The following is a 57,671-nucleotide window of genomic DNA, read 5'->3' as shown; positions in this document are numbered from 1 at the left end:
GTTCCTAACACTAATAACAATATATTTATGCTGTTCGTAAGAAACTAAATTGTTAACTTTTTTGAAATTCTTCGCAACAGAAAAAAAGACTTCTGAAACACATTCTTCCGCAAGACTTTCGTTTTTTAGTATCTTATAAGCAATTATGTATGCTTTATTTCTACACGCTCTATATAGTACCTCAAAATCTGATACATTCTCATCATCGATCAATGCCATATATATCGGCAGCATACAGTCACTTCCTTCCTGTCTCCATTTCAGAATATTATCCGTTTCCAATTTAAGTATATCATGTTTTCATACACCATGCAACAAGGTTCTCTAACATTTTACTTCTGTCGGATGCCGACTTAAACCTGCATAACAAAAGCGGCAAAGATCGCCACTCTGAAAAAGCTGTAAAAAGTCAGCAAGCTGCGGTAAAATAGAAATAACACAGGAGGTTGATTTTTTAGATGTATGATATTAAGACAGCAAAGGCATTTGAACCAAAGGTAGTAAAAAAGCGTCAAAAAGACATTTCAGGTACAGATCACGCTTGTTCTCGTCTTTGATCTTTTCAGTTTTCCTTTTTCTGTTTTTCTCAATTCGGGATCGTAGTGGCAGCGCCCTCTGCCAAGCCTTGTATCATGTGAAAGTCGCTGTGTGACTTCTTCTGGTTCTCTCTCATCGTCGCTCCTGCGATTCCCCATATTCACTATACCAAAGATTTCAAAATCCGTCAATGGCTATCCTCAAGATGTATGCAGCGGATAATGGTTTTAGTAATACCGTTTACTATGTCGATGACGTGGTTTTGGGAACAACTTTCGAGCGTGACGGATTCAAAGCAATGATGACGGACATCGAGGAGGGTAAGAGCTGAGATCTAGGATGAGCTGATCCGTGGACTTATGAATGTTGAAATTTGAACAGACCTTTGTCAATGGCAGATATGGATAAAGCTCTTGAAGGTATAGAGCTTTTACTCAAGGAGCATTGGAGCGTCTTTCATGCTTTTATGATAACTCAGCCGAATCTATGCTTCATTGAAAAATGGAAAAGCTGTACCAAGCTCAAATTCAAACTGCGTTATCCCGAAAAGGTCACAATAAAAAAACTATGTCCTTATCGCTGAAATGGTGGCTTCCGCTGTAAACGGTGCATACACCTTTCTGGCTGTCCTCACCGGACAAGGTCAGCACCAAAGACCTGAAAGAGATCATCTTTGAGGTCATGGATAATATTGTTGAGATACTCTAAAGTCCGAACACTTTTTGCATTTCTGTAGTGGTAAATTTATCGCTTTTGTGCTTTGATGATAGTAAGCCGAATGAACGTAATGCTTACGATCAGTTGCGGTGCAAAGGCGATTTTAATTTTAACAAGGAGGATATTTTATGGAAAACATCATTATCGTAAATTTTGCGTTGAAAGCGAGGGCTTTCAAGCGCTTTCAGAGCTTAAAGCAAGGTCAGTGACAAATGATTATGTCGTATCTCAGGCTATCATCGCAAAGAATACCGAGGACTCGATCAAGACACTTGACGGCTTCGACACGGGTGCGCAAACATCGAATGATACCGCTGTCGGTGGTCTTATCGGTTTCCTCCTCAGTATCGCAGGCGGATCGCTTGGAATGATGATCATGGGCGGCTACGGTGCCTTGATCGGTAGTGCTGTGGACTGGAGCGATGCGGCTGAGGTAGCAGCAGAGGTCGATGAAGCTGCAAGAGCGCAGGAGTAAGATCGCATCACAGTTTGCCGAGATAAGCAGCAAATTCAAGAAATAATATCACGGAGGGATCGGCGATCCAACTTTTGAGGGCTGAATTTTCTATTTGGAAAAGCTGTAATAATAAGACACGGATAGCCGTCTGAAGCAGGACGGTTATCCGTGTCTGAGTGTATTCGGCAGCTAATGTAGGTATTATAAGTACGCAAATGATATCAGATTTTTTACCCCTAAGCAGTGATATGACTGTATGTCATATCCTGTTTTTCTTTCTCATCAGCTTATTTTCATACATTCGCTCATCAGCGGTCTTGAGCAGCTCGCTTACAACATTTTCACTGTAAGGAGCGCTTGCCCACCCTATGCTCGCTGTTATCTCGTAGGGCTTGTCGGAACTTCGGCCCACAGCTTCGAGTGTTTTTAAAAAGCGTTCTGTCCGTCTTTGCGGTTCATCATCAGCGTATTTTCCTATCCCTATAAGACAAAACTCATCACCGCCTGTGCGTACACATATCTCTTCATTACTGGCAATGCTCTGAACAACATTCGAGACGGTTCTGATCCCATAGTCTCCTTCAGCATGGCCAAAGGTGTCATTTATCGCCTTCAAGCCGCCCATATCTGTTCTAAGTACCATTGCAGTATCGTCAGGGGCGGCATTCTGAGCCTTTTCGTGCAGCCAGCTTTTCATGCCGCAGCGGTCTGACAAACCTACAGTGAAAACACGGCTGTACAGCTTAATGATAACCTTTCAATCATTCTGTACTGTCTGATCTGAGTCTGTGCAGCGTGAGCGGTACTCCTTGGGAGAGCAGCCGCCGGCGGATCTGAACTGCCTGTTGAAGTTCGAGAGGTTGTGATATCCGCATTCAAAAGCTATATCTGCAACGCTTTTGTCGGTGTCTCTCAAAAGCTCTCTTGCAAGCTTCAGGCGCAGCTGGGCTATATATTCCATTGCTCCGACGCCGGTTTCCCTCTTGAATGCACCCATGAAATAGCTTTTGCTCAGGTGAACAACGCCCGCAAGCTGGTCTATGGTGAGGGGCTCAGTAAAATGCTCATTGATGTACTCTATCGCGGGGCGCATCAGTGAGCTTTTTTTTACGAAACCGTTCCTAGAAATGCTGCCGCTCTCATAGAGCAGGAACATGAACCGCAGCAGCTCGCTTTTTATCAGCATATCAAGAAGGGGCGTGTCACCCTTGGCGGCACTTATCATATTTTCCACCGTGGTCAGAAGCTCGCTGTAATAGCAATGCTCGGGGGTAATGTGAGTTTCTATACTGTACGCTCCTGAAATGAGAGGTGCGATAAACGCGTCTGCGGCACGGTCATTGTCACGGCTGCCCAGCATGGAGCCGTCAAGGTCAAGGGTATCGTAGACACATCTCTTGTCATCATGCTGATAAACAGCATGGAGCATGTCAGGCAGCGTCAGCACAATATCGCCCTTGTAAGCTGTAAAGTGTTTATCGCCCGTTACAAAATCACCCTTGCCCTCCAGAATGACATTAAGCTCAAATTCCTTATGCCAGTGCAGCGGAACATTGGGAAAGTATTCGGAAATATTCGAGATATAGTAAGAAAACGGCTTGTCGGCTGTGCTGTGCCGGCGGTGTTCTTTTAATGCGGCTTTTTCCATATTATCACCATAAAAGTATTATAGTATCGGTTTATGATATTATCGGCGTAGATTTTTTCTCCAATATGTAGTATTATATCATACAGAAGCAAACAAATCAACCCCTTGACGAATATTTATACGGAGGTAATTATTATGGCAAAAAGACCTGACTGGCTCGACGACGCAGTATTTTATGAGATCTATCCCCAGTCCTTCAAGGACACGGACGGTGACGGCATCGGAAATATAAACGGCATCACCGAAAAGCTGCCCTACATCAAGGAGCTGGGCTGCACGGCGATATGGATAAACCCCTGCTTTGAATCGCCCTTTTTGGATGCAGGCTACGATGTTTCGGACTATTGCAGGGTAGCCCCCAGATACGGCACAAATGACGACCTCGTCCGTCTGTTCGAGGAGGCTCACAAGCTGGGTATGCACGTTCTGCTTGACCTCGTGCCGGGGCACACCTCATGGGAGCACCCCTGGTTCAAAGAAAGCATGAAGGCCGACCGCAACGAGTTCACCGACCGCTATGTCTGGACGGACAGCGTTTGGGAGGAGCCTGCGGGCTACCCGTCAATAAGGGGCATATCCGAACGTGACGGCAGCTGTGCGGTCAATTTCTTCACCCACCAGCCTGCTCTTAACTACGGCTTCTACAAGCCGAACGCTCCCTGGCAGCAGTCTATGGATTCCGAGGGCGCTGTAGCTACCCGGGAGGCGCTCAAGGACGTAATGCGCTTCTGGCTTTCACGGGGCTGTGACGGCTTTCGTGTGGACATGGCAGGTTCACTTGTCAAAAACGATGAGGATCAGAAGGGCAACATCGCCCTCTGGCAGAACATAAGGGCATTTCTTGACGAGGAATACCCCGAGGCCGCAATGGTCTCCGAGTGGGGAGAGCCTTACCAGAGTCTTGCAGGTGGCTTTCATATGGACTTCCTGCTGCACTTCGGGTCTTCCCACTACAACGACCTGTTCAGAAATGAAAAGCCCTTCTTCAGCGGAGAGGGTGACGCATCGGCATTTGTGTCCAAATATATGGACAGCTATGAGCGTTCGGAGCGTAAGGGACTGATTTGCATACCCTCGGGCAATCACGATATGGACAGACTCGCCCGTCACATCAAAGGAGAGCGCAGAAAGCTTGCCTTTGCCTTCCTGCTGTCGATGCCGGGAGCACCCTACATCTACTACGGCGATGAGATCGGCATGAATTACGTTGAGGGGCTGAACTCTGTTGAGGGCGGTTACAGCAGGACCGGCTCGCGCTCACCTATGCAGTGGGACAGCTCGGAAAATGCAGGATTTTCTTCCGCTCCGGCAGAGAAGCTCTATATCCCCCTTGACCCCGACCCCGACAGACCGACTGCGGAGAAGCAGATTGCCGTCAATAATTCGCTGCGCAGCGAGGTCAAAAAGCTAATTGCAGTAAGACAGGCGCACAAAGCTCTGCAAAGCCTTGGAGATATCGAGTTTGTCTGCGACGGCGCAAAGGGCAGACCTCTTGCATATGTCAGAAGCTTTGACGGCGAGAGAATACTCGTTGCAGTAAACCCTACCGATTCCGCCTATGAGCTGACGGTCGGCGGCTCACTTGGAGAGGTTATATACAGCTTCGGGAGCGGTGCAGAGATAAGCGGCAACAGCTGCGTTATCGGAGCAGGCTCGGCAGCGTTTGTGAAGCTTGATTAAAAAGGACAGTGATACTATGCGAATAAGAAATCTTGCGGCTTTTATGGCAGCAATGTCCATAATGCTCAGCTGCACGCTTTCGGTGAGCGGCACTTCATCGGGCAGAACAGTGAACATAACCGTTGATACGGGCAAGGACAGAAAAGCGATCTCTCCCTATATTTACGGCGTTAATGCGGAGCTTATGGAAAATGACGTTTCCTGTAAGGCGGTGCGTGCGGGCGGCAACCGCTACAGCGCTTACAACTGGGAAACGAACGCTTCAAATGCAGGAGCTGACTGGAAAAACATCTCCGACGGATATTTTCAGCAGAATGTTCCGGAGGATATGAAGGACAAGCCGGGCTGTGCCGCTCTGAAGCTGAATGAGGTCTGCACCGCAAAGGGCGCATACCCTCTTATGACGCTGCAGCTTGCGGGCTACGTTTCTGCCGACATGAACGGCGAGGTCAGCAAGGCTGAGAGAGCGCCCTCTGACCGCTGGAAAAAGGTTGAACTTGTAAAGGGCGATGAATTCAGCCTGACGCCCGATCTGAATGACGGCACTGTTTATATGGACGAGTTTGTAAACTACCTTGTGAACACCCTTGGCGACTCACAGAACGGCGGCATCAGGGGCTATTCTCTCGACAATGAGCCGGGGCTGTGGAGCAGCACTCACTCACTCGTTCATCCCGAAAAAACCACCTGCGCTGAGATCGTTGAAAAGTCGGTAACTATGTCTAAGGCAGTAAAGGATATTGACCCGAATGCCGAGATATTCGGTCCTGCGCTTTTCGGCTACGGGGCGTTTACGAATTTCGCCGATGCGCCTGACTGGAAAGAGATAAAAAACGACAACCCCGAGTACAAATGGTTTATAGATTACTATCTTGACGAAATGAAGAAGGCAGAGGACGAGAACGGCAGGCGACTGCTCGATGTGCTCGATGTGCATTTTTACACCGAGGCAAAGGGCGCCTGCGGAAAGCGCTACTGCGAGCATTATGGCGATCCCGACTGTGTTTACAATAAGCTGAACTCGACCCGAAGCTTCTGGGACGATACCTACACCGAGGACAGCTGGATAACCGACGCAGGCGCAGAGTTCCTGCCGATACTTCCGGCACTTAAGGAGTCAATAGATACCTATTACCCCGGCACAAAGCTTGCCATCACTGAATATGATTTTCAGGGAGCTTACGATGTCTGCGGTGCTATAATGGAGGCGGACACCCTCGGCATTTTTGCGCAGAACGGGATCTATGCTGCCAATCTGTTTACAATGGACGCACAGTATCAGCTTGCCGCGATCAATCTGTATACCAACTATGACGGCAGCGGAAGCGGCTTTGGCGATACGCTTGTGTCCTGTACCACGGACGATATCGAGACCTCGACCGCCTATGCTGCAATTAACGGAGATAACGAGGACGTCATCACCCTCGTAGTGACAAACAAGGCGTTTGACGACAAAACGACCGCAAATATCGAGCTTGGAAACGAGTACAAGTACGCTCACCTTTACGGGATAAACAGTATGTCAGCACAGTTATTTGATATGACCGATTCAAACCCGGCTGTGACACTGAACGGCAGCAGCCTGACTCTTGAAATGGAGCCAAGGACGGTATCGCTTCTGGTAATTGCCAAGGATAAGGAAGCTCTTGATACAAGAGAAGCTGTTTCCTCCGCTGCCGAAAAGGGAGAGGGAAAAAGCAGTCTCCCGCTTATCTTGGGGATAGCCGGAGGGGCAGCGGCTCTTGTGGCAGCTATAGTGTTTGCTGTATTCAGGATAAAGAAAACTCAACACTGATCGCAGGTTCTCGGAAACGCCCTGAAAGCGTTTTCGAGGGCTCTTTTGGGCGCTTTAGCGTAATTAAACGTCCGGTTCTACCGGGGACATAAAAAAGCTTCAGCGAACGCTTTGAAATAACCTCCGAATATGATAAAATAGTAGTAATTTGGTGACTGCATTACTAAATTAAAATACACGGAGGTTATAAACAAATGAAATTATGCACCTAACATATAAGGGCTGCCAGTGAATGTAATGCGGTGCTGAACCCTCGGAGTCTTTTGAGGGGCAAAGCCAGTAACAGTTCCTTTTTGGAGCAAAGCAAACCACCACTTTTTTGGTGGTAATGATTATAAAAAGTCACTTTAACTATGCGTGCTAATATCCTCTTTCTAAAATCATCTCCGTCATTTCCTTCTCGGCAACAGACTGCTGTATGAAAAATACAATAAGAAGAATAAGGACTCAGTAACCAAACGGTTACGGAGTCCTTTCTGCTTTCATAAGACAGATAATGTCTGTTAGAACTCTATTTTAAATATGAAATTTCCAGAGCTGAAAGCAAAGATAATTCTGATTTTGGAATATACGGCACAGCGATATTTTTCCAGCTATACTTAAAAATGAGGGCAGTCAGCACATCTGTCATCAGGTTCGGCTGTTTGGTGTCGATCACAGGCGTAAGATCATCACTATGCCGCCCATTGTCATTTTAACGGACAGGGCAATATATCGCCTATGCCTGATCATGCAGCTTGTAGATTCTTTTTGAATCTTTTGTAAACGAGTGCAAATTTCACCCGAGTTCTGTCCTATATAGGTGAAACGTGTATTCAGTTAGAGCAGGCTGGCTCTTTTGACCAAATTTCATTTTTTTACTTGCTGTTTTATATTGCTCGGAACAGATTCAACCAGATCTTTTACAATATGAATCTCTCCACGGAGTGTAGATTGCTTTGTTTTGACACTTTTTACAAAAATTGATTACATTTATTGTTGGTTTATTGATTGCATAAAAGCAAAACCCCTGATTCGAGATGAATCTAGGGGTTTTGCGACAGGCTGAGCGTCCCGAAAATTATCGGAACGCTCTTATTTATTTCTTCTTGTCAGAAAGCTCAGTGATTATCTGAATGAACGAATCAACGTCAGAGAAGTCCTTGTAAACGGAAGCAAAACGCACATATGCAACGTGGTCAAGCTTTTTCAGACCCATAAGCACCATATCGCCTATCTCACTTGTAGTGGTTTCAGTCTGCATTTTGTTTGCAAAGGTGTTCTCTATATCGTCAACAAGGTTTTTCATATCATCAACACTGACAGGACGCTTTTTGATAGCGTTCTGAATGCCTTTTATAAGCTTCTGTCTGTCAAAAGGCTCAAACGAGCCGTCACGCTTGTATACCATAAGCTGTGGCTTTTCGACCACTTCATAAGTAGTGAAACGCTTTCCGCATTTCGGACACTCACGGCGGCGACGCTTTTTTCCCTCGCTTGGACGTGAATCTATTACTCTTGTATCTTCATAGTTGCAAAAAGGACATCTCATTATTAACACTCCTTAGTTAAGAGAAAATGTTGTGCGTGATATTGCATATATTGTGCTTTTATTAATTAATTATACCATAGATTGTGGACGATTGCAAGAGGGTATATAAAAAAAGTTGCGGTAAAGGGATTCAGCAGTTTTGCGGCAGACAAACCATAGCATAATTGTAGGGGACGGCGCCTTCGACGTCCCGTTTCTGGTAGCGTCAAAGTTTTGGCTTTGTCACAGATTTGTGTAGACATGCCGTGCGGATAACGTATAGTTCGTCGGGCAAACAACCAGGGGACGTCGAGGACGACGTCCCCTACATGGGTAGTGCAATATTTATGCACGGATATGGCAGACTTGAAGAAAGTTTTAGTGTACAAAAAAACAGACAGCAGAAGCCGTCTGTTTGTGTTTGATATATTATTTGTTAAGATATTCGAGATTTTTTCTGATAAGCTCGCATCTCTGCTTTACGCAATCAACAGAACGCAGTGGGTCTGACGGAGTGTTGAATGTGTAATCCATAAGCTTGTCGATCGTTGTTGCCGCAACGTGAAGTCTTGTGTCTGATGAAGCGTAGTAAATATACACGTCGCCGTTTTCACGAACGATCGCGCCGTTTGTGAACGCAACGTTTGATACGTCACCCACTCTTTCACTGCCGTGTGGTGCAATGAAAAGTCCTGACGGCGAAGCGGTTAGCTTAGAAGGGTCTTTAAGGTCAGTTGCAAATACATAAATTACGTATCTAAGACCTGCGGCTGTGTTTCTTACGCCATGTGCAATGTGTATCCAACCCTTTGGTGTCTTGATAGGCACTGCGCCTGCACCGTTCTTTACCTCTGTGATTGTGTGATACTGCCTTGGTGAGATAACAACTTCATCTGTGCAGATAACAGGGTTTGTGATGTCTTCGCAAAGACCGAAGCATACTCCTCCGCCTGAGCCAGTTTCGATAAAATCGTCCTGTGGACGTGTGTAGAATGCGTACTTTCCGTCAACGAACTCAGGGTGAAGCACAACGTTTCTCTGCTGTGGTGACTTGGATTTGAGATTAGGAAGTCTTTCCCATGTCTTAAGATCCTTTGTTCTTACGATTCCAGCCTGAGCTGTAGCGGCAGAAAGATCGTTTGAAGTCTTGTCCTTGCTCTCTGAGCAGAATACACCGTATATCCAGCCGTCCTCATGTTGAGTAAGTCTCATATCGTATACGTTTGTTTCCTCCGGTTCAGTGTCAGGAAGCTGAACAGGGAAGTCCCAGAAACGGAAGCCGTCAACAGGGCTGTCGCTTTCTGCTACTGCAAAAAATGACTTTCTGTCATTGCCCTCAACTCTTGCAACAAGGTAATACTTGCCGTTGAGATAAATAGCGCCTGAGTTCAGAACTGCGTTTATGCCCAATCTCTCCATGAAGTATGGATTTGTCTCAGGGTTCATGTCATATTTCCAGATAATAGGTGCGTGTGCGGCTGTCAGAACAGGGTAAACGTATCTGTCATAAATTCCGTTGTAGCTGTCTGACACAATGTTTTTTCTGTTGATGAGAGCCTCATATTTGGCTGTCACCATTGTTTTGTTTCTTTCAAAATCTGTCATATCAAGCAATTTCCTTTCGGTAAAAAAATCTTCTTAAACAAGTATACTATAATAATTCGCTAATTACAAGTACCACTGAAAACATCAAACGATTACATGAAAAAAGTTTTACGAACTGCATAAATGCTGTACATATTTTGCTGTTTTGGTTAATGTTTTCTACAAAAAGCTCTTGTATCTGTTGTATATTCATTCAAAACGGGCATATTAAATATTTGAACTTTATGCGCATATTTTAAACGATACTGATTGTAATATTGCGTTTTAACAATACATATGGATTTTATTGTGCAAAGTGTACAATGAAATTGCTGATAATTGTGCTATAATGGTGATTGACAATAGCTTTATATGTGTTGTATAATTATAGCAAGATTTAATATATGAACTCATCAACTACATACGGACAGCTCTGATGCTAAAATATTGAATTATGGAGGAATATTTTATGAATTACAAAAAGTACATAGCGGCTGTAATGGCTTTGTCAATGGCAACAGGAGTAGCGGGTTGCGGAAGCTCATCAAACTCTTCAAGCAAGGCGGAGGACGATTTTTCTGCAACAGAGAACGTTGCGGTAGCTGACACGGAATCTATCGAGGCTATCCCTGAGGGTGCTGAAAAAGAGATACTTTATCTCGGTGAGGGCGACCTTAACCCTACTAAGGGCAGTCCTGAGAAGAGCACAGAGCTTCAGCTTTTTGAGAGCAAGGGCGGAAAGATAAGATTCCAGCAGACTTCAAATGAGGACAGATTTGATAATCTTGCTGCTGCTATCACAGCTAACAAGGATATTCCTGATATATTCAAGTATGAGTGGCTCGCATTCCCTTCACAGGTAGTAAAGGATATGTATCAGCCTATCGACAGCATAGTTGATTTCAGCCAGCCTTTGTGGTCTGCAACAAAGGATACAGCAGATCAGTTCATGCTCAATGGAAAGCACTATGTTGCACCTCTTGGCTATTCTGCTTCTGCGATGCTCTGCTATGATAAGGATATCATTGACGCAGAGGGTCTTGACGATCCATATGAGCTTTATGTAAACAATGAGTGGACTTGGAAGAATTGGGAGGATATCATGTCCTCATATGTTGGCAACGCACCGGCTGATACTGAGCGTTACGGCGTAAACGGCTTCTTCAGAGCGCACGTTGTTCAGCAGACAGGCAAGCGTCTTGTAAACTATGATCCTGCAACAAACGAGTTTTCAAGCAATCTTAACGACCCTGATATAGAAAAGGCTCAGAACTTCCTTTACAATATGATGAAGGACGGACTTATCCTCAACGGCTGGGTAGGCTCTGCAAGAGATTGCTTCAATCAGAACTGCTTGTTCTATGCAATGGGCGAGTGGGCTTACACAGGCAACCAGACTCCAAAGGAGGGCGAGAACTGGGGCGTTGTTCCTATTCCTCAGTATGACGATAATCAGCAGAAGATAACAACTTCTGATATGACAGCTTTCATGTGGGTAAAAGGCTCAACAAGAAGCGAAGCTGTTAAGTGCTGGTTTGAGTGCGTAAGAGCTTCAAAGACAGATCCTAAGTATGAGCAGACAAACAAGGACAAGTTCATGGAGAACAACCCTAATTGGACAGACGAGATGTATGATGTGAAAATGGACGTTGTTTCTGACGATTACCTTATGCTCTTCGACTATGCTTACGGTATATCTTCCGCTCTCGGCGACAGAAAGCAGTTTGACGGAAACCAGTGCCTTGTTGACGCACTCTACAGTGATGCTTCAAATGTTAATGAAGAGGGTGTACAGTCCACATGGACGCAGGTTCGTGAGAAGTATTCTGCAACTGTAGATTCCGAGATCAAGGAACTTAACCAGAAGATCGCAAGCCTTAAATCATAATAAATAACTCCTGATAAAAAAATAACGCAGGCTGTAAAAAGTCTGCGTTATTTTTATGCGTATTTTAGAATAGCCCAAGACCTAAAGCTGCGCGGACTGTGATGAAGATAAGCCCGGCAAAGGCGAGTATGGTAACAGGTGCGGTGAGATAGATGACTATCTTTTTGCCTTGTGAAACGTCAGGGCAGAAGTTTATGAGCCTGAAACTTTCACGATGATATCTAAGCTCTTTTACAAAAAGTACAAGACCAGCTATCATAAGTCCGAATGAAAGCAGTGCGACAGCAATTATTATCATTGGTGCTGTGCCTGTGATCTGACCTTTTTCAAGTTCTGCGGCGAATTTTTGAAAATCTATCGAGCCTAGTGCGACGCTCTGGACTGCTCCGATAGTGTTCATGGTGAAGTGAAGTATCAAAGATGGGAAGATAGATCCTGTTTTTGCAACCATAAAGCAGGCACACATTCCCATAACAGCCGCATAGAGTATCTGCTGATAGCTTCCATGCCAAAGACCGAATGTCAGCCCCACCATTATAATGCCTGTGAGCTGACCGCATTTTTCAGCATTTCTGAAAAGCGTACCTCTGAACATAAGCTCCTCAAAAAACGGTGCAAGCACTGACATTGCCAGCACGCTCGTTACGCCCCCCAGGGCAGTGCCGCTTGAGGTGAAGTCAACGCCTTTAAGGCTCGTTCCCGAAGCTTTCTGCACATATGAGAAAATAAATGTGTTGATATAATTTGCGGCATAGATAAGCCCGAATGATATGACGATCCATTTTGCTACCCATTTTGCAGGCATTGAGGGCTTTCTGAAACAGGCTGTTATTTTAAGTCCCTCTTTTTTGCCACTCACAAGTCTGAATACCACAAGAACTATTGGCACAACCACGAGATACTGTATGCAGTAGCTCACAAGCTGAGCGATATCCTCATAGTAGGCTGACTTTCCTGCGATATGGTACACCGCCAAGTCGCCAAGTCTTATAAGTGCGATATCAAGCATATAGAAAATTATCACCATAAGTGAATTTACGTTTGAGGTTTTTCGTATAAGTTTTATTGTATCGTTATTCATTTTATGATCTCCATATTTGCGTTATGTGTTTTACAAGAAAATTATATCACAGGTGGAGTTTTGTGTCAATCGAAACGTTGTTATTAGTGAGGAGTTAGGAGTGAGGAATTATGGTATCGCCTGCGGCGATGATTTTTTTATATGAAAAAAAGACCGCCCTATGATGAGCGGTCTTTTATGTACTATGAAATTAGAGCTTTACTATCTCGCCGTACTGCTCTCTGCCTGCACCTACAGCGTTTGACTCGTCTGTATCAATGTGCATAGCAAGAGCGAACTTGTCGCTTACTCTGATAACAGTGTCGCAGAGGATAGCTGTTCTTTCTGCAGATTCTATCTTTACTGCAACGATATCCTTATCCTTTACGCCGAATGTTTCAGCGTCAGCAGGTGTCATATGGATATGTCTTTTAGCAACGATAACGCCCTCAGAACACTCTACTTCGCCACATGGGCCAACAAGCTTGCAAGCACCTGAGCCTGCTGTGTCGCCTGACTCTCTGATAGGAGCGGCAACGCCGATAGAACGTGCGTCTGTAGCTGAAAGCTCGATCTGGTCTGCTTTTCTTACAGGACCGAGGATAGAAACATTTGCAAGCTCTTTCTTAGGACCTACAACTGTAACTCTCTCCTCACAAGCAAACTGACCAGGCTGTGAAAGATCTTTCTTCTTTGTAAGTGTTGCACCCTTTCCGAACAGCGTTTCAAGAGTTTCCTGAGTAACGTGAACGTGACGTGCAGATGTTTCAACGATAAACTTTGGCATGATGAACATTCCTTTCAATTATTGTATTTACATTTCTATTTTACTACTATTTTCGCCACAGGTCAAGGGGTAATTTAACTTTGGGTAACAAATTTTTTGTCATGTTGATCAAAAAAAACAGCGGCTGCCGTTTGAGACAACCGCTGTGTGCAGTTAAGAGATCAGTTACTTCTTGCGCTTTTTCTTTATTCCCATTGCCGCACCGCCGCTTATCAACAGCATTGCAAGCCAAAGGCTCATACCACTGCCGCTTCCGGTCTGTGGATTTTTCTGCTCGCTCTTAGGCTTATCAGCCGCGGAGCTGTCTGCCTTGCTCTCGTTAGTATCGTCTTTCGTTTTATCTGGCTTTGAGTTATCTTTTTTGTCATCACTTGGAGTGTCTTTCAGCTTATCTGTAATAGTGTCTGCCTTTTGTATCTCCTTTGTGCCGTCCTTGTCACCGAAATACTTGCCGCATTCTTCACAGTACCAATACTCGATATTTCCCTCTTTGTCATGTGTTGCGTCAACTTTATCTATATGTGTGAGCTTTCTATGATTGTTCGGGTCGATATCGCCGTATTCACTGCCGCAGATGTCGCAGGTGGCTTTCTTTGTGCAGGTCGCCTTGCCGCCGGAATGTGTACACTTGTATCCACACTCTGTACATTCGCCTGCGTTCCATTCGTGGGGTTCTCTCTTGATAGTCACCTCGCCGCAGCAATCATATTTTTTCTCATGTTCCTTGCTGTCAAAGTTCCAAACAGGTTTGCCTGTGTGATTTGTCGGGTCAAGGTCGCCGTATTCTTTATTACAGAATTTGCACTTTGCTTTTTCAGTACAAGTCGCAGTGCCGCCCACATGGTTTTCGAGCACGGTTACTTCTTTTTCACCTGTGATGACAAAACCGTCTTTGAGTTTTGCCGAAGCGTAAACCGTCATTGTTCCGCTCTCAAGATCTGATGCACTTACCTTTGCGGTGTAAAGGTCGTCTTTTGCTGTAAACTCCAATTCCGTACCGTCGCCTGCAAATCTGAAGCCTACTGTCACGTCAGTACAGCCCTCAGGCAGAGCAAATGTAAATTCATAATCACCTAAAGGACAGGTCTCGTCAGTTCCGTTTATGGATATCTTCAAAATAGTTGATTTTTTCGTTTCATATCCGCAAATTGTACATTCCTGCCAATATTCACCGTCTTCCGTATTCCACTTGTAGGCGTGAAGTTCCTTTTGGCTGTCAGTTCCGCACTCACTGCACTGCTTCCAATGTCCGTTTTCGTCGGATATATAATCGCCGAAGCTGTGTTCGATAGGCTCGCCCTCAGTAGCCTGACAGCGTTTGCAGGTCTTTGGAGCTGTGCAGGTCGCTTCTTTCCAATCATGTCCCAATGGGTTTATAGGCTCATCTTTGTACTGTGAACATTCGGAGCAATTAAACCTCTTCACACCCTTATCGATGCAAGTCGGCTCGGAGATTATCGTTCCCTCGTCAAATATATGTCCGTCTACTGCGCAGTTTCTTATTACTGTAAGCGTTGCTTTTTCCGATACCCAAGTACCCACATAGTCCGCATTTTCAGCGTTCTTGACCGTACATCTGTACATATATCCGTTAAAGCTTATGTTAGTTGCACAGGTGGTGAATGTAGTCGACCATTTTTCTTTGCCGTCCACGACTTTTGAATCAAGAGAGAACGTTCCGTCAGCTTCGGTAACGTCTGCAAAAGTCTTTCCATCGTCCTTGCTCACCTGCCATATCACCTCAGCTCCGTAAGGATTTCCCTGAGCGATAGGAAGTGTGAACGTAGCCTTTTCTCCGCTGTTTATGGTCTTATTGCCGAGTGAGGCTGTAAACTCAGGAGAATAATATATTGTAAGCTTTGCCGCATTTGAAACTACAGAGCCGTATTCATTTGATACAACACAGCGCACAAGCTTTCCGTTGTTTTCTTTTCGCACTTTTAATGAATGTGAATTGTCGTTGGTATATGGGATATCAACGAAAGTTTCTCCGTTATCGCTGCTTTCCTGCCACTGATATTGGAGCGGTTCACTGCCTGTTGCTTCTACATTGAAGAAATAGTAACGTTCAATTACGATAGTTATTTCTCCGGGCTTAACAGGTTTAGGCTGGCTAGGAGCGTTTGTTGCACCGCTTTGCGGGTGTTTTACTATGACCGGTGCTTTTTCGGAGAAGTTTATCGTAACAGGGCCGAAAACGGTCGGCTCAGTTTTTTGTCCGTCGCCTGTTGATACCCATGTTTTGCATCTTATCTGCCAGCCGTTCATTTGGCTTTCTATAGTAGGCTCGTAAACAGAAGAAGTTTCTCCGTCAATGGCGGTGAAAGTCTTTCCGCCGTCCTTGCTCACTTCCCATAGATATTTGAGCCTTACTGCGCCATTTGGTGTATTGTTTGTGACCTCGAATTTTGCCTTTTTATCCAAGTGGAATTTGTCAGGAGCAGTAAATACCGGCTCGTCAATGAAGATATATGCGTCATAGGTATATGAATGATTGAGCTTGGAATCCCAGCCTAAATAATATACATCTGCCTGATAATGCGTACCATTGTCACTGTTGCCCATACGCCCCACATACATGCTTGTGCCATGGGCATTTATTTTTGTGCGCTTGTCGTTTTCAACACTGTACCATTCTACTCGGATATCACTGTCTTGCAGTGAGGACGGCTCGTTTTCCATTGTTTTCAGCGTAACGACGTCGTTCTTTTTCACAACAAAGTATTTTAATGTTATAGGATCAAAAGGTATCCTATGCTCTAAGATATTCGTTCCATAACGCAGATTAAAATAGGTGTTCTCATCTTCAAGAGTGCCGTCAGCTTTTATTTTAAAAGCATTCACGCCATAAATGGAATCCTGTGACTTGAGCCAGAGATGAAGCTTGTTTCCGTCATGGAATATTTCTGAGCGGTTATAGCCATAAAAATCGTCATATGGCGGCTGACGTGTGTTAGCACTGCCTATAAACTCATTGCCATCTGCACCCCTTGCAACATAGGTGTACTTGTGTACCGAGTTTCCTTTTGCGTCCACAGCCTTGCCGTTGTCATTGAAGTCAGCGCTTCCGCCTGATATCTGCAAGATTACGTTGTCACCAAGCGTTCCAGAGTAGTTTCCGCTATCAATGATGACCTTGCCCTCTCCTACAATGTTAAGTCCTCGCACGATCGCACTGTTTGTAAATTCTATCGTGCCGCCTTTCAGCTCGATAGGATAAGTGAAATTATATGTTTTATCAGGGGAGGTCTTTAATTTTAAAGTTGCGCCGTCATAGACAATGATCTTCGGAAGCTCAAAACCGCTTTTGATATCTATGTTCATTTTGATATCGCCTGAAAGTATGTTTACATCAAATGGAACGTTGGTGTCCAGATCGATTTCATATATATCTTTTAGATCTATTCCGCTTGCTAAATAAAATGTTTCATAATCATGCATATCCTTGAAATATGACATTTTACCACGGCCATTATCATCTTTTATATAGATGTCATCCATGTTTTCTGTATAATACTCTGTATACCCTCCGAAGCCATACTGCGCAAACTTCTTGAAGTCAGCGGGACAAGTATCGCTTTCATAGAGTTTCAGCCGTCCCGAAACTGTTATTTCGTTGCCGCCTGATTTACGGAAACCACGATTGACGCTTTCATAATCCACATACTCTGTTCCGGCACGGACACGTCCTTTTCCTAAAAATTTTATGGCGTAATGGTGAACTTGTACGCCATATTCCATGAATCCCGGCGTGGACGGATTAATGTTTCTGCCTTCTACTGTGGCGTTGTTCTTTATTACGATACCGCCTGCTTCAAGGCCTGAGGTGTATTCTGAATCATACTCTTGTGGTTTGTATATCTCTTTAAAGACGTTACCTTCGACCTTACTGCCGTCAACTGTCAAAATTCCATATACCATTATTCCTGCAATAGTTGAACCTGCATTGTTGAAATATCCGCCTGAAGTGAGATTTTTTGGTCTGTAGTGTGTGTAATTGGTGCACTCTCCCTTAACAGGTCTGTATGTAGCACGACCCTCTACGGTGGTATTAGTGCCGTTTACATAAAGCGAACCCTCAACATAAATGCCGTTCATGCCCACAGTTGGTCCGTTTGCGCAAGCCCAGACAGTGCTGTAGTCATTAACTATCATATTATACTTTACGATAATGCAAGCGCCGAAGCTTTCGCACGATACATTAGTAGCGTTTTGTTCAGTACCGTCGCCGATAGTAAGATTTGAGCAGTATATTGCTGCGTCATGTGTTACTGCTGAAAATGTTCCGTCGCCAATGATAGTGATATTACTGTCAGGAGCGTAAATTCCGCTGTAGCTCTCATTGTATTTGGTTGCGGCTTGGCTTGAAAATGGGCTGTCACCAAGATCAATGCTGCCGACAAGCTTTATGTTCAGATCTTGTTCGCCTTCAACGTATATAAGACCAAATCGGCTGGGCCTTTCGCTGTTGCCGTTTATACGTTTGCCTATAGTCGCCATGTTGTAGCCAAGAAGCGTCAGAGTCTTGCTTTGTATATCGTATTTCCAGCCCTGTTTGCTCCATGTTTTATCAGACGTTACCTGTTCTTCACCTATCCATATGCCATATTCTGTGACCGCAAATGCGTTCAAAGGCGTAATGGACATTACCATACATAGAGTAAGTATGATGCTCAATAACCGTTTTTTCATATTGTTTCCCCCTCTTCATCATCTTTTGAAAGTTTAAAATCGAATGTCATTTCCAGCATTGCAAACAGCTTATACATGACCTCAGTGGCGATAGCTCTAATATCAAGCGATCTGATAAATGCAAGCACTTTTGCCTGTTCTTCCTCTGGTACTTTATACACTCGCATTGCCGCCGTCAGAAAACGGCGAAGCTTGTGGTCAAGTGGGAAATGGATATCGCATTTTCTTGCCATATAGTTGCGCATTATTCCTGATGTTCCAATTTCCATTTCATAGAAATCGCTCTCGGTATAGCCCGGAAAATTCGAACCGAATATCTGCTTCAGTTCCGACGTAGTGTGGACATAGATATACTCAGCCGTTTCAGGCATAGTATAAGCTTCAATGTAGATCTCTCGGAGATTTTCATTCAGCTCAGTGAGGGTTATCTGTATGGCAGTTTCCACCGCATATGTGTATATCGGCGACATATTATCACCAACAATGTTCTTTGCCACTCCAAATTGTCCGCTGAACATCGTGCCCACAAGATCCATTAGAATAGCGTCTTTTGTGGAGAATAAGTTCTGAAAGCTTCCTCTTGCAACGCCAGCTTTTTTCACTATCTGTGAGATAGTTGTCTGTTTATACCCCTGTTCCAGAAAAAGTTGGACGCATACAGTGAGTATCTTTTTTTTCGTTTCGATACCGTCTTTTCTTGTAGAAATATGTATCACCTCTTTTCATTGTTTATTAATAATGATTCATAAATTAGTATGTGTATTAGTTATAACATATATAACACAAATTGTCAAGTATCAGAAAGGGGTAACAGCGAAATTTTACAATTGGCAACGATTTTTTGTATTATTTTTGCCTTAATGATTTAAAGCAAAACTCTTGTATTATTATAAAAAGTATGGTATAATCAAATTACGAATTTTTTTGTATATTTCTAAGGAGGAAATAATTATGAGTATGTATATCACTTGTCTTGACCTTGAGGGAGTTCTCGTTCCTGAGATATGGATAGCTTTTGCTGAGGCTACAGGTATCCCTGAGCTTAAAAGAACAACAAGAGATGAGCCTGACTATGACAAGCTTATGAAATACCGTATCAACATTCTTAAGGAGCATGGTCTTGGTCTGAAAGAGATCCAGGATACTATCGCAACTATCGACCCAATGCCAGGCGCAAAGGAGTTTCTTGACGAGCTGAGAAGCTTCACACAGGTAATAATCATCAGCGATACTTTCTCACAGTTTGCAGGTCCTCTTATGAAGAAGCTTGGTTATCCTACTATCTTCTGCAACACTCTTGAAGTTGCTGACAACGGCGAGATCACAGGCTTCAAGATGAGATGTGAAAAGTCAAAGCTTACAACTGTAAAGGCTCTCCAGTCTATCGGCTTTGAAACTATCGCAAGCGGTGACAGCCACAATGACCTTGGCATGATACAGGCGAGCAAGGCAGGCTTCCTTTTCAGAAGTACCGACAGCATAAAGGCTGAATATCCTGAGCTTCCTGCTTATGAAACATATGATGAGCTTATGGCTGCAATAAAGGCTGCTATGGACTAATAGTCTTTAATAAAGGAAAAACATAGATGAAAAAGGTAATATCACTTATAATGGCAGCGGCTTTGTCACTGTCTGCGGCAGCTTGCGGTCAAAATTCTGACAGCAGCGTGGCTGATAAGTCAAGCTCAAAGGCTGATGAAAAGCCTGCGGTGGAAAGCTGTAAGATAGCTGATGATAAGTTCGATACATATGTGTCGAACACTTACGTTGCCACGGGAAACAATTTTGTGGTAAAGAAAGCTAACGAGGTAACATACAGAGCATATTTTCCACTGGAGGAATACGGAGAGCTTGAATACGCTTTCTATTTTTCAAATACTGTGGATTCTACATACAACGCTGACGGAAAGCAGGCTTTTGCAGGCAAAGAGGGCGGAGAGTATGAGATTTCCTCGGCTTATGTCTGTGACGGTGGAACAGGTCCGGATGACGAGATAACCTCACGCACTGAGGTAACATTTGACGGTGCAGGCTCAAAGAAAGTCGCACCTGCGGAAACTTTTTGGAGCGACCCTGTTACCCTGAATATCCCTGAGGATCATTATCTCGTGTGGGAATGGACGGTGACGGGAAGAGATATTCCATGCAACAAGATGTCAAACCTCACGTCTACCACATCATCGAAAAACGGCAGCGATTTCACTTATTGTGACGATGTGCCACTGCCGCTTCTTATAGGAGCAAAGCGTGATGTGAAATATCGTGTTACGGCTATCGGCGACTCTATCACACAGGGCTGTATGACAGACTTCATGGCGTATGAGTTCTGGGCGGCACGCATTGCAAAAGAGCTTGGTTCTGATTATGCTTTCTGGAACTGCGGTCTTGGCTGGGCGAGAGCGAGCGATTGCTCACAGAAAGGCAATTGGCTCGGAAGAGCGCTCAACAGCGACATCATGATAGTTGCGTTCGGCACAAATGACATTGTTTCGGGCGAATACGGTGGAGATGGCGGAAACAATGCCGATGAGGTGAATGGCTATATAAGCACTATCCTTGAACAATCTCAGGCGGCAGGCTGTAAGACTATCTTGTTCAATGCTCCTCCACAGGATTATGACGAGGAACACGAAGCGGTGAGAACCGCACTTAACGATACTGAAAAGCAGACGGCTGACAAATACGGCGCAGAGTATTTTGACTTTGCGGCACAGCTTTCAACACCTGAAAACCCAGCAGGTGCGCTTTATGGCGGACACCCGAACGGCGAGGGTGGCAAGGCCGTGTGCGAGGCATTCATGAAACAATTCGCAGAGCTTTTAGGCAAATAATATTTGTTTTTTTTACGGCGTTGTGTCTTTTGGCACTTCGCCGTTATTTTTTGCAAAACAATACCAAACATAATCTGCGATATGTAACGCATATTATATATAGTATCTTCGCTTTTGCCGTGAATATTTTATCATATGAAAAGTTTATACTTCTGACATAAGTTTCCCTTGACAAACGGGGTTAGTTTATGCTAATATGGATATGGTTAGTAAATACTAACCTAAATTAATGAAAAGGAGGAGTTAAGAAAAATATGAGCGTTATAATAGTAGGCGGAAATGACCGTATGGCAACACGCTATAAGGATATCTGCAAATCATATGATTGCAAGGCTAAGGTGTTCATCAAATATCCTACAGGTTTTGACAAGAAGATAGGCAGTCCTGATCTGGCAGTGGTGTTTACTGATACAGTGTCACATAAAATGCTCAATGGTCTTAACCAAAGAGCAAGCAAACTTGATTTTCCCGTGGCTATATGCCATTCATCAAGCTGTTCGGCTTTGAAGAACGTGCTTGAAAAATATTGTACTAAAGGCGTTGTAAACGCATAGATCTATATGTATAGGTTAGGAATTTCTAACCAAAGGAGGGACTATGTCACAGTCTGAGCTGAGAAATTTTGAAAAAAGCATGGCTTATCATCTTGCCCCTGCAATGCTTGGAATAAAGCCTGCCTGTCTTATGTCAATGGAAAAGAACAAGGACGGGCTTGAAAAGAATGTCGAGCTTTTTAACAGCAGGGCATATACAAAGGGCATGAAGCTAACAGTGCTTTGCGAGTGCAAAAGCAGAAAGCTGCTTTTTCTCTATAACGAAAAGCTTTTGTCTGACAGACTTGCAGACAACAGAGTAAGAAAGCTTCTTGAAAGCTTTGGCTATGACAGCCGTATGACCCTTGAACAGCAGCTTGAAAGGCTGTCTGGAAGAATATCCGCAAGTGAGGATTTTCCTCATGAGATAGGTTTGTTTCTTGGCTATCCTGTTGATGATGTTACAGGGTTCATACAGAACAAGGGAAGAAACTATCTTCTCTGCGGATATTGGAAAGTCTACTCTGACGAAAACAGAGCAAGACGAATTTTCAGCAATTATGACAAGTGCAGAAATTATCTGTGTAATAAACTTGCTCAGGGCGAAAGCATTTACCAAGCCCTGAAAATTTCTTAGGAGGTAATCATAATGAAAACAGCAGTAATTTATTGGAGCGGTACAGGCAACACAGAGGCTATGGCAAAGGCAGTTGCAGAGGGTGCAGGCGCAGAGTGCTTCGCAGTTTCTGAGTTCAGCGGCAATGTTGAGGATTATGACGCAATAGCTCTTGGATGCCCTGCAATGGGTGCAGAGGAGCTTGAGGACAGTGAGTTCGAGCCATTTTTCGCAGGTATCGAGGGCAAGCTCTCAGGCAAAAAGGTAGCACTCTTCGGCTCGTACGGCTGGGGTGACGGCGAGTGGATGCGTCAGTGGCAGGACAGAGTTACGGGCGACGGTGCAACACTTGTAAATGGCGAGGGACTTATTGTAAACGAAACTCCTGACGACGACGCTCTCGCAAGCTGCAAGGCTTTGGGCGAGGCTCTTGCTAAGTAAGCATATATCTCTAATGTAATAATGTAAACTGCAAACGCAGGCGGAAAAAGGCAGTTTTGCTTTTCTGTCTGCGTTTGTGCAGTGATTAAGTTATTGAAAACTAACTAAAGTTATGTTTAACTAACTTATGATTTTGTGCAAGCTTACAAAATTGAAAAAACGGCACATTTAGTCTTGACAAATTCGGTTAGCCGTGCTAAACTATATTACGGGTTAGAAAATGCTAACCCTTTTAATAAGCCTAAAAGTTAGACTAATCTAACTTTTGATACTGACAAAAGAACAGGAGGGTCTGAATGATGCCGCTGACATTTGCAAACGTAGGGGAAGAAAACATGATAAAGAAAGTAGGCGGAAAACCTGAAACAAGAAAGTTTCTTGAAAATCTGGGTTTTGTCGCAGGTGGAACGGTAACGGTAGTAAGCACTATCGGAGGAAACGTTATCGTTAAGGTCAAAGAATCAAGAGTAGCTGTTTCAAAGGAAATGGCTGCGAAGATAATGGTATAGGAAACATTTGGCGGTCAAGCCATGATAAATATGTTTGAAGATATTTTGTATAGTTAGGAGGAACAGGTTATGGCAACATTGAAAGAAGCTAAGATCGGTTCAACAGTTACCGTGAAGAAGCTCAACGGCACTGGTGCTGTAAAGAGAAGGATCATGGATATGGGCATCACAAAGGGTGTTGAAGTCCATGTAAGAAAGGTTGCGCCTTTGGGTGACCCTATTGAAGTAACAGTCAGAGGCTATGAGCTTTCGCTCAGAAAGGCTGACGCTGAGATGATCGAAACGGTCTGATACATAGTTCAGGCAAACAGCAAAAAATTTCATCGGCAGAGCTGATGTGTACTTAGAAGATGAGGATATATCAGAGTGTCGAAATTCTGAAAGGATCGAATTGTATGGAGATCAAAATTGCTCTCGCAGGTAACCCTAACTGCGGTAAAACAACTCTTTTCAACGCTCTTACAGGTTCAAACCAGTTCGTAGGTAACTGGCCGGGCGTAACAGTTGAAAAGAAAGAGGGTAAGCTCAAAGGTCATAAGGACGTAGTTATCATGGACCTTCCTGGTATCTATTCTCTTTCACCTTATACACTTGAGGAAGTAGTTGCAAGAAACTATCTTATAAGCGAGCGTCCGGACGCTATCCTCAATATCATCGACGGAACTAACCTCGAAAGAAACCTTTATCTTACAACACAGCTCGTTGAGCTTGGTATCCCTGTTGTTGTTGCTATCAACATGATGGACGTTGTTAAAAAGAATGGCGACAAGATCAATACAGATCAGCTTGCTAAGGAGCTTGGCTGTCAGGTCTGCGAGATATCCGCTCTTAAAGGAACCGGTATCAAGGAAGCTGCTGAGCTTGCAGTAAAGGCTGCTGAGTCAAAAGTTCCAATGGTACCTCAGCATTCATTCAACGGCGTTGTTGAACACGCTATTGCTCATATTGAGGAAGCATTTCTCCATGATGTTGCTGAAGAACAGCAGAGATGGTACGCTATAAAGATATTCGAGAGAGATGAGAAGGTCATTGAACAGCTCGGTATGTCTGAGCAGGTAAAGGCTCATATCGAAAAGGATATCTGCGCTGCTGAAAAAGAAATGGACGACGACTCGGAGAGTATCATAACAAACGAGAGATACATTTACATAGCGTCAATAATCAAGGATTGCTATAAAAAGAAAAATCAGGGCGGTCTTACAACATCAGATAAGATAGATAAGATCGTAACGAACCGTTGGCTCGGTCTTCCTATCTTTGCGGTGGTTATGTTCCTTGTTTACTATATCTCAATGGTAACAGTAGGTTCAGCCGCAACTGACTGGGCAAACGACGGACTCTTTGGTGACGGTTGGCATCTGTTCGGTATCGGTTCATCTGACGCTGAGGACGCTGCTGACGAATATGGCAGCTCGCTTGACATAATCAACGCATTTATCGAGCAGCAGGGCGGCGAGGCTATCGACAACGAGGCTGATGACTTTGATGCTGCCGCTGCAAAGACAACAGCAGACAACCTGCTTGCTACAGTAGATAAGTCCGCAACTGCTGATTATACAGTAGAGGACGAGGAAACACTTGAAGAAACAACAAAAACAGCTAAGTATGCTGATCTGAAAGCTGCAGTTGCAGCCGCTGAGAAATACAGCTTCGCTGATCCAGACCCAGCTGATTACGGCGTATGGGTACCAGGTATCCCTGTACTTATCGAAAGCGGTCTTGACGCAGTAAACTGCGCAGATTGGCTCAAGGGTCTTATCCTTGACGGTATCGTTGCCGGTGTTGGTGCGGTTCTTGGATTTGTACCACAGATGCTCGTACTCTTCATTCTCCTTGCTATCCTTGAGGCTTGCGGTTACATGGCTCGTATCGCATTCGTAATGGACAGGATATTCAGAAAGTTCGGTCTTTCAGGAAAGTCATTTATTCCGATCCTTATTGGTACAGGTTGCGGTATCCCTGGTATCATGGCTTCAAGAACTATCGAGAACGAGCGCGACAGACGTATGACTGTCATGACAACAACATTTATTCCTTGCGGAGCTAAGACGCCATTTATTGCAATGATCGCAGGCGCTATCTTCGGCGGTTCTGCTTGGGTAGCAACAGGCGCATACTTCATCGGTATCGCAGCTATCATTATTTCAGGTATCATGCTGAAAAAGACAAAGATGTTCGCAGGAGATCCTGCACCATTCGTAATGGAACTTCCTGCTTACCATATCCCTACAGTAGGCAACGTACTCAGATCAATGTGGGAGCGTGGCTGGTCATTCATCAAGAAGGCTGGTACGATCATTACACTGTCAACTATCTTCGTATGGTTCACTTCATACTTCGGCTGGGTAGACGGTTCGTTCGGTATGCTCACAGAAGACCAGATGGAATACAGTATCTTGGCTCACATTGGTAAGGCTATCTGCTGGATCTTCGCACCTCTTGGCTGGGGCAACTGGCAGGCAACTGTTGCAGCTGTTACAGGTCTTGTTGCTAAGGAGAACATCGTTGGTACAATGGGTATCCTTTACGGCGGCGGAGATGGTTCAGTTTACTCTGCTATCGGTGCTGCATTCACTGGCATCACAGGTATGTCATTCCTTATCTTCAACCTTCTCTGCGCACCTTGCTTTGCAGCAATGGGAGCTATCAAGCGTGAAATGAACAGCAGAAAGTGGTTCTGGTTCGCTATTGGCTATGAGTGTGGTTTCGCTTATGTTATCGCTCTTATCGTAAATCAGCTTGGCGGTCTTTTCACAGGTAAGGTAAATGTTATCGGTCTTATCTTTGCAATAGCTCTTATCGCCCTTATCATCTATATGCTCGTTAGACCTTATAAGGAAAGCACAAAGCTTGAAAAGGAAGTCAAGGTAGGAGCTAAGGCTTAATAAAAGAAAATTTCATCATCACTGATCTTGCATAAACAGTTGGGAGGATAATTATGGACACAGTAGGCGGTACGATTCTGATTGCAGTTATACTTGCTGTTATCGTGGCAGCTATCATTTACAAACTAGTAAAAGACAAAAAGCAGGGCAAAAGCTCCTGTGGAGGCAGCTGCGGCTGTTGTCCAAATTCTTCTCGCTGTCACAGATCATGATAAAACAGTAATAAACTTCGGGGAGGTCATCTGAATGCTGACTAAATCACAGAAAAGGTATTTATTTGCCATATACAGACTGGGTCAGAACGGCAGACCTGTCAAGTCCACAGAGGTAGCTTCTGTTCTGGGCGTGACAAAGGCAAGCACCGTCAAGATGACTCAGAAGCTTATAGACGAGGGCTATATAATCAAAGAGCCTTACCGTGAGATCACACTGACATCTGAGGGCATAAAGGCAGCTAATGAGCTTTATACTCCAAGTGTGATACTTCAGGATTTTCTTGAAAACCGTGTGGGCGTTGAGAGAAAAAATGCCGAGAATGACTCCGTGGCTATTGTTTCTCAGATATCTGAGGACGCTCTCGACAAGCTTGTAAGCTTTGCTTTGCAAAGCACGACAAACGGCTAAATCAGTAATATTTATATCGTTAGATCCCGCCTTTTTCGGCGGGATTTATCAGATATATCGGTTAGTTGCAAATAACCACAATGTGAAGTAAGTTATGGCATACAAATATGTATAATATGACGTTAAAAACGGCAAAGATACATTATTAAAATAAATAGTTGGAAAGGGGAATGAATGTGTTTCTTGAAATAAAGAACATAAAAAAGCATTTTGGCGAGGGCGAGAGCAGGGTTGAAGTGCTTAAGGGCATTGATATCGAAATAGAAAAAGGAGAGTTCTGCGTGCTTCTCGGACCGTCAGGCTCAGGTAAATCAACACTTCTGAACATTATAGGAGGAATTGACGCCGCTGACGAGGGGTATATCTCAATAAACGGCGAAAAAACAGCCGACATGAACGAAAAGGCATTGACCCTTTACAGAAGAAAGCACTTGGGTTATATCTTCCAGATGTACAACCTTATACCTAACCTGAATATCAAGGAGAATATCGAGGTAGGCGCATATCTTAGCGACAACCCTCTTGACGTTGACGACCTGCTTAAAACCCTTGGGCTTTACGAACATCGTCACAAGCTTCCTAATCAGCTTTCTGGAGGTCAGCAGCAGAGAACTGCTATTGGCAGAGCCATCGTCAAGAACCCTGATATCCTGCTCTGCGACGAGCCCACAGGTGCGCTTGACTACAATACCTCCAAGGAGATATTACAGCTTATAGAGGACGTAAACAAGAAGTATGGCAACACTATCATAATGGTAACACATAATGACGCTATCAAGCAAATGGCTGACAGAGTTGTAAAGCTCAGAGATGGTATGATAAGAAAGAATTATCTTAATGAAACTAAGCTCACAGCCGCAGAGCTTGATTGGTAAGGAGGGTCATCATGAAAAACCCTCTTATCAAGCGTTTGCCCAGAGAGCTTAAGGGCGAAATAGGAAAATACATCGTTCTGTTTTTGTTCATCACAATGATGATAGGCATAGTATCAGGCTTTCTTGTTGCGGCAGGCAGTATGTCTGTTGCTTATGACGAAAGCTTTGAGAAATACAATATCGAAAGCGGAAATTTTGAGCTTCTTCAAAAAGCCGATGATGATGCTGTCAAAAAGATAGAGAACGGTGAGGAGAAGATAAAGGTATATGAAAATTTTTATCTTGACAAAGAAACAAAAGAAGTTGACAGCACTATCAGGCTTTTCAAAAATCGTAAGGATATCGACAAGATATGTATAATGGACGGTGAGCTTCCTTCTGCTGATGACGAGATCGCTATTGACAGAATGTATGCTGACAATAATAAACTTAAAGTTGGCGACAGCCTGACGGTCGGCGGCAAGAAGCTTAAGATAACAGGTCTTGTTGCACTTTCAGATTACAGCGCACTGTATTCTAATCCGTCTGATATGATGTTTGACGCTTTGAAGTTCGGTGTAGCTATCGTTACCGATACGCTTTTTGACGATTATGGTGAGGCTGATCTTCATTACAGCTACTCATGGAAATATGATAAAACCCCGGCAGAAGATGAGGAAGCTCAGGATATGGCTGAGAAGGTCATGAAGCATATAAATGGAATCTCAATGCTCACTCAGTTTATTCCGGAATACTCAAATCAGGCGATACATTTTACAGGCGACGATATTAAGGGCGATAACACAATGATAACAGTTTTTCTTTATCTTGTTATGGTCATAATCGCATTTGTTTTTGCTATAACAACGGGAAACACTATTGCAAAAGAAGCAAACGTTATAGGTACGCTCAGAGCCTCAGGCTACACAAAGGGCGAGCTTGTTAGACATTATCTTGCAACGCCTATGATAGTCGTGCTTGTATCTGCCATTGTAGGCAACATACTTGGTTACACCTGCTTTAAGGATTTTGCGGTCAAAGCGTACTATGGAAGCTACAGTCTGCCAACATACAAGACGATCTGGAACGCAGATGCGTTTATAAAGACGACAGTAGTTCCTCTCATAATACTTTTCGTAATAAACCTTGTAATGCTTGTAAATAAACTAAGTCTTTCACCGCTTAAATTTTTAAGGCGTGATCTTAAAAAGCGTCAGAAGAAAAAGGCTTTTAAGCTCAACACAAGGATAGGCATATTAAAGCGTTTCAGACTTAGAGTCATCTTCCAGAACATTCCTAACTATATTACAGTGTTTGTTGGCATTCTTTTTGCTAATGTTATCATCTTCTTTGGCCTTGGCATGAAGCCTATGCTTCTTCATTATCAGGATATAATAGAAGATAATATGATAAGCAAATATCAGTATGTGCTGAAAATGCCTGTTGAAACTAAAACAGAGGGCGTAGAGAAATACTGTTCAGGCTCTCTTAAAACTGTCGATGACAAGCTCAAAGAGGAAACGGCAACTATTTACGGAGTTAAAGAAAACAGCAAGTTCGTTCATGCAGATATAAAAGACGGCGGAGCGTTTATCTCTGATGGTTATTCTCAGAAGTATAACATAGAGGTCGGCGATGAAGTGACGCTGAAAGAGTCTTACGGAGATAAAAAATACAATTTTAAGGTAGAGGGTATCTATGACGATCCTGCAACTATAGCAGTTTATCTGACAGACAGCGACTTCATAAAGACCTTTGAACTTGAGGACGGGTATTTTAACGGTTATTTCTCCAATACAAAGATAAAGGATATAGACGATCTGTATATTGCGACAACTATAACGAAAGACGACCTGACAAAAACATCACGACAGCTCATACTGTCTATGGGTTCTATGATAAGTATGTTTGCGACAGCGGGTGTTATAATGTTCATGCTAATTGTTTATCTTCTTTCAAAGGTCATAATAGAAAAGAACAGCCAGTCTATTTCTATGACAAAGATACTGGGTTACAACAACAGGGAAATAAACAGCCTTTATATAACGACTACGACCATAGTCGTTATAGCCTCAATGCTGCTGACTGTTCCTATAGTAAATGTCACTTTGAAGTATATATTCAAAGTTGCTTTCGCTCAGTATTCAGGCTGGATGCCATATTATGTGCCAGCAAAAATATTTGTTGAAGTGCCGTTGCTCGGTATCATTTCATATGCGGTAATAGCATTTATCCTTACAAGACGTGTAAAGAAAGTACCTCTTGATGAGGCACTCAAAAATGTAGAGTAATTCTTCCAAATCATTCTTTCTTAATTGAGCTGTGCTGTCGGTATGTATCGGCGGCACAGTTTTTTGTGTTTTTTTATAACTTTTTTTGAAAATCGCTAATTTGGAAAAATGAGTTAGGCAATCGTCGTAAATTTTATTAATATCTTTACTATACTTTAACATATTATTAACAGCATAGTGATACATTATATGATATGGAATTATACGCTTTTGATGATCAGGCTCTGCTTAATGAAGAGAAGAAGTGCAGAGAACTGCTGTGAATGACAGTATGTCATTCGGTGGGAGGAAAAATATGAGTAAACAAAAGAAGCCTGCAGGCGGTTTGAATATTATCATTGTGGGCTGCGGAAAAGTAGGCACGACCCTTGTTGAACAGCTTGTGAAAGAGGGTCACGATATCACGATAGTTGACAAGAATGCAAAGAAGATACAGGAACTCAGTAGTCTTTATGACATTATGGGCATCGTAGGAAACGGCGCAAGCTTTAGCGTTCAGCAGGATGCCGGCATAGAGAACGCCGACCTTATAATTGCTGTCACAGAGTCTGATGAGCTTAACCTGCTTTGTTGTACACTTGCCAAGAGAGTAGCAAAGTGTTCGGCTATAGCAAGAGTAAGAACACCTGATTACAGCAAGGAGATAGTCTATCTAAGAGAGAAGCTTGGTCTTGCAATGGTCATAAATCCTGAGCTTGAGGCTTCAAGAGAAGCGTCAAGAATACTTTGTCTGCCAACAGCTCTTGAGGTAAACACCTTTGCGAATGGTCAGGCGGAGCTTATAAAGTATAAGATACCTGAGGGCAATCCTCTTGTCGGCACTACGATCGCTGAGCTTAGCCGTAAAACGGCAACAAGCCTGCTTATATGCGCTGTTGAGAGAGAAGGGGAAATATATATTCCATCTGGCGATTTCACAATGAAAAAGAATGATGTTATCTCATTTTGCACCCAAAGAAATTTTTCAAGAACGTTCTTTGAAGATCTCAGTGTGAAGACAAATCAGGTGAAGAACACAATGATAATAGGCGGTGGCAAGGCGGCTTATTATCTTGCAAAACGTCTTATTGGCATGGGGATCAACGTCAAGATAATCGAGAATGACAGACAGCGCTGTGAGGATCTCAGCGTGCTTTTGCCAAAGGCGATAATAATAAACGGTGATGGCACTGACGAGGAACTTCTGAAGGAAGAGGGCATAGAGTATGCAGAGTCATTTGTGGCTCTCACGGGAATAGACGAAGAAAATATCCTGCTCACTCTTCATGCAAGACAGGTGTCAAATGCTAAGACTATCACAAAGATAAACAGGATAAACTTCAAGGACGTTATAAGCAGACTGGACCTTGGAAGCGTAGTATATCCAAGATATATCACCTCTGAGGCGATAATAGCCTACGTCCGTGCGAAGAACGAATCGGGAGATAGCAATATCGAAACGCTGTATCATTTGTTCGATCATAGAGTAGAAGCTATCGAGTTCAAGGTGGATCAGGAGTCAGAGGTCACAGGTGCACCGCTTCAGGCTCTTGATTTAAAAAGACATTTGCTTGTAGCGTTCATAAACCGAAACGGCAAGATCATTATCCCGAGCGGTCAGGATACTATAGAGAAGGGCGACACTGTAATGGTCGTCACTACTCATACGGGATTTAACGATATCACTGATATTCTGAAATAGCGGAGGAAATATGAACAGCTCGATCATTCGATATATTTTAGGAAACGTTATGCGAATGGAAGCCTGCTTTTTGCTGCTGCCTTGCATAGTGTCGCTGGTTTACGGGGAAGGCGTGGGACTTTATTATCTTGGAACAGCCATTGTGTGCCTTGCTATTGGTGTGGTAATGGCTTGGAAAAAGCCTAAAAACTATGTGTTTTATCTCAAAGAGGGTTGTATAGCAACATCTTTGAGCTGGATAGTTATGAGCCTTGTTGGGTGTATGCCTTTTTGGATAAGCGGAGAGATACCAAGCTTCACGGATGCTATGTTTGAAACAGTTTCCGGCTTTACAACAACTGGTGCTTCGATCCTTACCAATGTTGAGGCGCTTTCTCATACTGCACTTTTTTGGCGAAGCTTCACGCACTGGATAGGCGGTATGGGAGTTTTGGTGTTCCTGCTTGCTATCATACCGCTGAGCGGTGGCTCAAATATAAATCTTATGAGGGCGGAAAGCCCTGGACCATCAGTGGGCAAGCTTGTTCCGAAGATGAAATATACCGCAAGGATACTTTATATAATCTATTTTGGCATGACCATATTGGAATTTATTTTTCTTATTATCGGCAAAATGCCTGTGTTTGACAGCATTTGTACAGCCGTTGGAACGGCAGGCACGGGTGGTTTTGGAGTCAAGAACGACAGCCTAGGAAGCTATTCGCCATATTTGCAGTGGGTGGTTGCCATTTTCATGATACTGTTTGGCGTGAATTTTAACGCATACTATTATATTATATACAGGCATTTTAAAAAGGCATTCAAAATGGAGGAAGTACGGTGCTATTTTGCTATAATCCTCATTGCCACAGCTATAATATTCGCAAATATCCTCGACCGCTGTGTTAGCATTTTTGACGCACTCACAAAGTCAGTCTTTCAGGTGGCGTCACTAATTACAAGTACGGGCTTTTCAAGCACTGACTTTAATCTGTGGCCTCAGATATGCCGGACGGTGCTTGTACTTATAATGTTCATAGGAGCTTGCGCAGGCAGTACGGGCGGAGGTATAAAGGTATCAAGAGTGATCGTGCTTTTCAAGACAATGATAAAGGAGCTTCACTCATATATACACCCAAAGAGCATACGAAAGGTAAACCTTGACGGCAAACCTGTTGAGCATGAGATAGTGCGTTCTATAAATGTTTATATCGTAACATTCGTGATAATTTTTGCTTCATCAGTTTTTATGGTGGCATTTGATGGTAAAGATCTTGTAACAAACTTTACTGCTGTGCTGACAACCATCAATAACATGGGACCTGGTCTTGCGGAGGTAGGTCCAACAGGCAACTTTTCAAACTTCTCTGTTTTTTCAAAGTTCGTTTTCATGTTCGATATGCTTGCAGGCAGATTGGAGCTTTTCCCTCTGCTGATACTTTTCCACCCCTCTGCATGGAAAGATCTTATCTCTAAAAGGGCGGAAGCAAGAAAATTCTGATAACATAAAAAGGACTGCATCTCGACCCATTCAGGGACGATGTGCAGTCTTTTGATTTTCTATAAGGTATGTTATTTAAAGAAAAACCCTGCTGTCATGTCAAGATAATTTCCGCCGCTGTAGTTTGGATACTGCTTCTCGACTTCTGCCTTGAAGCTTTCTGCGCTTGTGCAGTTTGCAGCAATGGATTTGAGGTTTTCAAGATAGTCTATCTTTGTCTGAGCGTCTTTAAGATCCTCAGGTGTGTAGTGGGAAGTGAGTATAAGGTCATAGCCCTTTGCGATATAGTCACGAAGCTGTGCAATTATTGCGTCAGCGTGACCTGCCCCTGCAACGATAGAGTGGCAATCGTGACCGAGCATATGAGTGTAAACTGCATTTATCTCAGGTATCTCAACGTCAAATGCCTCAGAAGTCTGCTTGATAACAAAATCAATGCCGCCGATAGCGATCTTGCCCTCGCCGATAACGTTCGTTATCTTGTGAACTGACTTGTCGAAAATATCGCCGAATGCGCCTGTGAAGTTGTTGATAAGAGCCTTTCCACCACCGTTTTCTGAATATTCCACAGCGTTCTGTGTTGCATACTTAGGCACGTCAGGCAGGAACGTTGCGCCTGCGCCGTGATATGCCACCAGCATACCTTCTACCTCAACGTCCTTGAGATAGTCTGCAAGCTCGGTATTGTTGTCAAAGAAGCAAGGTGACTCGATAACGACAGCCTTGCCGTTTTTCTCGACGATAAAAACTTCGTTGTCGATAAAATCGTTGGTCTTGTAAGTGTGAAGCTTTATGCCACCGAAATCGTAAACGTTCACTTCGCCTTTTGCGAGCTTAACAGATGTAAATGTATTTTTGTTCATAATATATTCCTCCTAAAGTTTTGCGTTTGGATTTGACTTTCGGAAGAACAAGCGCTTGATCTCTTTCCTTGACTTTATCATATCACAAAGTTTTTACCTTGAAAAGTACGCACTTTTTTGTAAGGTAGTTACCAAAAAGTAAGTTTTGCGCAAAAACGCTGTTTTTATGTAAAAACAAAATTGTAAACATTATATGAATAAAACTAATGTTGCTTTTGGGCTTGTAATATGCTATAATGAATGTAACATTCTAAATGAAACAATTGAGGTGATAATATGCTGAGAAAAGAAGATCTGCCTGAATGTCCTATAGCAACAACTGTGCAGCTTATCGGCAACAAGTGGAAACTGCTTATCCTGCGCAATTTGCGTATGCGTCCATGGCGGTTTAATGAGCTTCAAAAGTCACTGACAGGTATAAGTCAGAAGGTGCTTACGGAAAATCTCCGTGCAATGGAATCAGACGGGATAATCGTTCGCACTGTTTATGCAGAAGTGCCGCCGAGAGTAGAGTATTCGCTAAGCGACCTTGGCGAGACCATGCGTCCTATTTTAGACGCTATGGAGAAGTGGGGAAATGAATATAAGGCATCATTTAATTGAATTATAATAATATACAGAATAAGTAAAAGCAAAAGACTGCATATCGACCTGAAAATGGTCGTAATGCAGTCTTTTGTTGTAAGATCAAATTGTAAATTTAAAAATACTAGCTTTTTACGCCTGTTATTTTACAGCCTTTTTGAACTGCTGTTCATATTTATGCTTGGTCGCTATTCCGCCTCTTATATGTCTTTCACGTTTGTTTTCCTCAAGGACCTCTTTTACGCTTTTGAAAAGCTGAGGAGAGATTTTCGGCAGACGTTCTGTCAGATCCTTATGTACTGTGGATTTGCTTATGCCAAATTCCTTTGCCGCACAGCGTACCGTGGCTCTGTGTGCCGCAACATATTCTCCAAGCAGCACACATCGTTCCTTTTCGGATCCATTCATTGTTCACACCCCATTAAATTTTTCTGTAGTAATCTATATGCTGTTGCTTACCTCATTATTACTTGACGTTCTTTCAGACTTTACAAAATAATTGCCGATAATCAAATATTTTTATGCAAAATGCTTGAAATCACACTTGGAATGTGCTATAATGTAAGTGTGATAGAGATACTGTCACAGAATATGAACGAAACGAGGGGATAAGGGCAATGAAACTTAATTTTATCGGTGCAACACATGAGGTAACGGGAAGCTGTACATATATAGAAGCCTGCGGAAAGAGATTTCTGGTGGATTTCGGAATGGAGCAGGGCGTTGACTATTTTGAAAATGCGAAGATACCTTGTCCTCCTGGAAATATAGATTTTGTATTGCTGACTCATGCTCATATAGATCATTCAGGTCTGCTTCCACTATTGGCGGCAGGCGGCTTTGCTGGACAGATACACGCAACGGAGGCCACTTGTAATTTATGTGAGATAATGCTGAGAGATTCAGCGCATATTCAGGAGTTTGAAGCAGAGTGGAGAAGCAGAAAGGGCAAACGTAAGGGCACTGGCGAGGTGTCGCCACTCTATACTATGGCAGACGCAGAGGCGGCTATTGCCTGCCTTTGCCCACACCCATACAGTGAGGTGACGGAGATATCCGAGGGCATAAAGGTACGCTTTATCGACGCAGGTCACTTGCTTGGTTCATCAAGCATCGAGATATGGCTCACAGAGAACGGTGAAGAACGTAAGATCGTATTTTCGGGAGATATAGGAAACCTTGACCAGCCTCTTATCAGAGATCCGCAGTATATAACGGAGGCAGATTATGTTGTAATGGAGTCCACATACGGTAACCGTCGCCATGATAAGCCGAAGGACTATGCAAAGAGTCTTGCAGAGGTCATTCAAAAGACCTTTGATAGGGGAGGAAATCTTGTTATACCGTCCTTTGCAGTGGGCAGAACTCAGGAACTGCTGTATTTTATAAGGCATATCAAGGCGGAGAATATGGTGACGGGTCATGGGGATTTTCCTGTGTATGTGGATTCTCCGCTTGCTATCGAGGCAACGCAGATATTCAATAAAAACAAAAATTCCTGTTTCGATGAAGAGGCAATGTCCTATGTGAACAAGGGCATAAATCCTATCACTTTCAGCGGACTTAATATCGCTGTCACAAGTGACGAGTCAAGAGCCATAAACTTTATCGACACGCCTAAGATAATAATTTCCGCAAGCGGTATGTGCGAGGCAGGCAGAATAAAACACCACCTCAAGCACAATTTGTGGAAACCTGAAAACACTATACTTTTTGTGGGCTATCAGGCTATGAATACCCTTGGAAGAAGTCTTGTGGAGGGTGCAAAAACTGCAAAGCTTTTCGGCGAGGAAATCGTTGTCAGGGCTGAGATACTGGTGCTGCCAGGCGTGAGCGGTCATGCTGACGTTGATGGTCTGGACAGGTGGATAAAAAGCTATGAAAAGCCGCCTAAGAAAGTCTTTGTCAACCACGGCGAGGATTCTGTTGCCGAGGCGTATAAGGAGCATTTGCGTAACGATTTCGGGCTTAACGCCTTTGCACCATACAGCGGTGCGGAACTTGACCTTATAAGCGGCGAGTTCAAAAACACGACCCCTATAAAGATAGTCAAGAAGACAGGTGCGTCGCCTAATTATCAGCGTCTGCTCAGCGCTCTTGACAGGCTGACGGCTTTGGTAAACAAAAGCTCAGGTCTTACGAATAAAGATCTTGCAAAGCTCACTGATACCATAAATAATATCTGTGCAAAGTGGAACGATTAGCTTTTGCTGTACATATAATATGAGATACAGGGCAACACTGCACGCTTTATGTGTGGTGTTGCCTGACGCATACGAAAGGAACAAACCACACAATGAAAAAGATACACGTCAGTGCTATAAACAGAAAGGTCAGAGGTGACGAAAAGCTTTTTGTTGAAGAGTGCGACAGAAAATATAATGAAAAGCTCGTTGCCATTGCAGACAGCATCGAGGAGCATCAAAAGGAGAAGCCTATATTGCTTTTGGCAGGTCCGTCAGGGGCGGGCAAGACCACAACAGCGTTGAAAATAGAGGAAATACTTGACAGCAGGGGGATACACACCCACACTATCTCTATGGACGATTATTTTCTGCCTTCTGACAGCTTCACCGCTGTTATAGGAGAGGACGGCAAGCCTGACTATGAATCTCCTGACAGGATAGACAGAAAGCTTCTCTATGAGCATATGGAAATGATAAACAGTGGCGAGGAGGTAGTTCTGCCGAAGTTTGAATTTTCAGAACAATGCAGGCGTGATGGAGAAAAACTCAGACGAAACAAAAACGACATAGTTGTTTTTGAGGGTATCCATGCCCTTAATCCAGAGGTCACAGGTGCGGCTGGGGATTATGCAAGATGTATGTATGTCAGTGTAAGAAGCAGACTTGAATTGAAAGACGGTGAGCTTCTGCATCCTTGCTATATCAGGCTTATGCGCAGACTCATAAGGGACGGATTTTTCCGTGGCAGAAGTGCAGCGGAAACACTAGATATGTTCGACAGCGTTGAGGCTGGTGAGAACAAGTATATAATGCCATACAAGCACAGGGCTGAGTTTTCAGTGGATACTTTTCACGCTTATGAGCCTGCCTTGTATAAGAACTATCTTTTGGATACACTGCGACGTGAGAGCAGGAGTTATAAGGATTTTGAACGCTTTTTGCCTATGCTAAAAGCCCTTGAGGAGATAGAGCCGGTGATGCTCGAAAGTGTGCCTGTAAATTCCCTTGCAAGGGAGTTTGTAGGTGAGAGCAGCTATAGCTACTAAGACGATAAAACGCCGTCGGAAAAGGACGGCGTTTTGCTATGTTTGCTTGACTTTTTTTATAAAAAGTAGTAAAATGAAATAAGGTAAGTATAGGTATTTTTGAAAACGTTTTCCTGAACGTGATCATTGAATAAAAAATTAGTGGGGATAAAAATGAATTTTGATAATGATTTGATGCTTTTCTTCCGAACGATATATGAAGATTCGGCAGATATGGACGAATGCAGTGCCAAGGTGAAAAGTGCTGTGGCTGCTGTGGCAGACAAGCTTGACATCGTCAGAGCGGAGCTTGCAGTGAAAATGCCTGCAACAAAGCTTTGTGAGGATGGAGCAGATATGCTCATGGTGCTTTATGACAGAGAGAAGGACGTGGAAAACGAGCCTTTTGAGGCAAGTTTTCCTTTGTTTGAAGGCGGCTTTATAACAGTGACCTTTTATTCTGGTAATTCCAATGGCTTTGATAACGAGCAAAGGAATATCGTAGAGATAATTGCAAACACCGTGTTTATCCAGTTTAACAGGGTAGTTATGCAGGAGCTTGTTACTCATGTTATAAAAACGGATATCGAAACAGGTGCAGCAACTTTAGACGCTTTGATAAACTATGCCGGTATGCTTATAGCGCAAAACAGGATAGAGGATTTCAGTATAATTTTTTTCAATATACATAACTTCAAATATGTAAATAAGGTATTAAATTACGAACAGGGCGACGTTGTTTTGCGTAATTATACAAAGACTATATACCGAAATCTTTCAGATGGTGAGATGATCGCAAGACTTGGCGGCGATAATTTCGTTATGCTTGTAAAGAACGAATCGCTCAGAGAATATATTGATATGCTCAGCTTTATGAACATAAGGTATGACGATGGCAAAGTATCAAAGGATTTTATTTTTAGTGCAACCATCGGATATTCGTCAACTGTGGGTATAAGATATCCAAGAGAAGTAATGGCTCGTGCAAGCATTGCATATGCTGCTGCAAGACGAGTTGGCGCAGGCCATGTAATGGAGTATTCCGAAAATATAAAACAAGAACTGATGAAAATTCAGGGAGTGCTGTCAAACTTCATGGCTGGGCTTATGGCAGGTGAGTTTGAGGTGTATTATCAGCCAAAGGTACGCATCGAAACCAAGAAGATATTTGGTGCAGAAGCCCTTGTACGTTGGCATAGAAAGGGAAGGTTATCAGCACCGGTGGAGTTTATTCCGCTTCTCACGAATGACGGAAGCATAATAAAGCTTGACTACTATGTGCTTGAAGAAGTTTGCAAATGGCTGAGAAAACGCATAGATATGGGTTTTGAACCTTTGAGGATATCAGTGAATTTTTCGAGGAAGCACCTGGAAGAAAAAAATATGATAGGCAATATAGTTGCCTTGATCGACAAATACGAGCTTGATCACCAGCTTATAGAAATAGAGCTTACTGAAAGCGAGGATTATCAGAATTTTGAGCTTATCACAGAGATCGTGAATGGTCTGAGAGCTAATGGTATCGTCACATCTATGGACGATTTTGGTACTGGCTTTTCATCGCTCAATGTGATAAAGAACGTTGATCTGCAGGTAATAAAGATAGACAAGTCCTTTATTCCTCTTGAAAAGGATTATGAGGGCAAGGATAAAGATCTTATAATGTTCTATTACATTATAAAAATGGTTAAAAAGCTTGGCAAGGAAACTATCGCCGAGGGAGTTGAAACTGAGCAGCAGCTTGACTATCTCAGAGAAGTTGGCTGTGATGCCGTTCAGGGCTTTGTATTTGACAAGCCTCTGCCTGCGGCTGAGTTTGAGAAACGTCTTGCCTGCGGTTATAACTGATAAATAAAAGGACGAACATTTTGTGTTCGTCCTTTTTTTGCATGAATGAAAACAGCCGCAGACTGCCAGCCTTTTGCAATGTGTGATTATTTATCCTGTGTGGAAAGTATCTTTCTAGTCTGAGGTATCTCGAAAAGTGCAAACGCACCGATAGCTGTGAATATCATTTCAGGAAGCATATATGAGCCGTTGTAAAGCAGGCTGTAGAGTACGCTGTTGTCTGTTGAGAAGCCGTCCCACAGTGCGCCGAATGACTTCCAGATAACAACGCCGCTGATGAAGTGGCAAACAAATCTCAGGAAAACTGCTATCATCGTTCCTGTTATCCAGCCCACTGCGCCTTTCTTTCTGAAAATTCCTGCCACACCGAGAACTGTGTAGGCTGCAAGATAGTCAATGAATATGCAGGCAACGAGCATTATAGGAGAAAGTCCCCAGCCGAAAAGTCCGTCTGTGATACCCTGAATGAACTGAATGAGAGAGAAAACAAATGCCGCTCCAAGACCCTTTGCTACGCCATGCTTAATGCTGAAAACGGCTATAGGAAGCATGGAGAGCAGTGTGATAGAGCCGCCCCAAGGGAGCTTGTATACTCTGATAAAGCTAAGCACTGTTGCCAGTGCCACCATTACTGCACCCTCGACCAATGTGAGTGTTTTTGAATTTTTCATATTATACCATTCCTTTCTGCGTACAAAAAATGCGTATGCCTGATAAAAGGGCACACGCATAGATATACACACTATTTTCCTACGCTGGCATTACCCATATCAGGTGCGGTCAGAACATCAATTTGCTCTTTCTCAGCCGAAAAGCATTCAGCTCCCGTGTCGTTTTATGTACTATTGTTATTATACTGCTTTTTTCGTGGGTTTTCAATAGCTTTTCTGATTTTCCCCACCTAAATTGTATGAAAACATAAATATTTGTCACAAAACCGCATTTTATTATTAGTTTTGTACATCTTTGCTGAGTATCTCCTCTATGTTCTCAAAAATAAATTCCTGCGCCTGCTTTGGAAAAAGTATCGTCTTGTAGCTGTTTCCAAGCTGTGATATTTTTTCACGCTCTATTATTCCTGCTTCGGGGGAAAGTATTGTAGTTTCAAGAAAGCCCCTGCCGTTTGCACCGTCTTTTGCAAGATAATTTTCACCTATGAGCCATTCTTTTATGGCAAGTTTTATGCTTCTTATATCGCCGTCTGTGCCGAGCTGATAGAAAATGCTGTCGCATACCTCTGAAAGAGTCATATCCTGTTCCTTGCCTGAAAGCTCACCTGCGTGGGCAATTATATATTCCTTTGTGCTTTGACCGCCAACCGCATTTTGCTTTTGCAGATAGCCCTCTGGGATATATTTATAACCCGAAGCAGCGTCAGGATTTTCCTTGAGATATTTCTGTATCTCAGCTACAAAGTATCTTCCATAACGTTCCTGCTTTGACTTTCCCACCCCTGAGATATTCAAAAGCTCCGTCTGCGTCTTAGGAAGCTTTATACACATATCACGCAGTGAAGCGTCTGTAAGAATGATATATGCAGGCAGACTCGCCTGTGTCGCAAGCTTGCTCCGCACAGCTCTAAGCCGTCCGAAAAGCTCCTTGTCGAATGTCGTAACTTCGTCTCTGCCGATCTTTGTGACCGTTTCGCTCTTTGGCTTTTTCTTTGGTAGGCGTATTGTAATAGTCTTTTTGTCCATTAATATCTCTGCAGACCTTCTTGTAAGGGTAAGCACAGAAAAATCCCCGTGTGAAGTCTGTGTGATGTAATCATCAGCTTCAAGAAAAGCTATGAGCCTGCGGATATAGACCTGCGTGGAGTCTTTCATTATGCCGTATGTCGAAAGCGTGGAAAGATCAAAGCGCTTTACCTTTTCGGTGTCTGAGCCTTTAAGTATCTGTGCTATGACACCTGCTCCAAAAGAAAGGTTTCGCTGGTGAAGTCTATAAATGCAGGAAAGCACTTTTTGGCAATCTACAGAAACGTCAACTTCTTCTGTTTCTCCGAAATCACCCAAACAGCCTGAACAGTTCTGACAAGGCTTGTCCTGCTTCTCACCGAAATATCCAAGGATAAACTCTCTCAGACAGCCGTTTGTGTTGCAGTAATCGGTCATCTTTTTCAGACGCATAAGATCACGTTTGCGTATCATTTCAAGAGTGTCATCGTCAAGGTCGGGATTGTCATGAGAATTGTTTATAAGAAACTTGTTGGTCACAACGTCCTGACCGCTGTAGAGCAAAATGCACTTTGCTTCGTTTCCGTCACGTCCCGCTCTGCCTGCCTCCTGATAATAGCTTTCAATATTCTTAGGCATATTATAATGTATGACATAGCTCACGTTTGATTTGTCTATTCCCATGCCGAAAGCATTGGTCGCCACCATGACCTGGACACGGTCAAAGATAAAATCGTCTTGATTTTTACGCCTTTCCTCATCAGAAAGTCCTGCATGATAGCGTGAAGCGTTGTAGCCGTCGGCACAGAGCTTTTCACACACGCTCTCAACATTTTTTCTTGTGGAGCAGTAGATTATTCCGCAGTTGTCCTTGTATTTCTCAACTATCCTCACTGTTTCACTGTATTTGTCATGAGGGTGAGAAACGCCAAAGTAGAGATTTTTTCTGTCAAAGCCTGTGGTTATGGTGAAAGGGTCACGGAGTTCAAGCATTTTGATAATGTCCGCTTTTACTTCTGCGGTGGCAGTGGCGGTGAATGCACTGACGATAGGGCGGTAGGGAAGTTTGCCGAGAAACTCGGGTATCTTCATATAGGAAGGTCTGAAATCTTGTCCCCACTGAGAAACGCAGTGGGCTTCGTCCACCGCAAGCATGGATATCTTCACCGACGAAGCCAGTGACAGAAACGATCCTGTCATCAGCCTTTCAGGTGCAACATATATTATCTTGTACATACCACGGGCGGCGTTTGATATAGCTATTTCATACTGTGCCGCCGTCAGTGACGAGTTCAGATACGCTGCCCTCACTCCTGATTGTATCAGCGAGTTCACCTGATCTTTCATAAGGGATATGAGAGGCGAAACAACTATGGTTATCCCGTCAAACATAAGGGCAGGTATCTGATAGCACATAGATTTGCCTGCGCCTGTTGGCATAACTCCAAGGCAGTCACGCCCTGCAAGTATGCTGTCTATTATCTGCTCCTGACCATTTCTGAACTGAGAGTGTCCGAAAAAGTCCTGAAGCACTGAATACTTATTGCGAAAATCTGTCATTTTATCCTAACTTTCCATTGTGTGTATGCTTATATTATACTACCAAAAACCAGCTAAGTCAAACAGATATACAAAATTCCATGCACGATTTTGTAACATCTTTTCCTTAGTCGCTATTGTAATTTTATCGGGATTATGTTATAATAGGCTTGATAAATAATTAGTTATAAAAATATAAAAAATTAACAAATCTCCAAAGGAAGGATTGTCTGAACACAGTCGTATATTCAGGCATGGTGAAGATCATGGATATGGAAAATAAATTGTGGCAAAGCTATTTTGGTGCTGTCTGGGGAAAGGTTTGTTCAATATGGCACAATATCGGCGGGTTTGTTATGGACGAGAAAAGCGGAGAGTTTTATGCCGATGAAAACTGTCGTGCTCTTATGGGACTTAGAGAGAACACAGATTATGACAAGTTCAGAGATATAGTTGCATTGAACGGCGGAGGACGAGATCTTGGCCTGCCGTTGTGTATAGAACTTCTTGACACTCCAAGTGGCATTACCGCCGGAATAGTGTATCTGTCGAAAGAATATATGTCAAAAAGTGTTTTTGAAGGGATCGACATTATACCACAATCAGAGCTTGTAAGACTTCTTGATGGAATGACACGCTCATCATTGCTTGCTCTTGTAAGATTTGATGGAGCAGGGAAGCTTTTGGATTCAGACTACTGCATAGGGGAGGCACTTAAGGCGGCTGTTGCGGTTTTGCCTGAAAATACTGTGACGGCATTCAATTCAGACGGTCAGTTTTGGATATATGTTCCACGCTTTGGAGGTAAGCCTGAGGAGTTTGCTGACAATATACGTAAAGCGGTGAAGGAGTGTTGCCTGCCAGATGAATTTGGAGTGAGATCGTCTTCAAATCATTCGCTGTCTGTGACGGCAGGCATAAGCAGCGGCTTTGAAGTGCCAGCAAGACTCATGCACGCAGCAGGCTTTGCACTCTATGAAGCTAAGGCAAAGGGTGCAGGCAGTATTTGTTGCTTTGATCCTGAAAAATATGCAAAGCAGAAGAGTGATATCGAGAATATCAGGGCTTTTTCAGAGCTTCTTGATAAAAATCTGTTTACATATCATTTTCAGCCTATCGTTAGTGCTTCAACAGGCGAGATAGTCGCTTATGAAGCGCTTATGAGAACAAAGGGAAATATAGCACTCAATCCGCTTCAGATACTCAACTGTGCTAAAAATTTTGGCAGACTTTACGATATAGAGAAAGCTACACTGAAAAATACTCTTAAATATCTCAGCAAGCATCAGCTTGATTTTGAAAACCGCAGGCTGTATATAAATTCAATATCATCTCATGCTCTTGACGATAAGGATTTTTATGCGATCGTCAATGACTATGGTGAACTTCTTGAAAAGGTCGTTATCGAAATGACAGAGCAGACAGAGATAAGCGAGGACGACCTCGATAGAATAAGGGTGCGTCTTGAAAAGAACAATATGAGCCTTGCTATTGACGATTACGGCACAGGCTACTCAAATACATCGAATCTTCTGCGATATGATCCTGAGGTGGTAAAGATAGACCGTTCCCTCATTTCTGGCATTGACCAGAATCCTAAGGCTCAGAAGATAGTTTCAAAAATGGTGGAATATTTCCATTCAAGCGGATATACCGCACTTGCAGAGGGTGTTGAAACAAGCGAAGAACTTAAAACCATGATATATTTCGGCGTCGATCTTATTCAGGGTTATTATGTTTCTAAGCCGAAGCCTGTGCTTATCCACGATATCTCGGAAAATATCCGTGAGGAGATAGTGGCTTACAGTATCGAGGCTGGAGATAAAGATAAAAAGGTCTTCCACGCTGAGGATAATGACGTTATCGACCTTGCTGAGATGTATAAAAAAAGATATTCTGACATTTTTCTCGGCACAGGTACATTTACTCTTTCAGGAAAGGCTGAGGACGATTGTGCGGTGCCTCTGTCTGTGACAGTTGGTAGTGGCGTTGATTGCGTCATTCACTTGAAAAACGCATGGCTCACTACATATGGTGAACTGCCGAACATAAAGCTTGGCACTGGCTCTAGAGTAAGGATAGTGTGCAGCGGTGAAGATCGTATAGACGGCAGAGGTATTTATGTTCCTGAGGGATCGTCGTTAGAGCTTGTAGGCTCAGGTGAGCTTTATATCAGATCAGAATCACAGGATTGCTATGCAATAGGTACTGACAGCAAGCAGCCTTGTGGAAGGATAACTGTCGCAATGACAGGTGTTCTTGATATAACTGCAAATGGCGACAAGTGCGTCGGCATAGGCGGAGGAGGCTGCAAAGATGGTATTGTCATTGCAGGCGGTGATATAGCTGTAAATTGCAGTGGCGATAGGTGCGTTGGTATTGGAAGCATCGATGGCGACGCAGATGTGACTATATCAAACTGTGGCTGCAGACTAAAGCTTGCGGCAGGAATGTCAGTGGGCATTGGTGCCGTAAAGGGCAGTGCTGATATAAGCATTTCAGACTATAACATTAGCTGTGTGCTTTCGGGAAATAATCTGACTGCAGTGGGAGTTATGAGTAACGGGACAGGAAAGATATGTATTCTCGATGGCAGGCTCAACATTTCCATGAAAGGACGAACTCTCAACTGTGTGGGAACAAGGGGCGGCAAGCTTGACTGTGAACTTGAAAATACTGTCTTTACGCTTTACTGCGAGGGTGGTTCTGTTTCAGGCGTTGGAGATAAAACAGGCAAAGGTGACGTGACAGCAAAAAGCTGTCAGTTTGATGTAATGTTCCTTACAGGCGACGGTTGGGAAATTGGAAGTCCGGAGGGTATGCTTTCGGTCACTGACTGTAAGAAAAATATTAAGATAAACGAATAAGGCAAAGCACATAGGCGTGCCTTGTGTGACGCTGCTTTAGATCGTCTGAAGCAGCACGGCTGATTTGTACGGAGGATCATGAGATGATGAATGATACTGCTAAACGCAGACGTATAAAAATAGGACTTTTGGTGAGCCACCTTGAAGATGATTTTGACGATGCGGTTGCAGAGGGCGCAATGATAGGCGCAGAGCAGTGCGACGCCGACCTCGTTATTTTTCCAGGCAGATATATAGATGGGATCTATGCCGACAAGCTGAGAACGGTGTATGAGTATCAGTATAATACTTTGTTCGATATGGCGGCGGCAAATAAGTTCGACGTTCTGCTTGTGCTTATCGGCACACTTGGAACATATCTTGACAACGAGCATAAGGCTCAGTTTCTGAAAAAATTTGCTGGAACGCCTGTTATAACTATAACGGCACATATTGATGGTTATCCTTGTATCATGCTCGACAACAGAACGGGAATGAAGGAGGCTATAGAACATCTTATAAAGGTGCATGGCTGTAAAAAGATAGGTATGGTAAGCGGACCTAAAACAAGTGATGATGCCCTTGAAAGACTTGACGTTTACAAGGAAACTCTTGAGGAAAATGGTATCATCTATGACGAAAAGCGTGTTGCATATGGTAATTTTTCGAAATTCTGTGTTGACGAAGTCGGAAAGCTAATTGACGATAATCCAGAACTTGATGCTATCGTTTTTGCAAACGACCAGATGGCAATTGCAGGCTATAAGGCTATGGAAGAGCGTGGGATACGTCCCGGTAAGGATATCCTTGTGACAGGCTTTGACGACGATCCCGTGGCTGAGGAGCTTAATCCGCATTTGACGACTGTCAAGGCTGACCCTTCTGAACTTGGCTATCATGCCGTTCAGGAGGCTGTGAACTATGTTATAAATAAGGCTATAAACAACGATAAGATCTCTTCGGGAATGGTAAGAAGAAATTCCTGTGGATGTCAGGGCAACTCAAAATTAAAGACCATATCTTTTGGACGCATATCAGATGATCCGGAAGCGTTTGCAAGAAGAATGGGACAGTTTTTGTTCAATAAATACAGTGCAAGTGAAACAACTGCGAAAATGCGAGAAAATTACGTCAAGATAATATATGCTCTTGATGATTATGCCCGTGAGGAAAATCTTGATAATGAGGTCAAAAAAGATAAGGTATTAGAAATGATCTCAACTCTTGCCAGTGAAGAATTTTTTAGGTTTGTGAGCGTTGATGAGCTTTATGCTTCTGTTGAGTATATTCAGCAAAAGCTTATCTCTCGTTTTGACAACATGGAGAAGCATTTGAAGTTAAATCAGACTTTTATTCAGATATACAAGATACTGGCAGAACGCAATGCGAATTACTGTAAGGAAAAGCTTGAGGATAATGAGTTTCTTGCATGGCAGGCAAACTCCATCACAAGGGATATGCTTGTGTTTGAAGCTTATGATGACAGAGCATATGAAACTGTTGTGGATAAGCTTACGAGGCTTCATATGGAATCAAGCTTTCTGTTCAGCTTCGAGCCTGCCCTTATTCACCTTGGCACAGATAAGTGGCAGCCGCCGGAATATATGTATCTCAAAGCCTATCACAATGGTTCTGACGCTATCCAGCTCCCACATGAAGAGCAGGCTGTAAAGTATACAGAGCTGTTGTCGAATAAGTATTTGCCAACAGACAGACGTTATACATTAGTGGTATCACCATTGTTCTCTAACGAGGAGCATTACGGAATACTGATGTGTGAGATAAAGCATGAGTATTTTAATTATTTGCAGTCGGTGACAGTTCAACTTTGTGCGGCACTTAAAATAATAACCTTGATGAAGCAGCAGGCTGTTACCCAGAAGCAGCTTAAAAAGAGCCTTATCGAGATCAAGGAAAACAATGAGCTTCTTCGAGATCTTTCAAGGCAGGACGCTTTGACGGGTTGCTACAATCGAAGGGGATTTTTTGAGGAGCTTCGTAAAAGACTCAGCAATGACAAAAACGAGGGTGAAAAGGCTATCATGGTCTTTGCCGACCTTGACTGTCTGAAAACCATAAATGATAAATTTGGTCACGAGGAGGGCGACTTTGCTATACTATCTGCGGCAAAGATACTTAAACACTCTTTTGGCAACAGTGAGATAGTGGGTCGTATAGGTGGCGATGAGTTCGTTGTATGCGCTTTTCTTGATAACGCAATAGATATCCCGTCAATGAGAAACCATATAGAAGCGGTCACAAGAGAATACAATATTAAATATGCCGCCGATAAGCCATATATAATCCATACGAGCGTAGGCGTTTATCCGTTCATATGCAGTGCCACGCTTGAGATAGGAGAGCTTCTCAGCCATGCTGATATCCTGCTTTATGAGGAAAAAAAGCACAAGAGAAGTATTCTTAAAAGCGATTATGAATAACATTTGCAGGCTGTCTGAAAAAGGCAGCCTGTTTTTTGTTTTTATGCTTGACAAAATATAATGGCTGTGATATAATAAAACATATTTTACGAAAGGAGCGTCGGATGACATGAGAATTACAAGAATATGGGTGAGAAATTATTAAACCGAATATCAGGCAGGTGCATTGGCACAAGCCGCTCCGACTCTTCCGTATAACGTTTTGGTTACACGCCTGAGGGTGTGTTTTTTTATGCCTGAAAAAGCCGAAGAGCGGCTTGATAACAGACATTAGGAGTGATTAATATGGCAGAAATGTTTGACAACACAATAAAGAAAGACCGTGTGCTGCTTGCGGCAGTGGACACAGGTTCGTATGACGTGGAGCTTTCCCTTGACGAGCTTGAAGAGCTGACAGAAACAGCAGGCGGTGAGGTGATAGCGAGAGTGACGCAGAAAAGACCGTCCTTTGACAGCGGCACCTGCATAGGCTCAGGTAGGCTTGAAGAAATGGCTGAGATATGCAGAAATGAAAATATTGACAGGATAGTTTTCGACTGCGAACTGACAGCCACACAGATAAGAAATATCGAGGACGTGTGCGGCGTTTTCACTATTGACAGAACTATGCTCATACTGGATATCTTTGCTCAGCGTGCGACTACTCGTGAGGGCAGATTGCAGGTAGAGATAGCACAGAACAAATACAGACTTCCAAGGCTTGCAGGCATGGGAACTAATATGTCACGTCTTGGCGGTGGTATCGGCACAAGAGGTCCTGGTGAGTCGAAGCTTGAAACTGACAAGCGACACATCAGAACACGCATTGCGGCACTTTCAGACGAGCTTAAGGAGATAGAGAAGCGTCGTGGGCTTATGAGAAAACGTCGCAAGAAAGACGGTGTTCTTACAGCGGCGATAGTGGGCTATACAAACGTGGGCAAATCCACACTGCTTAATTATCTTACAGAAGCGGGCGTGCTTGCAGAGAACAAGCTTTTTGCGACTTTGGAAACAACATCAAGGGCTATAGAGCTTCCTGACGGCAGGTCGGTGACGCTTATTGACACGGTAGGACTTATCAGACGTCTGCCGCATCAGCTTGTGGAAGCTTTCAAATCCACTCTTGAAGAGGCGGCAAGTGCGGACGTTATAATCCATGTGTGCGACGCCTCGGCTGATGACTGCGAGGAGCAGGCAAAAGTTACCCTTGAACTGCTCAAAGAGCTTGGCTGTGAGGGAATACCTGTGGTGACAGTGTTCAACAAGTGCGACAAAGTGCCTTATATAAACGAGCTTGACACATCAGGTGAAGCGGTAAAGATATCCGCCAAAAACGGCACAGGCATTGACAGCCTGCTTGCGGCTATACAAAAGGCATTACCCGAAAACAGCGTAAGATGCAGGCTTCTTTTGCCTTTTGACAAGGCGGGTCTTGTGAACACCATAAGGCAGGAGGGCAGGATATTCAGCGAGGATTATACCGCTGATGGTATCGTTCTTGACGCTCTTGTGGATATCAAGGTCTATCATCTGGTGGAAAGCTATAAGGTGAAAAACGAAGAATAAAGTGTTTTTCAAACGTAAAAAAAATGTAAACTCACAGGCAGGGCTATTGACAAGCCCTGCCTGTGAGAGTATAATAATCGTGGTTAGCAATAACAAATAAATCGAAAGGAAAAAACAGAATATGTCTACTGTTATCATGTCTGCAGTCTTTACATACTTCTTTATGAGCTTGAGCTACTTTTATGGCTTCGAGTTTTTTTGGCGTGTGAAGAAAGCGACGAGATCAGAATAGGCGTATAGAGAAGTTTCTGTTTTTATATATGCGTTTATTATAAGCCGTGGCTTTCTTGTAAAAGAATGTCACGGCTGTTTTTATTGCCTATACAAATTTGATTTTCGGAGGAAAGTAACATGATCATCGTATTGAAAAACAATTCACAGGAAAAACAGGTAGAAGAGCTTTTGAACTGGCTCGACCAGTTCCACGTATCGACGAATCTGGTAGAGGGCGTTCATTCAAATGTTATCGGTCTTATTGGCGATACAACTCAGATCGATATAGAAGCAGTTCAGGCTAAGGAATGTGTTGAAAATGTACAGCGTGTTCAGGAGCCTTACAAGAATGCTAACAGAAAGTTCCACCCTGATAATACTGTTATCGACGTTGCAGGCAGAAAGATAGGCGGCGGAAAGCTTCAGGTCATTGCAGGTCCTTGCTCTGTTGAAACTGAGGAGCAGATAATCACAACTGCTATCGCTGTAAAGGAAGCAGGTGCAACAATGCTCAGAGGCGGCGCATTCAAGCCAAGAACTTCACCATATTCATTCCAGGGTCTTGGCAAGGAGGGCATCGATCTTCTTATTCAGGCTAGAAAGATAACAGGTCTGCCTATCGTTACTGAGATCATGGATCTTTCTGATCTTGACTGCTTTGCTGACGTTGACGTTGTTCAGGTAGGAGCAAGAAATATGCAGAATTTCACACTTCTCAAGGCTCTCGGCAGAAGCGACAAGCCTGTTCTTCTCAAGAGAGGACTTTCATCAACACTTCAGGAGCTTCTCATGTCCGCTGAGTACATAATGTCTGAGGGCAATCAGAACGTTATCCTTTGCGAAAGAGGTATCCGTACATTCGAGCCTGCCACAAGAAATACTCTCGATCTTTCAGCCGTTCCTCTGCTTCAGCAGAAAACACACCTTCCTATCACTATCGACCCTAGCCACGCTACAGGTATCGCTTCACTTGTTGAGCCAATGGCACTTTGCGCTGTAACAGCAGGCTGTGACGCACTTGAGATAGAGGTACACAACGACCCTAAGAACGCATGGAGCGATGGTGCGCAGTCACTTACTCCTGCACAGTTCGCTGAAACAATGAAGAAAGTTAAGGCACTTTCCGAGTTCATGGGCAAGCCTCTTGATGTAAACGAATAAACAAGACATTGAAAAAGAGGTGTTTTCGCACCTCTTTTTCTTTACAAATATTCAGTTATGTGGTATAATATTTTAGAACTGTAAATGGATAAAGTACAAAGGAGGAAGAGCGATGAAACTTGTGCTTAAACAAAGGCTTTTTTCATGGTTTGACAGCTATGATGTGTGCGACGAATACGGTAACGCAGTTTTCAGCGTAAAAGGCAGACTTGCATGGGGTCACTTGCTGGAGATATACGACAACATGGGAAACAAGGTCGGCGTGCTGAAAGAAAAGGTGCTGAAAATTTTCCCTACCTTTGAGATATACATAGGCGGAGAGTATATGGGCTGTATAAAGAAAGAGTTTACATTTTTCAAGCCAAAGTTCCATATAGATTTCTGCGGCTGGAGAGTGGACGGTGATATTTTCGGCTGGGACTATTCCGTTTATAGCGGTGCTGAACAGATAATGTATGTGTCAAAGGAGCTTTTGCACCTTACTGATACTTATGTCATAGACGTTTATGATGATCGTAATGCTTTGGCAGGATTGCTCATTGCACTTGCGATAGACGCCGAGAAATGCTCAGACGGCAATTAGGCTTTTATGATAGCTGTGTAAAAAACTTGTACTGAAAGGTTTTGATATTAATGAAATTCAACTGCGAGCTTAAAAGGGTCGTGGACGATTCTTATGATATAGAAATAGGCAGAAAATTGCAGGATACGCTGGTCAGCGACCTTAAAGGCGGTCTTGTGGGAAAGATAAAGAAATTTGCCGTTGTAACGGATTCTATCGTTGTGGATCTCTATGGCAGAGATATTTATGACAGGCTCAATGCCGCAGGTCTGAAAGCCGAGCTTTTTGTGATACCTGAGGGAGAAAAGTCCAAAACCAGGCAGATGAAAGAGTTTGTTGAGGACTCTATGCTTGAAAAAGGCTTTCGCCGTGACTGCTGTGTGGTAGCCGTTGGCGGCGGAGTTGTCACAGACCTGGCAGGCTTTGTTGCAGGAACATTCGGCAGAGGAGTGCCTTTTGTGAATTATGCCACAACGCTCCTTGCGGCGGCTGACGCTTCTGTGGGCGGAAAAACTGCCGTTGATACGCCCCTTGCTACAAATCTTATAGGTCTGTTCAATCAGCCTAAAAAAGTGTATCTGGATATAGACACATGGAAAACACTTCCTGAAAAACAGATCTCAAGCGGTCTTGCAGAAACTATCAAGCACGGCTGTCTTGGTGATAAGGAGCTGTTTGAGTATCTTGAAAAGAACGTGGAAAAGGTGTTTGAATGTGACGGTGAAGCCTGCGAGTATATCGCAAAGAAAAACTGCGAGGTCAAGTACAAAGTGGTAATGAAAGACGAGAGAGAGTCGGGTCTGAGAGAGGTGCTTAATCTCGGTCACACTGTCGGCAGAGCTATCGAAACTGTGTCTGATTATAGACTATATCATGGAGAAGCTGTAGCTATCGGTATGGTGGCACAGTCAAGATTGGGCGAGAAGCTTGGTTTCATATCCCATGAAAATGAACAGCGTGTGGAAAAGCTTCTTGAAAGGGCAAAGCTTCCTACAAAAATACCTGACTATATTGACAGAAAGGCTCTTGTGAAAAAGCTTTATACAGATAAAAAGGTCCGTGACGGAAAACTGAGATTTGTTTTCCAAAAAGAAATAGGCGAGATGATGTGCTTCGGTGAAAATCAGTACGGCAAAGAGATATCCGAGGAGCAGATAGCTGAAATAATCACAGAGATGTAACGGAGGATAGCGATGAACATAACTGTATTTCCGAAAAAACTCAGCGGACAGGTGACAGTTCCGCCCTCAAAAAGCGTTGCACACAGAATGGTGATAGCGGCGGCGCTGTCAAACGGCGTTTCTGAGATAACAAATCTTTATCCCTCGGTGGATATCCTTGCGACTATGGATTGCATGAGGGCGCTTGGGGCGAAAATAGATTTTGACGGCGACAAGGCTGTGATAGAGGGCATAAAGGATATTCCTGAGAGCGCAGTTTTGGATTGCTGTGAGAGCGGCTCAACGCTGAGATTTCTCATACCTGTTGCTTGTGCGCTTGGAGTGGATACTCAGTTCATCGGCAGGGGCAGGCTTCCGCAAAGACCTATCACACCATATCTTGATGAGTTTCCAAAGCATGGTGTAAGCTTTGAATACAACAACACTATGCCTTTTTACACTAATGGAAAGCTCACAGGGGGCAAGTTCTATGTGGACGGTGGAATATCTTCTCAGTTTATCACAGGGCTTCTGTTTGCTCTGCCGCTTCTTGAGGAGGACAGCGAGATAATACTCACTTCTCATTTGGAGTCAAAGCCATATGTTGACATAACTCTAGGCACATTGAGAGAGCATGGCTGTCAGGTTGAGGAAACAGAGAATGGATATTTTGTAAAGGGCGGTCAGCGTTATATGCCTTTCAGCGGCAGAGTTGAGGGGGATTATTCTCAGGCGGCTTTCTTCAAGGTGGCAAATTCTTTGGGCAGTGATATTGATATCGCAGGGCTTTCTGAAAAATCTTTTCAGGGAGATAAAAAAATTGTTGAAATATGCGAGAAAATAGTGTATAATAAAAATGGCGGTTTGCGGCCTTTTGACCTCGACTGTTCGGATATACCCGACCTTGTGCCTGTTCTTACAGTGCTAGGAAGTTTCTGCGAGGGGAAAAGCTATATACGAAATGCCGCACGTCTTAGGATAAAGGAGTGCGACAGACTTTCGGCTATTTCTCGGTGCCTTAATGCTATTGGCGGAAAGGTAACTGAGCTTGAAGACGGATTGGAGATAGAGGGCGTTGGCTCACTGAATGGCGGAGAAGTTGACAGCTTCAACGACCACAGGATCGCAATGTCAATGGCGGTGGCTGCCACTAGATGTACTTCACCACTGAAGATAAACGGTGCGGAGTGCGTCAGCAAGTCATATCCCGATTTCTTTGAGGTATATGAGAGCATCGGAGGAGAGATAAGCCGTGAGCCTTAACGTGGGCTAGTACAAAAATTTGTACTGATCTGGCGGGTATCTGCCGTTATTTATACAGGCTTTATAAGCTGACAGGAGGAAGTAAAATGTCATCAACATGGAACAACAATATAGGCTTTACCGTTTTCGGTGAGAGCCACGGCCCTGCAATAGGCGTTGTTATGGATAATGTACCGCCGGGGGAGAGCATCGACCTTGACAAGATATATCAATTTATGGCAAGAAGAGCGCCTAAGCAGAACAAGACCTCTACACAGAGAAAAGAAAAGGATATGCCGCAGATAATGTCAGGCTATTTTAATGGCAAGACTACAGGTACTCCTCTTTGTGCGCTTATAGCCAATACAGACCAGCATTCACAGGATTATTCAAATCTTTCAAGGCTTGCAAGACCGGGTCACGCCGATTATACAGGCGCATTGAGATACAGAGGCTTCAATGATGTAAGAGGTGGCGGACATTTTTCAGGCAGACTTACTGCGCCCCTATGCTTTGCAGGAGCAGTGGCAGGTCAGATACTTGAAAAAAGAGGTATCTATGTGGGCGCTCATATCGCAGAAATCCATGGCATAAAGGATAAGGCTTTTGACCCTATCAATACCACTAAGGATATGATAAGGGAAGTTCGTGAGAAAGAGTTTCCGACTATTATCGACGTTCAGGGCAACGAAATGATAAAGGAGATAGACAAGGCAAGAAAGGATAAGGACAGTGTTGGCGGAATTATAGAATGTATCGCTATCAATGTTCCAGCCGGTATCGGCTCGCCTATCTTTGACGGACTTGAAAACTCTATAGCTCAGCTTATTTTCGGTATCCCTGCGGTAAAGGGTCTGGAGTTTGGTGCAGGCTTTAAGGTGGCGGAAATGACAGGTTCGGAGAACAATGATGAGTTCTATGTAAATGATAAGGGTCACGTTGTGACAAAGACAAACAATCACGGCGGAATACTGGGCGGAATAGCTTCTGGTATGCCTATCACACTTAGAGTTGCTTTCAAGCCTACTCCGTCAATAGCAAGACCGCAGGCAACTGTGGACTATTCAGCTATGAAAAATGAAACTCTCGAAGTAAAGGGCAGACACGACCCTTGTGTTGTTCCAAGGGCTGTGCCATGTGTTGAGGCGGCTGTTAATATAGCTTTGCTCAATCATATGCTTGAATACCCAAATTTTTAGAGAAATTTCCAAAGGAGGATTGATAGCTTGGTACAAAATCCTGAGGCTCATATATCAGAGAACATGAAGAACATTTCCGACGTGTATGAGGTTCAAATACTTCTGGCTTATTTTCTCGGTCAGATAAATCAGCTTTGTACGCCTAATCAGCTTACTGAGATAGCCACGGGCGAAGGCGTTGTGAATTATTTTGTATATACGGAAGCTGTCAGCAGAATGTTGGAAAACGGCACGCTGGAGCTTGCGGAAATAGAAGGCACGAATTACTATCGGCTCACTGAAAAGGGCATTGAGGGCGCTGAGAAATTCAAAAAACTTGTGCCGAAAAGTTTTAGAGATAAGATATATGCGGCAGGTCTAAGACTGTTCGTCAAGCTTAAAAACGATCGTGACGTAAGCTTTGATATAAAGCCTGCAAAGCGTGGTTATAACGTGCATTGCCGTTGCTGTGACGATGATATGGTGCTTATGGACATAACTCTTTACGCACCTGATCAGGAGCAGGCAAATTATATAAAATCGAAAATTCAGATGAATCCTACAGATTTCTATTGCAGAGTGGTGGACTATATAATCGAGAACGAGGAATATGTGCCGTCTGCTGCAGAGGAGCAGGGATTGTTCTAAAGAAAGTGGAGCCGTCTGGGCATATGCTCAGGCGGCTTTTGAAAAAAATTTTTATATTTTGTGACATTTCGGGAGAGAAAAAGTATTTATTATAAAGGGGTGATCAAATGGACGTCAATTTGAAAAATACGCCTTCAGAGATAGACAGGCTTATAGATAAATATAAAAGTACCGTTTATGGAATCGCTATAGCACGTCTTGGCTCAAAAGCAGATGCAGACGATGTTTTTCAGGAAGTGTTTCTTGCAGCTTATCGAAAGGGGATAACAGTCAAGGACAATGATGAGGAGAAGTTCTGGCTTATCAGGACTACTCTCAATCAGTGCAAAAAGATAACATTGTCAAGCTGGCGCAGGCGTACAGTTCCCCTTGAAGAAAGAAAGGAAGAGGTAAGCTTTTTCAGAAGCCGTGAGGAAAATGATGTTTTCTGCGCTGTAACAGAACTGCCTGAAAAATACAGAATGGTGGTCTATCTTTACTATTTTGAAGAGGTGTCTACTGATGAGATAGCAAAGATAATGAAAGTACGCAGTGGAACGGTGAGAATGCAGCTTACAAGGGCAAGAGAAATGTTGAAAGAAAAGCTGAAAGGAGGATATTTCTATGAATAAGGAATTTTTCAGAGGCATGAAAGAGCAGATAGAGCCTGATGAAGAGCAGGTCGAGGAGCTGAAAAATAAGCTCAAAAATACTGCGGCGGTAAGCAGGAAACCTATGTGGATAGGCGGAGTATGTGCGGCGGCACTGTGCGTGGCAGTTGGAGCAGGTCTGTTTTTATCCGACAGCAAAACTGATAAAAACAGCATAAAGACAAGCGGCAGTTCATCAGTGCAGTACAATGACAGTTGGTCGCCTGACCTTATAAATAGAAATGGGAACGGCTCTGACGGAAATCAGACAGTAGCTGGTGGCGAAACAGAGGACAGCATTGCCGACAGTACACATGATTCAAAGGTCGACAACAGCAAGACAGACGATACGCCCAATACAAACAACAATATGGGTGGAAATACGCAGATAGCAGATAATGACCACATAAGTGACAACAATGGCGGAATTATTTCAGACAATAGTAATACAGAAAATACAGATAGTAATGCAAACGACAGCAAAGCGGAAACCACATCGTCCAAAAATGAAACGAAAGACTCTACAGAGTTCGATGAAAAAGACCCTGTTTACCCTGAGATATATGTGCAGGACGAAAGGCTTTTTGATATGACATTAAAGGGCAGGGCATTTGCGTTTCCTGCAAAGTATAGTGATGTAGCGGATATGGGTCTTTGGGCGGCAGGTCTAGGTGGTTATTCTGAGAGCGTTGACCCGAAAAATTATGTGATAGCGGAAGAAGATATGGAAACTTTTTTCAGTAATGGTGCAACAGGATATTCAGGAAGCATGACAATTGACAATAACACTTATGAGGAAGCGAAAGCAAGCGATTGTGATGTCATGGGATTGTTTTTGGATAACTGTCCTGAGTTCTCTATAGGCGGAATAAAGACAGGATCAACTATAGAGGAAGTGAATAAGACATTCGGTGTTAATTATACTAATGAATGCAGAACGCTTACTGTACGTTCTCAGAACGGAGCTTTTACAGATAGCAAGGGTACATTTACGCTTACAGCTGTATTTACATTCAGTGACGGAGTAGTTTATAATGTGGGCGAGTCAAAGATATATTCGACGTCCTTCTGATCGTCAATATTGTGTAAGTTTTGTACTGTTTCTGTGCAAAATAATGAAAATATCTATAAAAAACATAGAAACGGTACAAAACGCTTGACAAAATGGCATAAAAGTGATAAAATAAACAAGTCGCCTCGAGAGAGAGCGATAAAGAAAGA

Annotated in this window: 48 protein-coding genes, 1 pseudogene and 1 riboswitch (1 of these 50 cut by a window edge); of the genes and pseudogenes, 35 read left to right on the top strand and 14 right to left on the bottom strand. The window is 43.4% G+C overall.

Going from position 1 to position 57,671, the window contains the following annotated elements; translation table 11 throughout:
• Positions 1 to 219 carry part of the coding region annotated (locus tag DWW81_RS06390; RefSeq protein ID WP_278307838.1) for a sigma factor on the bottom strand (this coding region is incomplete at its 3' end). The annotated region extends 179 nt beyond the left edge of the window, so 219 of the 398 annotated nt are shown.
• Positions 220 to 524: 305 nt separating this feature from the next.
• On the bottom strand, positions 525 to 695 hold the full coding sequence (locus tag DWW81_RS13110) for a hypothetical protein (protein ID WP_181982955.1): 171 nt from the start codon (positions 693 to 695) through the stop codon (positions 525 to 527).
• Between the two features lie 35 nt (positions 696 to 730).
• Between DWW81_RS13110 and DWW81_RS06385 the strand changes: the two are divergent.
• From DWW81_RS06385 to DWW81_RS06375, 3 genes and pseudogenes are all read left to right on the top strand, one after another.
• Positions 731 to 862, top strand: a pseudogene (locus tag DWW81_RS06385) (resolvase); the annotation flags it as partial.
• A gap of 66 nt (positions 863 to 928) precedes the next feature.
• Entirely contained in the window at positions 929 to 1,120 is a 192-nt protein-coding gene (locus DWW81_RS06380) for a hypothetical protein (protein WP_117897667.1), read from the top strand.
• 180 nt (positions 1,121 to 1,300) lie between these two features.
• Positions 1,301 to 1,729 (top strand): hypothetical protein, encoded by a 429-nt coding sequence (locus DWW81_RS06375; protein WP_181982956.1) that lies wholly within the window; start codon positions 1,301 to 1,303, stop codon positions 1,727 to 1,729.
• 241 nt (positions 1,730 to 1,970) lie between these two features.
• Here DWW81_RS06375 and DWW81_RS06370 read toward each other — a convergent pair whose 3' ends face one another.
• Together DWW81_RS06370 and DWW81_RS06365 are read right to left on the bottom strand one after the other, a co-directional pair.
• Positions 1,971 to 2,426: a GGDEF domain-containing protein gene (locus DWW81_RS06370; RefSeq protein WP_278307835.1), complete on the bottom strand. Its 456-nt coding sequence runs from the start codon at positions 2,424 to 2,426 to the stop codon at positions 1,971 to 1,973.
• A 42-nt stretch (positions 2,427 to 2,468) separates the two neighbouring features.
• Positions 2,469 to 3,359 carry an AraC family transcriptional regulator gene (locus tag DWW81_RS06365; RefSeq protein ID WP_117897670.1) on the bottom strand — a complete coding sequence of 297 codons (891 nt, stop codon included), beginning with the start codon at positions 3,357 to 3,359 and terminating at the stop codon, positions 2,469 to 2,471.
• 135 nt (positions 3,360 to 3,494) lie between these two features.
• Between DWW81_RS06365 and DWW81_RS06360 the strand changes: the two genes are divergently transcribed.
• Entirely contained in the window at positions 3,495 to 5,039 is a 1,545-nt protein-coding gene (locus DWW81_RS06360) for an alpha-amylase family glycosyl hydrolase (RefSeq protein ID WP_117897671.1), read from the top strand.
• A 16-nt stretch (positions 5,040 to 5,055) separates the two neighbouring features.
• A complete protein-coding gene (locus tag DWW81_RS06355) occupies positions 5,056 to 6,834 on the top strand; it encodes a glycoside hydrolase family 44 protein (RefSeq protein WP_117897672.1) in 1,779 nt (592 codons plus the stop codon).
• Between the two features lie 1,078 nt (positions 6,835 to 7,912).
• Here DWW81_RS06355 and nrdR read toward each other — a convergent pair.
• Together nrdR and DWW81_RS06345 are read right to left on the bottom strand one after the other, a co-directional pair.
• Positions 7,913 to 8,365: a transcriptional regulator NrdR gene (gene nrdR, locus DWW81_RS06350; RefSeq protein WP_022288601.1), complete on the bottom strand. Its 453-nt coding sequence runs from the start codon at positions 8,363 to 8,365 to the stop codon at positions 7,913 to 7,915.
• A gap of 408 nt (positions 8,366 to 8,773) precedes the next feature.
• The gene (locus DWW81_RS06345; RefSeq protein ID WP_117897673.1) at positions 8,774 to 9,949 is read right to left on the bottom strand and encodes a glycosidase; all 1,176 of its coding nucleotides are present in this window, start codon (positions 9,947 to 9,949) and stop codon (positions 8,774 to 8,776) included.
• 448 nt (positions 9,950 to 10,397) lie between these two features.
• On the opposite strand from DWW81_RS06345, the gene DWW81_RS06340 reads away from it, so the two are divergent.
• Positions 10,398 to 11,816, top strand: a complete 1,419-nt coding sequence (locus tag DWW81_RS06340) for an extracellular solute-binding protein (RefSeq protein WP_181982683.1) — start codon at positions 10,398 to 10,400, stop codon at positions 11,814 to 11,816.
• A 64-nt stretch (positions 11,817 to 11,880) separates the two neighbouring features.
• Here DWW81_RS06340 and DWW81_RS06335 read toward each other — a convergent pair whose 3' ends face one another.
• From DWW81_RS06335 to DWW81_RS06320, 4 genes are all read right to left on the bottom strand, one after another.
• Entirely contained in the window at positions 11,881 to 12,897 is a 1,017-nt protein-coding gene (locus tag DWW81_RS06335; RefSeq protein WP_117897675.1) for a CPBP family intramembrane glutamic endopeptidase, read from the bottom strand.
• A gap of 190 nt (positions 12,898 to 13,087) precedes the next feature.
• Positions 13,088 to 13,663: a phosphate propanoyltransferase gene (locus tag DWW81_RS06330; RefSeq protein WP_038671236.1), complete on the bottom strand. Its 576-nt coding sequence runs from the start codon at positions 13,661 to 13,663 to the stop codon at positions 13,088 to 13,090.
• A gap of 165 nt (positions 13,664 to 13,828) precedes the next feature.
• The gene (locus DWW81_RS06325) at positions 13,829 to 18,355 is read right to left on the bottom strand and encodes an NPXTG-anchored protein (RefSeq protein WP_117897676.1); all 4,527 of its coding nucleotides are present in this window, start codon (positions 18,353 to 18,355) and stop codon (positions 13,829 to 13,831) included.
• Positions 18,352 to 19,071 carry a TetR/AcrR family transcriptional regulator gene (locus tag DWW81_RS06320; protein WP_242989611.1) on the bottom strand — a complete coding sequence of 240 codons (720 nt, stop codon included), beginning with the start codon at positions 19,069 to 19,071 and terminating at the stop codon, positions 18,352 to 18,354. The genes DWW81_RS06325 and DWW81_RS06320 overlap by 4 nt, the downstream gene beginning before the upstream one ends.
• Positions 19,072 to 19,312: 241 nt before the next feature.
• Between DWW81_RS06320 and thrH the strand changes: the two genes are divergently transcribed.
• The 14 genes from thrH to DWW81_RS06250 all read left to right on the top strand — a co-directional run bounded on the left by thrH (position 19,313) and on the right by DWW81_RS06250 (position 33,100).
• Complete coding sequence (thrH, locus tag DWW81_RS06315) at positions 19,313 to 19,915, top strand: bifunctional phosphoserine phosphatase/homoserine phosphotransferase ThrH (RefSeq protein WP_038673078.1); 603 nt, start codon at positions 19,313 to 19,315, stop codon at positions 19,913 to 19,915.
• Between the two features lie 26 nt (positions 19,916 to 19,941).
• Positions 19,942 to 21,186 carry an SGNH/GDSL hydrolase family protein gene (locus tag DWW81_RS06310; RefSeq protein ID WP_117897677.1) on the top strand — a complete coding sequence of 415 codons (1,245 nt, stop codon included), beginning with the start codon at positions 19,942 to 19,944 and terminating at the stop codon, positions 21,184 to 21,186.
• 254 nt (positions 21,187 to 21,440) lie between these two features.
• Positions 21,441 to 21,740 (top strand): DUF2325 domain-containing protein, encoded by a 300-nt coding sequence (locus tag DWW81_RS06305; protein ID WP_022288593.1) that lies wholly within the window; start codon positions 21,441 to 21,443, stop codon positions 21,738 to 21,740.
• A 43-nt stretch (positions 21,741 to 21,783) separates the two neighbouring features.
• Complete coding sequence (locus tag DWW81_RS06300; protein WP_117897678.1) at positions 21,784 to 22,356, top strand: DUF3793 family protein; 573 nt, start codon at positions 21,784 to 21,786, stop codon at positions 22,354 to 22,356.
• Between the two features lie 12 nt (positions 22,357 to 22,368).
• A complete protein-coding gene (locus DWW81_RS06295) occupies positions 22,369 to 22,776 on the top strand; it encodes a flavodoxin (protein ID WP_117897679.1) in 408 nt (135 codons plus the stop codon).
• A gap of 296 nt (positions 22,777 to 23,072) precedes the next feature.
• A complete protein-coding gene (locus DWW81_RS06290; RefSeq protein ID WP_022288590.1) occupies positions 23,073 to 23,285 on the top strand; it encodes a FeoA family protein in 213 nt (70 codons plus the stop codon).
• Between the two features lie 69 nt (positions 23,286 to 23,354).
• Positions 23,355 to 23,576, top strand: a complete 222-nt coding sequence (locus DWW81_RS06285; protein WP_022288589.1) for a ferrous iron transport protein A — start codon at positions 23,355 to 23,357, stop codon at positions 23,574 to 23,576.
• Between the two features lie 104 nt (positions 23,577 to 23,680).
• Complete coding sequence (locus tag DWW81_RS06280; protein WP_117897680.1) at positions 23,681 to 26,170, top strand: ferrous iron transporter B; 2,490 nt, start codon at positions 23,681 to 23,683, stop codon at positions 26,168 to 26,170.
• A gap of 53 nt (positions 26,171 to 26,223) precedes the next feature.
• Positions 26,224 to 26,382 carry a FeoB-associated Cys-rich membrane protein gene (locus DWW81_RS06275; RefSeq protein ID WP_117897681.1) on the top strand — a complete coding sequence of 53 codons (159 nt, stop codon included), beginning with the start codon at positions 26,224 to 26,226 and terminating at the stop codon, positions 26,380 to 26,382.
• Positions 26,383 to 26,416: 34 nt separating this feature from the next.
• Positions 26,417 to 26,794 (top strand): metal-dependent transcriptional regulator, encoded by a 378-nt coding sequence (locus DWW81_RS06270; protein WP_117877934.1) that lies wholly within the window; start codon positions 26,417 to 26,419, stop codon positions 26,792 to 26,794.
• A 176-nt stretch (positions 26,795 to 26,970) separates the two neighbouring features.
• Entirely contained in the window at positions 26,971 to 27,669 is a 699-nt protein-coding gene (locus tag DWW81_RS06265) for an ABC transporter ATP-binding protein (RefSeq protein WP_117865143.1), read from the top strand.
• Between the two features lie 11 nt (positions 27,670 to 27,680).
• Positions 27,681 to 29,939 carry an ABC transporter permease gene (locus DWW81_RS06260; protein WP_117897682.1) on the top strand — a complete coding sequence of 753 codons (2,259 nt, stop codon included), beginning with the start codon at positions 27,681 to 27,683 and terminating at the stop codon, positions 29,937 to 29,939.
• Positions 29,940 to 30,234: 295 nt separating this feature from the next.
• Positions 30,235 to 31,620: a Trk system potassium transporter TrkA gene (trkA, locus tag DWW81_RS06255; protein WP_117897683.1), complete on the top strand. Its 1,386-nt coding sequence runs from the start codon at positions 30,235 to 30,237 to the stop codon at positions 31,618 to 31,620.
• Positions 31,621 to 31,630: 10 nt separating this feature from the next.
• Positions 31,631 to 33,100 (top strand): TrkH family potassium uptake protein, encoded by a 1,470-nt coding sequence (locus DWW81_RS06250; RefSeq protein ID WP_117897684.1) that lies wholly within the window; start codon positions 31,631 to 31,633, stop codon positions 33,098 to 33,100.
• A gap of 71 nt (positions 33,101 to 33,171) precedes the next feature.
• Here the strand turns inward: DWW81_RS06250 and DWW81_RS06245 are convergent, their stop codons facing one another.
• On the bottom strand, positions 33,172 to 33,963 hold the full coding sequence (locus DWW81_RS06245; protein WP_117897685.1) for a hypothetical protein: 792 nt from the start codon (positions 33,961 to 33,963) through the stop codon (positions 33,172 to 33,174).
• A 276-nt stretch (positions 33,964 to 34,239) separates the two neighbouring features.
• Between DWW81_RS06245 and DWW81_RS06240 the strand changes: the two genes are divergently transcribed.
• Positions 34,240 to 34,566, top strand: coding sequence for a helix-turn-helix domain-containing protein (locus DWW81_RS06240; protein WP_117877944.1), 327 nt, complete (start codon positions 34,240 to 34,242; stop codon positions 34,564 to 34,566).
• Between the two features lie 123 nt (positions 34,567 to 34,689).
• On the opposite strand, the gene spoIIID is transcribed toward DWW81_RS06240, so the two are convergent.
• On the bottom strand, positions 34,690 to 34,956 hold the full coding sequence (gene spoIIID / locus DWW81_RS06235; RefSeq protein ID WP_038671255.1) for a sporulation transcriptional regulator SpoIIID: 267 nt from the start codon (positions 34,954 to 34,956) through the stop codon (positions 34,690 to 34,692).
• Between the two features lie 209 nt (positions 34,957 to 35,165).
• On the opposite strand from spoIIID, the gene DWW81_RS06230 reads away from it, so the two are divergent.
• From DWW81_RS06230 to DWW81_RS06220, 3 genes are all read left to right on the top strand, one after another.
• Complete coding sequence (locus DWW81_RS06230) at positions 35,166 to 36,752, top strand: MBL fold metallo-hydrolase (RefSeq protein WP_046441600.1); 1,587 nt, start codon at positions 35,166 to 35,168, stop codon at positions 36,750 to 36,752.
• 92 nt (positions 36,753 to 36,844) lie between these two features.
• Entirely contained in the window at positions 36,845 to 37,780 is a 936-nt protein-coding gene (locus DWW81_RS06225) for a nucleoside kinase (protein ID WP_117897686.1), read from the top strand.
• A 153-nt stretch (positions 37,781 to 37,933) separates the two neighbouring features.
• Complete coding sequence (locus DWW81_RS06220) at positions 37,934 to 39,607, top strand: bifunctional diguanylate cyclase/phosphodiesterase (protein WP_117897687.1); 1,674 nt, start codon at positions 37,934 to 37,936, stop codon at positions 39,605 to 39,607.
• A gap of 86 nt (positions 39,608 to 39,693) precedes the next feature.
• On the opposite strand, the gene DWW81_RS06215 is transcribed toward DWW81_RS06220, so the two are convergent.
• Together DWW81_RS06215 and recQ are read right to left on the bottom strand one after the other, a co-directional pair.
• Positions 39,694 to 40,278, bottom strand: a complete 585-nt coding sequence (locus DWW81_RS06215; protein ID WP_117897696.1) for an energy-coupled thiamine transporter ThiT — start codon at positions 40,276 to 40,278, stop codon at positions 39,694 to 39,696.
• A 58-nt stretch (positions 40,279 to 40,336) separates the two neighbouring features.
• Positions 40,337 to 40,446, bottom strand: a riboswitch (TPP riboswitch).
• A gap of 111 nt (positions 40,447 to 40,557) precedes the next feature.
• The gene (recQ, locus tag DWW81_RS06210; protein WP_117897688.1) at positions 40,558 to 42,843 is read right to left on the bottom strand and encodes a DNA helicase RecQ; all 2,286 of its coding nucleotides are present in this window, start codon (positions 42,841 to 42,843) and stop codon (positions 40,558 to 40,560) included.
• Between the two features lie 251 nt (positions 42,844 to 43,094).
• On the opposite strand from recQ, the gene DWW81_RS06205 reads away from it, so the two are divergent.
• From DWW81_RS06205 to DWW81_RS06155, 11 genes are all read left to right on the top strand, one after another.
• Positions 43,095 to 45,689, top strand: coding sequence for a GGDEF domain-containing protein (locus DWW81_RS06205; RefSeq protein ID WP_181982682.1), 2,595 nt, complete (start codon positions 43,095 to 43,097; stop codon positions 45,687 to 45,689).
• A gap of 83 nt (positions 45,690 to 45,772) precedes the next feature.
• On the top strand, positions 45,773 to 48,109 hold the full coding sequence (locus DWW81_RS06200; RefSeq protein WP_117897690.1) for a GGDEF domain-containing protein: 2,337 nt from the start codon (positions 45,773 to 45,775) through the stop codon (positions 48,107 to 48,109).
• Between the two features lie 294 nt (positions 48,110 to 48,403).
• Entirely contained in the window at positions 48,404 to 49,657 is a 1,254-nt protein-coding gene (hflX, locus tag DWW81_RS06195; protein WP_181982684.1) for a GTPase HflX, read from the top strand.
• 351 nt (positions 49,658 to 50,008) lie between these two features.
• Entirely contained in the window at positions 50,009 to 51,031 is a 1,023-nt protein-coding gene (gene aroF / locus DWW81_RS06190; RefSeq protein ID WP_038671269.1) for a 3-deoxy-7-phosphoheptulonate synthase, read from the top strand.
• A gap of 112 nt (positions 51,032 to 51,143) precedes the next feature.
• Complete coding sequence (locus DWW81_RS06185) at positions 51,144 to 51,614, top strand: LURP-one-related family protein (protein WP_117897691.1); 471 nt, start codon at positions 51,144 to 51,146, stop codon at positions 51,612 to 51,614.
• 50 nt (positions 51,615 to 51,664) lie between these two features.
• Positions 51,665 to 52,774 carry a 3-dehydroquinate synthase gene (gene aroB / locus DWW81_RS06180; protein WP_117897692.1) on the top strand — a complete coding sequence of 370 codons (1,110 nt, stop codon included), beginning with the start codon at positions 51,665 to 51,667 and terminating at the stop codon, positions 52,772 to 52,774.
• Between the two features lie 12 nt (positions 52,775 to 52,786).
• Positions 52,787 to 54,016, top strand: coding sequence for a 3-phosphoshikimate 1-carboxyvinyltransferase (aroA, locus tag DWW81_RS06175; protein WP_117897693.1), 1,230 nt, complete (start codon positions 52,787 to 52,789; stop codon positions 54,014 to 54,016).
• Between the two features lie 86 nt (positions 54,017 to 54,102).
• Positions 54,103 to 55,194 carry a chorismate synthase gene (gene aroC, locus DWW81_RS06170; protein WP_038671275.1) on the top strand — a complete coding sequence of 364 codons (1,092 nt, stop codon included), beginning with the start codon at positions 54,103 to 54,105 and terminating at the stop codon, positions 55,192 to 55,194.
• Positions 55,195 to 55,221: 27 nt separating this feature from the next.
• The gene (locus tag DWW81_RS06165) at positions 55,222 to 55,821 is read left to right on the top strand and encodes a DUF4364 family protein (RefSeq protein WP_022288567.1); all 600 of its coding nucleotides are present in this window, start codon (positions 55,222 to 55,224) and stop codon (positions 55,819 to 55,821) included.
• Between the two features lie 107 nt (positions 55,822 to 55,928).
• Entirely contained in the window at positions 55,929 to 56,432 is a 504-nt protein-coding gene (locus DWW81_RS06160) for a sigma-70 family RNA polymerase sigma factor (RefSeq protein ID WP_117877962.1), read from the top strand.
• A complete protein-coding gene (locus DWW81_RS06155) occupies positions 56,425 to 57,522 on the top strand; it encodes a hypothetical protein (RefSeq protein WP_117897694.1) in 1,098 nt (365 codons plus the stop codon). Before DWW81_RS06160 ends, DWW81_RS06155 begins: the two co-directional genes overlap by 8 nt.
• Positions 57,523 to 57,671 lie beyond the last annotated feature (149 nt).

Origin of the sequence: Ruminococcus sp. AF17-1AC, assembly GCF_003461385.1 — a bacterium.
Taxonomy (GTDB): Bacteria; Bacillota; Clostridia; order Oscillospirales; family Ruminococcaceae; genus Hominimerdicola; species Hominimerdicola aceti.
Note: the sequence above shows the minus strand (reverse complement) of the source record. Positions and strands in the feature narration are given on the sequence as shown.

Coding starts and splice junctions, on each gene's coding strand:
- DWW81_RS13110 (WP_181982955.1), bottom strand. CDS start 695: ATGGGGAATCGCAGGAGCGACGATGAGAGAGAACCAGAAGAAGTCACA.
- DWW81_RS06380 (WP_117897667.1), top strand. CDS start 929: ATGGCAGATATGGATAAAGCTCTTGAAGGTATAGAGCTTTTACTCAAG.
- DWW81_RS06375 (WP_181982956.1), top strand. CDS start 1,301: ATGATAGTAAGCCGAATGAACGTAATGCTTACGATCAGTTGCGGTGCA.
- DWW81_RS06365 (WP_117897670.1), bottom strand. CDS start 3,359: ATGGAAAAAGCCGCATTAAAAGAACACCGCCGGCACAGCACAGCCGAC.
- DWW81_RS06360 (WP_117897671.1), top strand. CDS start 3,495: ATGGCAAAAAGACCTGACTGGCTCGACGACGCAGTATTTTATGAGATC.
- DWW81_RS06355 (WP_117897672.1), top strand. CDS start 5,056: ATGCGAATAAGAAATCTTGCGGCTTTTATGGCAGCAATGTCCATAATG.
- nrdR (WP_022288601.1), bottom strand. CDS start 8,365: ATGAGATGTCCTTTTTGCAACTATGAAGATACAAGAGTAATAGATTCA.
- DWW81_RS06345 (WP_117897673.1), bottom strand. CDS start 9,949: ATGACAGATTTTGAAAGAAACAAAACAATGGTGACAGCCAAATATGAG.
- DWW81_RS06340 (WP_181982683.1), top strand. CDS start 10,398: ATGAATTACAAAAAGTACATAGCGGCTGTAATGGCTTTGTCAATGGCA.
- DWW81_RS06335 (WP_117897675.1), bottom strand. CDS start 12,897: ATGAATAACGATACAATAAAACTTATACGAAAAACCTCAAACGTAAAT.
- DWW81_RS06330 (WP_038671236.1), bottom strand. CDS start 13,663: ATGCCAAAGTTTATCGTTGAAACATCTGCACGTCACGTTCACGTTACT.
- DWW81_RS06325 (WP_117897676.1), bottom strand. CDS start 18,355: ATGAAAAAACGGTTATTGAGCATCATACTTACTCTATGTATGGTAATG.
- thrH (WP_038673078.1), top strand. CDS start 19,313: ATGTATATCACTTGTCTTGACCTTGAGGGAGTTCTCGTTCCTGAGATA.
- DWW81_RS06310 (WP_117897677.1), top strand. CDS start 19,942: ATGAAAAAGGTAATATCACTTATAATGGCAGCGGCTTTGTCACTGTCT.
- DWW81_RS06305 (WP_022288593.1), top strand. CDS start 21,441: ATGAGCGTTATAATAGTAGGCGGAAATGACCGTATGGCAACACGCTAT.
- DWW81_RS06300 (WP_117897678.1), top strand. CDS start 21,784: ATGTCACAGTCTGAGCTGAGAAATTTTGAAAAAAGCATGGCTTATCAT.
- DWW81_RS06295 (WP_117897679.1), top strand. CDS start 22,369: ATGAAAACAGCAGTAATTTATTGGAGCGGTACAGGCAACACAGAGGCT.
- DWW81_RS06290 (WP_022288590.1), top strand. CDS start 23,073: ATGATGCCGCTGACATTTGCAAACGTAGGGGAAGAAAACATGATAAAG.
- DWW81_RS06285 (WP_022288589.1), top strand. CDS start 23,355: ATGGCAACATTGAAAGAAGCTAAGATCGGTTCAACAGTTACCGTGAAG.
- DWW81_RS06280 (WP_117897680.1), top strand. CDS start 23,681: ATGGAGATCAAAATTGCTCTCGCAGGTAACCCTAACTGCGGTAAAACA.
- DWW81_RS06275 (WP_117897681.1), top strand. CDS start 26,224: ATGGACACAGTAGGCGGTACGATTCTGATTGCAGTTATACTTGCTGTT.
- DWW81_RS06270 (WP_117877934.1), top strand. CDS start 26,417: ATGCTGACTAAATCACAGAAAAGGTATTTATTTGCCATATACAGACTG.
- DWW81_RS06260 (WP_117897682.1), top strand. CDS start 27,681: ATGAAAAACCCTCTTATCAAGCGTTTGCCCAGAGAGCTTAAGGGCGAA.
- trkA (WP_117897683.1), top strand. CDS start 30,235: ATGAGTAAACAAAAGAAGCCTGCAGGCGGTTTGAATATTATCATTGTG.
- DWW81_RS06250 (WP_117897684.1), top strand. CDS start 31,631: ATGAACAGCTCGATCATTCGATATATTTTAGGAAACGTTATGCGAATG.
- DWW81_RS06245 (WP_117897685.1), bottom strand. CDS start 33,963: ATGAACAAAAATACATTTACATCTGTTAAGCTCGCAAAAGGCGAAGTG.
- DWW81_RS06240 (WP_117877944.1), top strand. CDS start 34,240: ATGCTGAGAAAAGAAGATCTGCCTGAATGTCCTATAGCAACAACTGTG.
- spoIIID (WP_038671255.1), bottom strand. CDS start 34,956: ATGAATGGATCCGAAAAGGAACGATGTGTGCTGCTTGGAGAATATGTT.
- DWW81_RS06230 (WP_046441600.1), top strand. CDS start 35,166: ATGAAACTTAATTTTATCGGTGCAACACATGAGGTAACGGGAAGCTGT.
- DWW81_RS06225 (WP_117897686.1), top strand. CDS start 36,845: ATGAAAAAGATACACGTCAGTGCTATAAACAGAAAGGTCAGAGGTGAC.
- DWW81_RS06220 (WP_117897687.1), top strand. CDS start 37,934: ATGAATTTTGATAATGATTTGATGCTTTTCTTCCGAACGATATATGAA.
- DWW81_RS06215 (WP_117897696.1), bottom strand. CDS start 40,278: ATGAAAAATTCAAAAACACTCACATTGGTCGAGGGTGCAGTAATGGTG.
- recQ (WP_117897688.1), bottom strand. CDS start 42,843: ATGACAGATTTTCGCAATAAGTATTCAGTGCTTCAGGACTTTTTCGGA.
- DWW81_RS06205 (WP_181982682.1), top strand. CDS start 43,095: ATGGAAAATAAATTGTGGCAAAGCTATTTTGGTGCTGTCTGGGGAAAG.
- DWW81_RS06200 (WP_117897690.1), top strand. CDS start 45,773: ATGATGAATGATACTGCTAAACGCAGACGTATAAAAATAGGACTTTTG.
- hflX (WP_181982684.1), top strand. CDS start 48,404: ATGTTTGACAACACAATAAAGAAAGACCGTGTGCTGCTTGCGGCAGTG.
- aroF (WP_038671269.1), top strand. CDS start 50,009: ATGATCATCGTATTGAAAAACAATTCACAGGAAAAACAGGTAGAAGAG.
- DWW81_RS06185 (WP_117897691.1), top strand. CDS start 51,144: ATGAAACTTGTGCTTAAACAAAGGCTTTTTTCATGGTTTGACAGCTAT.
- aroB (WP_117897692.1), top strand. CDS start 51,665: ATGAAATTCAACTGCGAGCTTAAAAGGGTCGTGGACGATTCTTATGAT.
- aroA (WP_117897693.1), top strand. CDS start 52,787: ATGAACATAACTGTATTTCCGAAAAAACTCAGCGGACAGGTGACAGTT.
- aroC (WP_038671275.1), top strand. CDS start 54,103: ATGTCATCAACATGGAACAACAATATAGGCTTTACCGTTTTCGGTGAG.
- DWW81_RS06160 (WP_117877962.1), top strand. CDS start 55,929: ATGGACGTCAATTTGAAAAATACGCCTTCAGAGATAGACAGGCTTATA.
- DWW81_RS06155 (WP_117897694.1), top strand. CDS start 56,425: ATGAATAAGGAATTTTTCAGAGGCATGAAAGAGCAGATAGAGCCTGAT.